This is a genomic window from Sporosarcina sp. QA0331, from assembly GCF_055808055.1.
The window spans coordinates 1,150,710-1,208,380 of record NZ_CM147850.1 but is presented as its reverse complement, the minus strand read 5'-3'; the positions used below and the strand labels follow the sequence as shown (position 1 = coordinate 1,208,380).

61 protein-coding genes and 1 other annotated feature (2 of these 62 cut by a window edge) are annotated in these 57,671 nt (G+C 42.0%); of the genes, 16 read left to right on the top strand and 45 right to left on the bottom strand.

Annotated features, from left to right (window positions below; translation table 11 throughout):
* Positions 1-375, bottom strand: partial view of a YitT family protein gene (locus AC0L13_RS05755; RefSeq protein WP_473644866.1) — the beginning only. 483 nt of this gene lie to the left of the window's left edge; 375 of the gene's 858 nt are visible here — the first part of the coding sequence; the start codon lies at positions 373-375; the stop codon falls past the left edge of the window.
* A 195-nt stretch (positions 376-570) separates the two neighbouring features.
* Between AC0L13_RS05755 and AC0L13_RS05750 the strand changes: the two genes are divergently transcribed.
* Positions 571-849, top strand: a complete 279-nt coding sequence (locus tag AC0L13_RS05750) for an AbrB/MazE/SpoVT family DNA-binding domain-containing protein (RefSeq protein ID WP_440499709.1) — start codon at positions 571-573, stop codon at positions 847-849.
* A gap of 88 nt (positions 850-937) precedes the next feature.
* On the top strand, positions 938-1,657 hold the full coding sequence (locus tag AC0L13_RS05745) for a glycerophosphodiester phosphodiesterase (RefSeq protein ID WP_473644864.1): 720 nt from the start codon (positions 938-940) through the stop codon (positions 1,655-1,657).
* Positions 1,658-1,804: 147 nt separating this feature from the next.
* On the opposite strand, the gene AC0L13_RS05740 is transcribed toward AC0L13_RS05745, so the two are convergent.
* Positions 1,805-2,122 carry a thioredoxin family protein gene (locus tag AC0L13_RS05740; RefSeq protein ID WP_440499711.1) on the bottom strand — a complete coding sequence of 106 codons (318 nt, stop codon included), beginning with the start codon at positions 2,120-2,122 and terminating at the stop codon, positions 1,805-1,807.
* A 148-nt stretch (positions 2,123-2,270) separates the two neighbouring features.
* On the opposite strand from AC0L13_RS05740, the gene AC0L13_RS05735 reads away from it, so the two are divergent.
* Positions 2,271-3,251 (top strand): M23 family metallopeptidase, encoded by a 981-nt coding sequence (locus AC0L13_RS05735; protein ID WP_473644862.1) that lies wholly within the window; start codon positions 2,271-2,273, stop codon positions 3,249-3,251.
* 31 nt (positions 3,252-3,282) lie between these two features.
* Here the strand turns inward: AC0L13_RS05735 and AC0L13_RS05730 are convergent, their stop codons facing one another.
* Positions 3,283-5,328, bottom strand: a complete 2,046-nt coding sequence (locus AC0L13_RS05730) for a prolyl oligopeptidase family serine peptidase (protein ID WP_473644860.1) — start codon at positions 5,326-5,328, stop codon at positions 3,283-3,285.
* Between the two features lie 98 nt (positions 5,329-5,426).
* On the bottom strand, positions 5,427-5,939 hold the full coding sequence (locus AC0L13_RS05725; protein WP_473644858.1) for a DUF3231 family protein: 513 nt from the start codon (positions 5,937-5,939) through the stop codon (positions 5,427-5,429).
* 337 nt (positions 5,940-6,276) lie between these two features.
* Positions 6,277-6,499: a binding site (T-box leader), on the top strand.
* 55 nt (positions 6,500-6,554) lie between these two features.
* Between AC0L13_RS05725 and AC0L13_RS05720 the strand changes: the two genes are divergently transcribed.
* Positions 6,555-7,718 carry a pyridoxal-phosphate-dependent aminotransferase family protein gene (locus AC0L13_RS05720; RefSeq protein ID WP_473644856.1) on the top strand — a complete coding sequence of 388 codons (1,164 nt, stop codon included), beginning with the start codon at positions 6,555-6,557 and terminating at the stop codon, positions 7,716-7,718.
* A complete protein-coding gene (serA, locus tag AC0L13_RS05715) occupies positions 7,715-9,301 on the top strand; it encodes a phosphoglycerate dehydrogenase (protein ID WP_473644854.1) in 1,587 nt (528 codons plus the stop codon). The genes AC0L13_RS05720 and serA overlap by 4 nt, the downstream gene beginning before the upstream one ends.
* Positions 9,302-9,429: 128 nt before the next feature.
* Here serA and AC0L13_RS05710 read toward each other — a convergent pair whose 3' ends face one another.
* The gene (locus tag AC0L13_RS05710; RefSeq protein WP_473644852.1) at positions 9,430-10,221 is read right to left on the bottom strand and encodes an HAD family hydrolase; all 792 of its coding nucleotides are present in this window, start codon (positions 10,219-10,221) and stop codon (positions 9,430-9,432) included.
* Between the two features lie 64 nt (positions 10,222-10,285).
* Entirely contained in the window at positions 10,286-12,367 is a 2,082-nt protein-coding gene (locus tag AC0L13_RS05705; protein WP_473644850.1) for a catalase, read from the bottom strand.
* Between the two features lie 106 nt (positions 12,368-12,473).
* Between AC0L13_RS05705 and thpR the strand changes: the two genes are divergently transcribed.
* Positions 12,474-13,025 (top strand): RNA 2',3'-cyclic phosphodiesterase, encoded by a 552-nt coding sequence (gene thpR / locus AC0L13_RS05700; RefSeq protein WP_473644848.1) that lies wholly within the window; start codon positions 12,474-12,476, stop codon positions 13,023-13,025.
* Between the two features lie 18 nt (positions 13,026-13,043).
* On the opposite strand, the gene corA is transcribed toward thpR, so the two are convergent.
* Positions 13,044-14,006: a magnesium/cobalt transporter CorA gene (gene corA, locus AC0L13_RS05695; protein ID WP_473644846.1), complete on the bottom strand. Its 963-nt coding sequence runs from the start codon at positions 14,004-14,006 to the stop codon at positions 13,044-13,046.
* Positions 14,007-14,147: 141 nt separating this feature from the next.
* Between corA and AC0L13_RS05690 the strand changes: the two genes are divergently transcribed.
* Positions 14,148-14,852, top strand: coding sequence for a DUF421 domain-containing protein (locus AC0L13_RS05690; protein WP_473644844.1), 705 nt, complete (start codon positions 14,148-14,150; stop codon positions 14,850-14,852).
* A 66-nt stretch (positions 14,853-14,918) separates the two neighbouring features.
* Positions 14,919-15,098, top strand: coding sequence for an H-type small acid-soluble spore protein (locus AC0L13_RS05685; protein ID WP_473644842.1), 180 nt, complete (start codon positions 14,919-14,921; stop codon positions 15,096-15,098).
* A 63-nt stretch (positions 15,099-15,161) separates the two neighbouring features.
* On the opposite strand, the gene AC0L13_RS05680 is transcribed toward AC0L13_RS05685, so the two are convergent.
* Complete coding sequence (locus AC0L13_RS05680; protein WP_473644840.1) at positions 15,162-15,896, bottom strand: sulfite exporter TauE/SafE family protein; 735 nt, start codon at positions 15,894-15,896, stop codon at positions 15,162-15,164.
* 190 nt (positions 15,897-16,086) lie between these two features.
* On the opposite strand from AC0L13_RS05680, the gene cynS reads away from it, so the two are divergent.
* Positions 16,087-16,548, top strand: coding sequence for a cyanase (gene cynS / locus AC0L13_RS05675; RefSeq protein ID WP_473644838.1), 462 nt, complete (start codon positions 16,087-16,089; stop codon positions 16,546-16,548).
* Positions 16,549-16,596: 48 nt separating this feature from the next.
* Here the strand turns inward: cynS and AC0L13_RS05670 are convergent, their stop codons facing one another.
* Positions 16,597-16,992 carry a hypothetical protein gene (locus AC0L13_RS05670; protein WP_473644836.1) on the bottom strand — a complete coding sequence of 132 codons (396 nt, stop codon included), beginning with the start codon at positions 16,990-16,992 and terminating at the stop codon, positions 16,597-16,599.
* 27 nt (positions 16,993-17,019) lie between these two features.
* Complete coding sequence (locus AC0L13_RS05665) at positions 17,020-17,457, bottom strand: GNAT family N-acetyltransferase (protein WP_473644835.1); 438 nt, start codon at positions 17,455-17,457, stop codon at positions 17,020-17,022.
* A gap of 129 nt (positions 17,458-17,586) precedes the next feature.
* Between AC0L13_RS05665 and AC0L13_RS05660 the strand changes: the two genes are divergently transcribed.
* Positions 17,587-19,041: an alanine/glycine:cation symporter family protein gene (locus AC0L13_RS05660; protein ID WP_473644833.1), complete on the top strand. Its 1,455-nt coding sequence runs from the start codon at positions 17,587-17,589 to the stop codon at positions 19,039-19,041.
* Positions 19,042-19,193: 152 nt separating this feature from the next.
* Here AC0L13_RS05660 and AC0L13_RS05655 read toward each other — a convergent pair whose 3' ends face one another.
* From AC0L13_RS05655 to AC0L13_RS05640, 4 genes are all read right to left on the bottom strand, one after another.
* On the bottom strand, positions 19,194-20,057 hold the full coding sequence (locus tag AC0L13_RS05655) for an RNA polymerase sigma-70 factor (RefSeq protein WP_473644831.1): 864 nt from the start codon (positions 20,055-20,057) through the stop codon (positions 19,194-19,196).
* A gap of 5 nt (positions 20,058-20,062) precedes the next feature.
* Positions 20,063-21,361, bottom strand: a complete 1,299-nt coding sequence (locus AC0L13_RS05650) for a phytoene desaturase family protein (protein ID WP_473644829.1) — start codon at positions 21,359-21,361, stop codon at positions 20,063-20,065.
* Positions 21,362-21,534: 173 nt separating this feature from the next.
* Positions 21,535-21,927, bottom strand: a complete 393-nt coding sequence (locus AC0L13_RS05645; RefSeq protein ID WP_473644827.1) for a hypothetical protein — start codon at positions 21,925-21,927, stop codon at positions 21,535-21,537.
* 78 nt (positions 21,928-22,005) lie between these two features.
* Positions 22,006-22,458: a hypothetical protein gene (locus tag AC0L13_RS05640; RefSeq protein ID WP_473644825.1), complete on the bottom strand. Its 453-nt coding sequence runs from the start codon at positions 22,456-22,458 to the stop codon at positions 22,006-22,008.
* A 244-nt stretch (positions 22,459-22,702) separates the two neighbouring features.
* Between AC0L13_RS05640 and AC0L13_RS05635 the strand changes: the two genes are divergently transcribed.
* Complete coding sequence (locus tag AC0L13_RS05635) at positions 22,703-23,371, top strand: YjgB family protein (protein WP_473644822.1); 669 nt, start codon at positions 22,703-22,705, stop codon at positions 23,369-23,371.
* 116 nt (positions 23,372-23,487) lie between these two features.
* Here the strand turns inward: AC0L13_RS05635 and AC0L13_RS05630 are convergent, their stop codons facing one another.
* The 15 genes from AC0L13_RS05630 to AC0L13_RS05560 all read right to left on the bottom strand — a co-directional run bounded on the left by AC0L13_RS05630 (position 23,488) and on the right by AC0L13_RS05560 (position 39,437).
* Complete coding sequence (locus AC0L13_RS05630; RefSeq protein ID WP_473644820.1) at positions 23,488-24,012, bottom strand: P-loop nucleotide/nucleoside kinase family protein; 525 nt, start codon at positions 24,010-24,012, stop codon at positions 23,488-23,490.
* A 597-nt stretch (positions 24,013-24,609) separates the two neighbouring features.
* Complete coding sequence (locus AC0L13_RS05625) at positions 24,610-25,440, bottom strand: hypothetical protein (RefSeq protein WP_473644817.1); 831 nt, start codon at positions 25,438-25,440, stop codon at positions 24,610-24,612.
* Positions 25,441-25,667: 227 nt separating this feature from the next.
* A complete protein-coding gene (locus tag AC0L13_RS05620) occupies positions 25,668-26,423 on the bottom strand; it encodes a MerR family transcriptional regulator (protein ID WP_473644815.1) in 756 nt (251 codons plus the stop codon).
* A gap of 34 nt (positions 26,424-26,457) precedes the next feature.
* Positions 26,458-26,790 carry a magnetosome magnetite crystal formation protein family gene (locus tag AC0L13_RS05615; RefSeq protein ID WP_473644813.1) on the bottom strand — a complete coding sequence of 111 codons (333 nt, stop codon included), beginning with the start codon at positions 26,788-26,790 and terminating at the stop codon, positions 26,458-26,460.
* 272 nt (positions 26,791-27,062) lie between these two features.
* Positions 27,063-28,193: a hypothetical protein gene (locus AC0L13_RS05610; RefSeq protein ID WP_473644811.1), complete on the bottom strand. Its 1,131-nt coding sequence runs from the start codon at positions 28,191-28,193 to the stop codon at positions 27,063-27,065.
* A 12-nt stretch (positions 28,194-28,205) separates the two neighbouring features.
* Entirely contained in the window at positions 28,206-29,456 is a 1,251-nt protein-coding gene (locus tag AC0L13_RS05605) for an ABC-2 family transporter permease (RefSeq protein ID WP_473644809.1), read from the bottom strand.
* The gene (locus AC0L13_RS05600; RefSeq protein ID WP_473644807.1) at positions 29,456-30,331 is read right to left on the bottom strand and encodes an ABC transporter ATP-binding protein; all 876 of its coding nucleotides are present in this window, start codon (positions 30,329-30,331) and stop codon (positions 29,456-29,458) included. The genes AC0L13_RS05605 and AC0L13_RS05600 overlap by 1 nt, the downstream gene beginning before the upstream one ends.
* 1 nt (position 30,332) lies before the next feature.
* Positions 30,333-31,085 (bottom strand): hypothetical protein, encoded by a 753-nt coding sequence (locus AC0L13_RS05595; RefSeq protein ID WP_473644805.1) that lies wholly within the window; start codon positions 31,083-31,085, stop codon positions 30,333-30,335.
* Positions 31,072-31,638, bottom strand: a complete 567-nt coding sequence (locus AC0L13_RS05590) for an RNA polymerase sigma factor (protein ID WP_473644802.1) — start codon at positions 31,636-31,638, stop codon at positions 31,072-31,074. The genes AC0L13_RS05595 and AC0L13_RS05590 overlap by 14 nt, the downstream gene beginning before the upstream one ends.
* A gap of 197 nt (positions 31,639-31,835) precedes the next feature.
* Complete coding sequence (locus tag AC0L13_RS05585; RefSeq protein WP_473644800.1) at positions 31,836-32,306, bottom strand: NUDIX domain-containing protein; 471 nt, start codon at positions 32,304-32,306, stop codon at positions 31,836-31,838.
* Between the two features lie 151 nt (positions 32,307-32,457).
* Positions 32,458-34,692, bottom strand: coding sequence for an RNA polymerase recycling motor HelD (gene helD, locus AC0L13_RS05580; protein WP_473644799.1), 2,235 nt, complete (start codon positions 34,690-34,692; stop codon positions 32,458-32,460).
* A 202-nt stretch (positions 34,693-34,894) separates the two neighbouring features.
* Positions 34,895-35,611: a dihydropteridine reductase gene (locus AC0L13_RS05575; protein ID WP_473644797.1), complete on the bottom strand. Its 717-nt coding sequence runs from the start codon at positions 35,609-35,611 to the stop codon at positions 34,895-34,897.
* 146 nt (positions 35,612-35,757) lie between these two features.
* The gene (locus AC0L13_RS05570) at positions 35,758-37,446 is read right to left on the bottom strand and encodes a methyl-accepting chemotaxis protein (RefSeq protein ID WP_473644795.1); all 1,689 of its coding nucleotides are present in this window, start codon (positions 37,444-37,446) and stop codon (positions 35,758-35,760) included.
* A 198-nt stretch (positions 37,447-37,644) separates the two neighbouring features.
* Positions 37,645-38,328 carry a GNAT family N-acetyltransferase gene (locus tag AC0L13_RS05565; RefSeq protein WP_473644793.1) on the bottom strand — a complete coding sequence of 228 codons (684 nt, stop codon included), beginning with the start codon at positions 38,326-38,328 and terminating at the stop codon, positions 37,645-37,647.
* Positions 38,325-39,437, bottom strand: a complete 1,113-nt coding sequence (locus AC0L13_RS05560) for a mandelate racemase/muconate lactonizing enzyme family protein (protein ID WP_473644791.1) — start codon at positions 39,435-39,437, stop codon at positions 38,325-38,327. Before AC0L13_RS05560 ends, AC0L13_RS05565 begins: the two co-directional genes overlap by 4 nt.
* Here AC0L13_RS05560 and AC0L13_RS05555 point away from each other — a divergent pair.
* Positions 39,411-40,046 (top strand): hypothetical protein, encoded by a 636-nt coding sequence (locus AC0L13_RS05555; RefSeq protein ID WP_473644789.1) that lies wholly within the window; start codon positions 39,411-39,413, stop codon positions 40,044-40,046. The two genes, AC0L13_RS05560 and AC0L13_RS05555, sit on opposite strands and share 27 nt — an antisense overlap.
* 155 nt (positions 40,047-40,201) lie before the next feature.
* Here the strand turns inward: AC0L13_RS05555 and AC0L13_RS05550 are convergent, their stop codons facing one another.
* The 7 genes from AC0L13_RS05550 to AC0L13_RS05520 form a co-directional block, all read right to left on the bottom strand.
* Positions 40,202-40,615, bottom strand: coding sequence for a VOC family protein (locus tag AC0L13_RS05550; protein WP_473644787.1), 414 nt, complete (start codon positions 40,613-40,615; stop codon positions 40,202-40,204).
* Between the two features lie 74 nt (positions 40,616-40,689).
* Entirely contained in the window at positions 40,690-42,540 is a 1,851-nt protein-coding gene (locus AC0L13_RS05545; protein ID WP_473644785.1) for an SLC13 family permease, read from the bottom strand.
* Between the two features lie 95 nt (positions 42,541-42,635).
* Complete coding sequence (locus AC0L13_RS05540) at positions 42,636-43,436, bottom strand: ABC transporter ATP-binding protein (RefSeq protein WP_473644783.1); 801 nt, start codon at positions 43,434-43,436, stop codon at positions 42,636-42,638.
* Positions 43,437-43,501: 65 nt separating this feature from the next.
* Positions 43,502-44,233: a hypothetical protein gene (locus tag AC0L13_RS05535; RefSeq protein ID WP_473644781.1), complete on the bottom strand. Its 732-nt coding sequence runs from the start codon at positions 44,231-44,233 to the stop codon at positions 43,502-43,504.
* 54 nt (positions 44,234-44,287) lie between these two features.
* Complete coding sequence (locus AC0L13_RS05530; protein WP_473644779.1) at positions 44,288-45,442, bottom strand: hypothetical protein; 1,155 nt, start codon at positions 45,440-45,442, stop codon at positions 44,288-44,290.
* 27 nt (positions 45,443-45,469) lie between these two features.
* The gene (locus AC0L13_RS05525; protein WP_473644777.1) at positions 45,470-46,678 is read right to left on the bottom strand and encodes a hypothetical protein; all 1,209 of its coding nucleotides are present in this window, start codon (positions 46,676-46,678) and stop codon (positions 45,470-45,472) included.
* Between the two features lie 80 nt (positions 46,679-46,758).
* Positions 46,759-47,655 (bottom strand): ATP-binding cassette domain-containing protein, encoded by an 897-nt coding sequence (locus AC0L13_RS05520; protein ID WP_473644775.1) that lies wholly within the window; start codon positions 47,653-47,655, stop codon positions 46,759-46,761.
* A 257-nt stretch (positions 47,656-47,912) separates the two neighbouring features.
* Here AC0L13_RS05520 and AC0L13_RS05515 point away from each other — a divergent pair, with 257 nt between their 5' ends.
* Positions 47,913-48,860: an AEC family transporter gene (locus AC0L13_RS05515; protein ID WP_473644773.1), complete on the top strand. Its 948-nt coding sequence runs from the start codon at positions 47,913-47,915 to the stop codon at positions 48,858-48,860.
* A gap of 178 nt (positions 48,861-49,038) precedes the next feature.
* Here AC0L13_RS05515 and AC0L13_RS05510 read toward each other — a convergent pair whose 3' ends face one another.
* The 4 genes from AC0L13_RS05510 to AC0L13_RS05495 form a co-directional block, all read right to left on the bottom strand.
* Positions 49,039-51,084 (bottom strand): TRAP transporter permease, encoded by a 2,046-nt coding sequence (locus AC0L13_RS05510; protein WP_473644771.1) that lies wholly within the window; start codon positions 51,082-51,084, stop codon positions 49,039-49,041.
* Positions 51,077-51,601, bottom strand: coding sequence for a DUF1850 domain-containing protein (locus AC0L13_RS05505; protein ID WP_473644769.1), 525 nt, complete (start codon positions 51,599-51,601; stop codon positions 51,077-51,079). The genes AC0L13_RS05510 and AC0L13_RS05505 overlap by 8 nt, the downstream gene beginning before the upstream one ends.
* Positions 51,602-51,691: 90 nt before the next feature.
* The gene (locus tag AC0L13_RS05500; protein ID WP_473644766.1) at positions 51,692-52,633 is read right to left on the bottom strand and encodes a TAXI family TRAP transporter solute-binding subunit; all 942 of its coding nucleotides are present in this window, start codon (positions 52,631-52,633) and stop codon (positions 51,692-51,694) included.
* 194 nt (positions 52,634-52,827) lie between these two features.
* Complete coding sequence (locus AC0L13_RS05495; protein WP_473644764.1) at positions 52,828-53,373, bottom strand: phosphatidylglycerophosphatase A family protein; 546 nt, start codon at positions 53,371-53,373, stop codon at positions 52,828-52,830.
* Between the two features lie 179 nt (positions 53,374-53,552).
* Between AC0L13_RS05495 and AC0L13_RS05490 the strand changes: the two genes are divergently transcribed.
* The 3 genes from AC0L13_RS05490 to AC0L13_RS05480 all read left to right on the top strand — a co-directional run bounded on the left by AC0L13_RS05490 (position 53,553) and on the right by AC0L13_RS05480 (position 55,318).
* Positions 53,553-54,278: an alpha/beta hydrolase gene (locus AC0L13_RS05490; RefSeq protein WP_473644762.1), complete on the top strand. Its 726-nt coding sequence runs from the start codon at positions 53,553-53,555 to the stop codon at positions 54,276-54,278.
* A gap of 83 nt (positions 54,279-54,361) precedes the next feature.
* Positions 54,362-54,877, top strand: a complete 516-nt coding sequence (locus AC0L13_RS05485) for a YjcG family protein (RefSeq protein WP_473644760.1) — start codon at positions 54,362-54,364, stop codon at positions 54,875-54,877.
* 3 nt (positions 54,878-54,880) lie between these two features.
* Complete coding sequence (locus tag AC0L13_RS05480) at positions 54,881-55,318, top strand: GNAT family N-acetyltransferase (protein WP_473644759.1); 438 nt, start codon at positions 54,881-54,883, stop codon at positions 55,316-55,318.
* Between the two features lie 111 nt (positions 55,319-55,429).
* On the opposite strand, the gene AC0L13_RS05475 is transcribed toward AC0L13_RS05480, so the two are convergent.
* From AC0L13_RS05475 to AC0L13_RS05455, 5 genes are all read right to left on the bottom strand, one after another.
* Positions 55,430-55,735 carry a hypothetical protein gene (locus AC0L13_RS05475; protein WP_473644757.1) on the bottom strand — a complete coding sequence of 102 codons (306 nt, stop codon included), beginning with the start codon at positions 55,733-55,735 and terminating at the stop codon, positions 55,430-55,432.
* A 202-nt stretch (positions 55,736-55,937) separates the two neighbouring features.
* Positions 55,938-56,186, bottom strand: coding sequence for a stage VI sporulation protein F (locus tag AC0L13_RS05470; protein ID WP_473644755.1), 249 nt, complete (start codon positions 56,184-56,186; stop codon positions 55,938-55,940).
* 17 nt (positions 56,187-56,203) lie between these two features.
* Entirely contained in the window at positions 56,204-56,341 is a 138-nt protein-coding gene (locus AC0L13_RS05465; protein WP_473644753.1) for a YjcZ family sporulation protein, read from the bottom strand.
* 73 nt (positions 56,342-56,414) lie between these two features.
* Positions 56,415-56,777 carry a stage V sporulation protein AE gene (gene spoVAE, locus AC0L13_RS05460; RefSeq protein ID WP_473644752.1) on the bottom strand — a complete coding sequence of 121 codons (363 nt, stop codon included), beginning with the start codon at positions 56,775-56,777 and terminating at the stop codon, positions 56,415-56,417.
* A 9-nt stretch (positions 56,778-56,786) separates the two neighbouring features.
* A protein-coding gene (locus AC0L13_RS05455) for a stage V sporulation protein AD (protein ID WP_473644750.1) crosses the window boundary here: on the bottom strand, positions 56,787-57,671 show its 3' portion. The gene runs 117 nt beyond the window's last position; only the last 885 of its 1,002 coding nucleotides appear in the window; the start codon falls outside the window, past its right edge; it ends in the stop codon at positions 56,787-56,789.

Below are 57,671 nucleotides of genomic sequence, written 5' to 3'. Positions count from 1 at the left end.
CACTATCCCCAGTCCAATTCCGAGCATGATACCGCCGTAAATAGAACTAAGTAGCGGATTATCAACATTCAAATGGAGTCCGTGCGTCAAATAGATGACAAATGGTACGAAAAAAGTACCGACAATCGTCTTTGCACTGAATTCCTTTCCTGCAAGCAATAACCCGACAACGATAAGTGGGATATTAATAAGCCATTGGACGTATGCGGGATTGTATCCGAATAATTCATAGAGGATCGTACTGACACCAGAAATGCCGCCCGCCGCAATGCGCGATGGCAATAAAAATATATTGAACGAAAGACCGACCAAAGTCGCTCCGATAATGATTTGGACATAGTCGAAAACAACCGACTTTCTCTGGATGAATGACATAATTGTTCTCCTTTCTTAAAAGACTTAACTATTCTATCAGAAAAAACGTTGTTCAGAAACGTTTTAAAGCATAGATAAGAGGAATAGAGAGAATAGGAGACTAGAAGAGAGTATATTCATTTTTTTGTATTTTTCTAATTAACTGGTATAATTGTAGACAAAAGTACACAAAAACATAATGTCAGGGAGGATACTATGCGAAGTTTAGGTATTGTCAGGAAAGTCGACCATCTTGGCCGGATTGTAATCCCAAAAGAATTAAGAAATACATTGAAGCTCGAAAAAGGTGCACCAATGGAAATCTTTGTTGACGATGATATGATCATTCTTCGAAAATATGTGGTGGATGCGGCGTGCATCGTAACCGGAGAAATCACCCCCGAAAACACAAAACTTTCAAATGGCATGTATATAAGTCCTAAAGGTGCGGAAATCCTGAAAAAAGAAATCGAAGCAAATAAAACTTGGGATTGACTATTTCCGAATGAAGGGGCAACGGTTAAGACCGTGTCCCTTTTGTTGCGAGAAAAATGATCTGATATTTGAAAACGGAGGAAGCTAAATGAAGATTATTGCACATAGGGGCGCATCCGGAAACTATCCGGAAAACACGATTGCCGCCTTCAAGGAGGCAGCTCGTCTCCCTGTTTTTGGAGTTGAATTCGATGTACATATGACAAAGGATGGTGAACTCGTCGTCATCCACGATGAAACAATCGACCGGACTTCAAATGGAACAGGCTATGTGAAAGATATGTCCTTGATAGAATTGAAAACATATGACTTCGGCAGCTGGTTTGCACCCGAATTCCAAGGTGAAAAAATCCCAACCTTGAAGGAAGTCCTCGATGTATTCGATTCGACGGATCATAAACTGAACATCGAGTTGAAATCAGATATTTTCCCATACGGAGGAATGGTCGAAAAAGTGCTTGAATTAATTGCGGAAAGGCAACTGGAATCCCACGTTATCATTTCATCTTTTGACCACACTGCCATCCAGCTCGTCAAGCAACTCAATCCTCAAATCGAGACAGCTGCATTATTCATGGAAGTACTCGTCCACCCGTTGGACTATCTACAAAAAATACCGGCGGATGCCCTTCACATCCTCTTCCCTGCCGCAGTCCGCCCATCCATCACCGAAGTCATAAAAAGCGGCATGCCAGTCAGAACATTCACAGTCAACGACGAAACATACGCAACAATCCTAAAACAAGCCGGAGTCCAATCCATCTTCACCGACTACCCAGAAAAAATGGCTAATTTTTTCTCTAAATAAAAATGCATTGGGGAGAGGACTGAAGCGAACGCTGTTACGAAGAACGGCGTTTGCGAGCAGGATGCGGAAAGCAATCCCTGTAGCGAAATCGGGCCCATAAAAAAAGAGACATCGCCATCCCTCTAAGGATTAGCGATATCTCTTTTTTCATGCATCCAAACCGTTAATGAACTCCTCAATCTCTTCCTTCGTCTTCCGATCCTTACTTACAAAACGCCCAACCTCTTCCCCATTATGGAAAGCAATAAAACTCGGGATCCCAAACACATCCAACTGCTGACAAACATCAATAAAATCATCACGGTCAACATAAATGAATGTATATTCCGGATAATCCGCCTCAATGCTAGGCAAGAATGGCTCAATTACCCTACAATCCGGGCACCAATCCGCCGAAAACATAAACATCGTCCGCTCCTCATTTTTCAATTGCTCAAACTGCTCAACCGATTGAAGTTTTTCCATTCATACTCTCTCCTTCTATTTTCATCTCTCCTAAAGTATATCACCCAACGTAGATTCCACCATACGATGACGATTTTTAGCAGAAACAAAAAAGTCATGAAATCGAACGATCGGGGAATTCTAATCATTCAACAAAGGAGGTTTCCCCTTGCGTATCCATTACATGATTGCTTTGGTATGTATAATGATCTGTCTTTGTCTAACGCCTGCCATCGCCTTTGCTTCCGAGCAACGGAGCGAAAAGGAGATTATGGAGGAGCGGATGGGATTTTATTTGCAATTCGCAAGTGAACTCGTTCCGTGGTACCACCTTGCTGCGATCGATCAATTTGAACGGAATATCCAACAAGTTCGCAACGATCTAACGAAGGTGGAAGGACCTATTTCCATTCAGTACTCTGTTGATCATTGGTTCGGCGCTTTGAATCCTGATTATACGGACGCTTCCGCCACGACTATTACGCTTTTTGGCGGCAAAGGGACGGATGGCAACGGAGACGGAATGGCTGACTTGTCTGACCCAATGGATGTACTGCAAACAATGGCTTCACATTTAGCCATGTACGGACCCGATGAAAATGAATTCAAAGCGGCATTATGGCACTATTATAAGCGGGAAGCGACCGTCAATCAGATTGTGACAATCGCCAAGTTGTATAAGCATTTTGAAACTGTCGAACTGGATAAGCATGTATTCCCGATTCCAAAAGGTCACCACTACACATATCGCAGCACTTGGGGCTCAAGCCGCGGTTGGGGTGGTCGCCGTATCCATGAAGGAACGGATATTTTTGCAGGCTATGGTGTTCCCGTCGTTGCCACTTCCTACGGCGTCGTTGAAGTATTAGGGTGGAATGAATACGGTGGATGGCGCGTCGGCATCCGCGACAACCATAACACATATCATTACTTTGCCCATTTAGCGTATTTTGATAAAGGCATTAAGGAAGGCGACATTGTAGAACCCGGAACGCTTCTTGGATTCGTCGGCAGCACAGGATACGGAAAAGTAGGGACATCTGGAAAGTTTCCGCCGCATCTGCATTATGGAGTGTATAAATACAACGGCCGGATTGAATGGGCCTTCGATCCATTTCCTGCCCTTCGGAATTGGGAACGGCAAAAATGAGGCTGTCTCGGCATTGAGACAGCCTCTCTTCTTATAGTTGTACGTTCAACGTCTTGAATAAGAACGAGAAGACATCTGTTTGTTCCTCGATAATTTTGACGGTTGGTTTTCCGAGCCCATGACCTGCATTTTTTTCGACACGGAGTAAGATTGGGTTATCCCCTTCATAAGTTGCCTGCAAAGTCGCTGCGAATTTCATCGCATGTGCTGGAACGACACGGTCATCCGTATCAGCAGTCGTTATTAAAGTCGGTGGATAGTCAACGCCTTCCTTGACGTTATGAAGCGGTGAATATTTGATCATGAAAGCAAAATCTTCGGCATTCTTTTCGGCATTTCCGTAATCCGTCACCCAATAGCGCCCTACTGTGAATTTGTGATAGCGGAGCATATCAGTGACTGGCACTTGGCAAATTGCAGCCCCGAACAAATCAGGTCGTTGTGTGATGCTTGCCCCGACGAGCAAACCACCGTTACTGCCACCCATGATCGCAAGCTTTTCCTTCTTCGTATACCCTTCGGAAATAAGCCATTCAGCAGCCGCAGCGAAATCATCAAAAACATTTTGTTTTTGCGCAAGTGTTCCTGCCTTGTACCATTCTTCTCCGAATTCTCCGCCGCCCCTCAAGTTTGCAACGGCATAGACGCCGCCATGTTCAATCCACATGCGCACTGCAGGCGAAAAAGATGGGGTCAAGCTGACATTAAATCCGCCATAACCGTATAGGACAACTGGGTTTTCTCCACTTTGAACTAAACCTTTCTTGTGCGTTAAAAACATTGGAATTTTAGTACCGTCCTTTGATGCATAGAAAACTTGTGTGGTCTCAAATCCTTCTGTGTCGAATTTATTCTCACCTTGAAAAACTCTAGTCAATTCACCTTGTTCAAAATCATAGCTAGCAATCTCATTCGGCGACAAGTAGGACGTATAACCGATGTACATCCATGCTTCCTCTTTCTTCCCTGTTAAACCAGTCAATGAAATATAACCCGGCAATTGTACGTCCTTTACATGCTTGCCATCCAAGTCGAAAATCTTCAGTTCGTAATAAGCATTGTGCAAATAGCATACGATGAGTTGACGGTTTACAATTTTTCCAAATGATAATACATCGTCTTTTTCTGCAATAATGTCAATCCAATTTTCCTTAGACGGATTTTCGAGATCGACTGCGATAATTTTTTCACGTGGTGCGTCGACATTTGTAACGAAATAGAAAGTATTTCCCTCATTTCCGATGAATGAATACTCTCCATCCCCTTTATCAAACAGGCGAACAAATTCCTCCTCTTTTTCAAGGTCTTTATAATAAATCCGGCTTTTATTTTCGGTACCTTTCCAAACGTTAAGGATCAGATATCTGTAGTCATCCGATAATATCGGATTGAAGGAGTACTCTTTATTGTCCGCATCTTCGTAGACGAGCACATCATCTTCTTGGGACGTACCTGCTTCATGCCAGAACACTTTATTGTAAAAGCTTTGCTCTTCTGGAGAAACTGTTGCTGGATCGGGAAAACGGTTGTAGTAAAAGCCGGTCCCTTCTTCATTCCAAGCAATGCTCGAGAATTTGCAAAAACGGATTAAATCGGCTTCATCCTTCCCCGTCTCCAAGTTACGCACTTTAATTTCCTGCCAGTCGCTTCCGTTGAGTGAAATTCCGTATGCTAACTTCTTTCCATCACTTGTGAATGATAGATTCGTAATGGCAGCTGTGCCTTCTTCATTCATCGTATTTGGATTCAACACGACTTCCAGTTCCTCTGAATTCAGATCTTTTGAACGGTAAAATACTGCTTGGTTTTGAAGTCCATCGTTTTTATGGAAGTAATAATAATCCCCTTCCTTTCTCGGAACTGTATATTTTGGAAAATTCCACGCTTCCGTCAGTTTACTTTTAACGTTTTCGCGTTTAGGAAAGGTTGCGATAAAGTCTTGTGTCTGCTTGTTTTGGTCGTCAACCCAATGCTGTACTTCTGGGTCTTCCGGGTTTTCCAACCATCTGTATGGATCACGAATTTCGGTTCCATGAAAATTCTCAACAACATCTTCTTTTCTAGTAAATAACACCATTTCAAATCCCCCTTTAATGACTTACAATTGCCATTTTACCATATTCTTCTGAAAAGTAAGCATAAGAAAAGCAGCTGAAAAAAATCAGCCGCTTCAACTTATTTATTCTGGAAGGCTGCTCCATGCATAGGAGGTGGGATGATCCAACCTTTTTCCTTGTTCAGGCGGAGTAATTTCATTCCGAATAAGAGTCGGTCTGCATGGAATTTACTAAACATCATTGCAACGTCTTCCCTCAGGCACTGGCCAATTACTTGACTGCATGAGACTAGTCCTTGACCGACGTTTATGGAAATGGCTGCACTAATCTCCGGATCCATGTAACGTGCGCCAACTGGAATATCTTCCGCATTTGCATCTGCTCTTTCAGGCAATGTTGGTGGAGGTGTCACTCCGTTCTCCTTAAGTACTTTCTCGACTTCCTTATTTTCACTCTTCATCATGTCTACCGCTTCTTTCAGCAGATCAATCAATTCCTTGTCACCAGCATGATTAATGAAAGCCTCATATCCGCTGATTAACCCTTTGTTCGCTCCAGCAAACGCCCAACAACCAATAACTTCTCCATAGTGTAACGGCTCGTTTTTCGGATTTCCATTTAAAATGCCCAATTGTTCTCCCTCTTTTCTTAAACTTTTCCATTGTTGTTTATGGAACTGCATTTATGATGTGAAGAACGGGATATTTTATACACCAAATCGGCGTAAAATAATTTAAGTTGACATTTTTCGAATGTTTGATAACATATTATGCAATATATTTTTTCTTTAATTTACTTGAATTGCATTTAGAGACGAATATTTTATAATAAAAATATAATATCGTTCGTATTTAAACGAACAAGGAGCTACTTAATAAGAACTTCGTAATGTTTTTTAAAAAATACACGAATGATAGGTTGACATCCAGAAGAACCGTGTTATGATTGTGACTAATTAAATAACTCGATCAATGATTTGGACGGAGACAGGCTTTGCGGAACGGAATCTCTAGAGAGCTGATGGTTGGTGAAAATCAGCGTTTCTGACGTAAGGCAGCACTCCTGAATCGATGGACTGAAACTTGTAAAGTACGTTCATCCGGCACATGACCGTTATGCATGCAATGAAGGCTGTCAAAATGACAGCGAAAAAGGGTGGCACCGCGTAGCTTAAAGCTTTTCGCCCCTTGCAATTTTTTGCAAGGGACGGAAGGCTTTTTTCATTTACCTAAAGGAGGAGATTGACATGTTGCAAGATCAACAATACTTACGAATTCCAGGACCGACACCGATTCCGCCAAGTGTTAAACGGGCGATGGCCCAGCCAATGATTGGCCATCGGGGCAATGAGACATCCGAATTGATCCGTTCCATCAAACCACGACTGAATAAAGTGTTTGGGACAAAACAGGATGTACTGATTGTTACGGGAAGCGGAACTTCAGGATTGGAAGCGGCTGTCGTCAATGCCGTCAAACCTTTGGATGAAGTGCTTGTCATTGTTACCGGTGCATTCGGCGCACGTTTTGTGAATATTTGCGAAGCATATGGCATCCGCGTGCACAAATACGAAGTCGAGTGGGGGAAGGCTTTCAATCCACTTGAAATTCAACAGCATCTCCGTACTGTTCCAAAAGTAAGCGCAGTTTTTGCAACATACTGTGAAACATCTACAGGTGTTATGAATCCAATCCACGAACTGGCTGCCGCGGTGAAAGAAGTTTCCGATGCACTCATCATAGTGGACGGCGTTTCATGTGTCGGAGGTGTCGAAACAAAAATGGATGAATGGGCTATCGACATTATGGTGACTGGTTCTCAAAAAGCATTCATGCTGCCAGCAGGATTGATGTTCATTGCGGTAAGCGAGCGTGCATGGGATGTCATTCATTCAAATCCGAACCGCGGTTTCTATTTGGATTTGGCAAAGTACAAAGATAATTTGGCAAAGGATACGACGCCTTTCACTCCTGCCCTTTCCATTCTTTTCGGGCTCGATCAAGCGCTTGACTTGATGGAAAAGGAAGAGCTAGAAAACGTATTCGGTCGACATGCCCTCATGAAGGAAATGGTGCGCGGGGCTTTCAAGGCACTCGATATCCCGCTGTTAACGAATGATGAAGATGCATCCGATACAGTTACTGCCGTCAAGCCAGACGATTTCGACGTGGAGCAATTCCGGAAAGTGATTAAAAAGAAATTCGGACTAGCAGTTGCAGGAGGACAAGAGCATTTGAAAGGGAAAATCTTCCGCATCGGACATATGGGCTATTGCTCCCCTGCCGATGTTTTGCAGACACTTAGTATGATCGAAATCGGTTTGATCCAATCCGGAAAGGATATTGAGCTTGGCAAAGGAGTTGCGGCAGCACAGCGAATCTATTTGGAGAATGGAGCGAATAATCGATGACATACCACATATTAATAGCCGATCCGCTAAGCGAAGAAGGTATCCATCCACTACGGCAAGCGGAAGGATTGGAGATTACAGTTGCCACCGATTTGTCGAAAGAAGCATTCCTTGAAAGGATTAAAGGCTTCGATGCTTTGCTCGTCCGTAGTCAAACACAAGTGACACGAGAAGTGATTGAAGCTGCGAGCAACTTGAAAATAATTGGACGTGCAGGTGTCGGGGTCGATAATATCGATTTGGATGCCGCCACGGAACATGGCATCATCATCGTCAATGCACCAGACGGCAACACAAACTCCGCAGCTGAGCATACAATCGCGATGCTGACGGCGTTGGCAAGAAAGATTCCACAAGCGTTCAACTCATTGAAAAACGGCAAATGGGATCGCAAGTCGTTTATCGGTGTCGAGTTGAAAAATAAGACGCTCGGCGTCATTGGACTTGGAAGAATCGGTGCGGAAGTGGCAGCCCGTGCAAAAGGTCAACGGATGAACGTCATTGCATATGACCCATTTTTAACGGAGGAAAAGGCGCAAAAAATGGGGATCGGCTTTGGTACCGTCGAAGATGTATTAAAGGCTGCTGATTTCATTACAATCCATACTCCTTTATTAAAAGAGACTAGACATTTATTGAATGAAGAGGCATTTACGAAAATGAAAGATGGCGTACAGATCATTAATTGCGCTAGAGGTGGAATCATCGACGAAGATGCGCTTTACGCAGCCATTTTGTCAGGCAAAGTCTCGGGTGCTGCTCTTGACGTTTTTGAAACGGAGCCGTTCGTCGATCATCCACTACTCACATTATCTGAAGTCATAGCTACGCCACATCTAGGGGCAAGCACAGTGGAAGCGCAAGAAAGCGTCGCTATCGATGTAAGTATGGACGTCGTGAACTTCTTTAAAGGAGAATCCGTCCGAAATCCAGTCAACCTTCCTTCCGTCCCGAAAGAAGTGATGGCAAAAATCGCGCCTTTCTTCGATTTATCCGAAAAGCTGGGAGTTTTCCTGTCACGAATGACCGATGAAGCGATTGAAGAAGTGAACATCAAATATGCCGGGGAGCTCGCCAACTACGATGTGCGTGCCCTGACGCGCAATACGGTGAAAGGGATTTTAAAACGGAACCTCGGAAATCATGTCAATGACGTCAACGCGAAATTCTTAGCCGAGAGATTCGATATTAAAGTGAATGAGCATAAGACGACGACCGGTAAAGGATTCCTTCACTTGATCACTGCGGAAATCGTCACTCAAACGTTTACACATCGCGTGGCTGGCACATTGCTGAACGGCTTAGGAGCGCGCATCGTGAAAGTCGATGATTACGCGGTCGATGTTGTGCCTGAAGGTCATCTGTTGTTCATCAAACATAAAGACCAGCCTGGAGCAATCGGACGTGTCGGTACGTTGTTAGCACAGAAAAACATCAATATCGCAACGATGCAAGTCGGACGTTCGACTGTAGGCGGTGATGCCATCATGATGCTCACGATTGATAATCAGGTGGAACAGGCGGAACTTGAAGATTTGACTGAGCTTGCAGACTTTTATGAAGTGAAGGCGATTGATCTTTAATATGGAGGATTGATTCGAGAGAATGGGCTCTTGTATTCAAAAGAATGGACCCTTGTTCAAAAGAATGGACCTTGAACGCGATTAAATGACCTTTGCAAGTTAATAAGGTGAGCCCCACCAATGGGGACTCACCTTTTCATCTTCTCTAAAATTGGAAAAAGCTCATCTAAATGATTTATTTCATACGTCGGCTGAATGTCCGGATGCACCGATTTCCCTTCCCGATTAATCCAAACGGAACGCATTCCTACACGGGAAGAACCTAAAATGTCTGTGAGTAAATTATCGCCAACCATAAGAGCTTCGTCAGCAGATGTCCCTGTTTCCTCTAACACATGCTCGAAAATGGATGAATCCGGCTTCCCTTTGCCAAATGCGCCCGAAACGATGATTCGATCGAAATAAGGAGCCAGCTCTGGGGTGATTTCCAATTTTGTTTGTTGTAGGGAAGGAGAGCCGTTCGTCAAAAGGACAAGTTTGAATTTGCCTTTTAACCTGTCTAGGACGGAGAATGTCTCATCGTAAACAAATGGCGAATTTTTTCGTTCCTCAATAAACCGCGCAGCTAGCGTTTCAGCGAATTCCCCGTTATCAATCCCAAGTTTTTCAAGCCCTATCGTCCATGTATCGCGCTGATAATCTGAAATGATTTCTTTCATCCGCTCGAATTCTTCGCCTGGGTCATCGAATGTTCCCCATAATCCCTCGAAAGGATTGATTCCTATCATTTGCGTGTAGGCATATGTATCATACGCTGCATACAGTTCCCTTGCAGCTTCTCGAACCGCAGCTTCCAATTGCGATGCATCAATGTCATGCCCTTCCGCAGCGTATTGACAAGTTTTCTCAAATGCTGTCGCAATGCTTTTCTGATCCCATAATAGCGTATCATCCAAATCAAAAATGAGTGTCCGTATCAACTGTCATTCCCCCTTTGCTTGATTATACAGAAAAACCGCTCCAAAAGGGATTGGAGCGGATATTTCAATCGGAATAGATATTTCGGTTCCAAAAACGCTGTTGCGTAATGGCTTGAATGAAATCATTCGGGAAATCGGCACCGGATGCTGACGCAATAACGACGCCAGGCCCTGGTCTTGCATCAGATTTCTTAAAAATGGCTTCTCCTGTAGAAGCTACGCCAATCGGTTTAAAATGCCGATACGTCTCGTTAATAAAATCCTCGATATCCTTTTCAAACTTTGCCTGATTTGCAGCATTTCCACCGACAACATATATCGAGTCAAGAAGGACGGGTGAAGTCGTTGCAAAGGTTTCATTCATCACAACTTTTACACCGTCAGCTCCCGTAAGGCTGCCTAAACGTTCGCCGACGATATCAACAGTAACCCCGTTGTTCAATAATGTTTTAACGACCGCTTTCACCTCTCTACCGTTGAAGCCTTCACCTATTAGCACGCCGACTTTAAGCGTATTCGGATATCTCGGTGTCCGTTCTTGGCTAAGGGCTGGTGAAGCCGCTGAAACGTCGACATTTTCCCCGGTTGGGCGATTGACCCCAACTGCATCCGCTATCGCTATCGCCAATCCCCTATCGACGTTGACAAACATATCGACGACTTGCTGTCTGACGTCGACGGATTTCACTTTCCCCACTTCGAAAATGAAAGCATCAGTTATATGTTGCTTTTCCGGTTCTGTCATGCTATTCCAGAATAAGCGCGCTTGCGAGAAATGGTCATTGAATGATTCGCTTCTCCCTTGAATGATGCGCCCTTCTACTTTTTCAGCGTAATGGACATAACCTCCTTCTTCCCAAGTTGAAGTGGACGGTGTATTCCGTGCCAATGAATTTTTATGGTAACTGACTTGCCCTACGTCAATTCGCTGGCGGCTGAAACCATCCCGCTGATTATTATGGAACGGACATATTGGTCGATTAATCGGAATTTCGACGAAGTTCGGTCCACCAAGACGAATCAATTGTGTATCCAAATAAGAAAAAAGCCTTCCTTGTAGTAGTGGATCATTTGTGAAGTCGATGCCAGGTACGACGTTGCCGACATGGAATGCGACTTGTTCTGTTTCAGCAAAGACATTATCCACATTCTGGTTCAATGTAATTTTGCCAAACATCTGGACAGGAATAATTTCTTCTGGCCAAATTTTCGTCGAATCCAAAATATCGAAATCGAATATAAACTCGTCTTCTTCTCTGAGCATTTGCACTCCGATTTCATATTCCACTACATTTCCATGCTCAATGTTTTCCCATAGATCTCGTCGATGGAAATCCGGATCTTTCCCGGAGACCTTTTGTGCTTCATCCCAAACGAGAGAATGGACGCCAAGTATTGGTTTTATATGAAATTTGACGAATGTAGCTTTCCCTTCCGCATTGACAAGGCGGAACGTATGCACACCAAATCCTTGCATCATCCTAAAGCTCCTTGGAATACCCCGGTCAGACATAAGCCACATGATCATATGAGCCGACTCCTGATTATTCGCAACAAAATCCCAGAACGTATCATGGGCAGAAGCCGCTTGAGGCATTTCATTATGCGGTTCGGGCTTGATGGCGTGGACGATATCCGGGAATTTCATACCATCTTGAATGAAAAAGACTGGCATATTATTGGCGACGAGATCGAAGTTCCCTTCCTCTGTGTAAAACTTGGTCGCAAATCCGCGTACATCCCTTACTGTATCTGGTGAGCCTTTACTTCCGACAACCGTTGAGAATCTAGTGAATATCGGTGTTTTTGTACCGGGATTTTGTAGAAATCCTGCTTTCGTAAACTCCTTCATGGATCTGTATAATTCGAATACTCCATGCGCTGCAAATCCTCTCGCGTGTACAACTCTTTCTGGTATCCGCTCATGATCGAAATGGGTAAGCTTCTCCCGAAGATGAAAATCCTCCAATAATGTCGGACCACGCACCCCTGCCTTCAATGAATCTTCATCATTTGACACTTTCAAGCCTTGGTTCGTCGTCATTTTCTTCCCGTAGTTATTAACGCGGAACTGTTCCAGTTGAGCGTCTTTTCGGTTTTGGCTATCGTCCAATAAAATCCCCTTCCGAATAGTTTTAGTCACCATTCTTATTTATATGTAACATAGGAACATACGGGCACATGCCTCATGTTTCACAAAATCGAAAATAGGCTACAATAGGAGACGAGTTAGTTATAAGGAGGCGAAAACAGTGCATCATTATTTCATTGGAATCAAAGCTCCTGCTACAATCGAGCATGTTGTAAATCAATACAGGGAGCAATACGGATTGCAAAACATCTATAAAGCGATTCCCCATTTGGATGATTTGCACATTACTTTGCTGTTCATCGGTGCACTTCCTGAACAGAAAGTTGAACCTTTGAAGGCCAATCTTTCATCAATCGCCACCAATCATAGCGATTTCATGCTGACCATAGATGGTCTATCATTTTTCGGATCTCCAACAGGTCCTCGCGTCGTTTATTTATCCGTTCAGCAATCGAATGAGCTACATGCATTGCAGCAATCCATCGCGTCAATTGGAGCCGATCAGTTGGGAATCGAACAAGATAATCGTTTCACTCCACATATTACAATTGCAAAAAAGCGCAAGGTCAATGGAGAATTCCCGATACAAAAAGAAGCATGTACACCTATTCCATTTCACGTCGATGAGTTTTCACTCTTCAAGATCCATCCGTCAAAAACTCCGAAATATGAAGCCATCCAAATCTTTTCATTACGAAAACCCTCTCCATGAGATCGAGAGGGTTTTCGTTTATGATTTATTGATCCGGAACCATCCTTTATACGTAAACCAACCAATCATTGCAATTCCAATAAGAAGCATTGTGAGAAGAACGATCGGATAGCCATATCGGAAATGGAGCTCCGGCATCCAATCAAAATTCATCCCATATAAACCCGCAATGAAAGTCAACGGAATAAAGACTGAGGAGATGATCGTCAACGTCATCATGACGCTATTCATTTGGTTGGAATTGATGGATAGTTGACTATCACGGATATCCGAAGTGAGCTGTCGATTGGAATCGATCATGTCACTTAATCGGATAAGATGGTCGTATATATCAGAAAAGTACGTTTGCTCATGGGGAATGAAATCCAATCTTTTCGACTCGAGCATTCTGTACAGCAGCTCTCTCATCGGATAAATCGTTCTCCTGAGGCGTAATAGGTCTCCACGCACTTCAAATACATAATCCATCGATAATTGGACGGTTTTCGGTGATAATTTCTCTTCGATTTCGTCCAAATGGTCTTCGATATTATAAAGGATTGGAAAGTATTGATCGACGATTTTATCCAAAATTTCATAAGTAACGTGGACATGTCCCCGCTCCCATATCATTGGATTTTGCATAATGGATTCTCTCGCCTTGTCGATTTCCTGTAATTGTGTGTAATGAAAGGAGATGACATAATTATCGCCTAGAAACAGGTCCACTTCTTCCGCACTAAAATCTTCATTGCAGATCGAGTGCAAGGCAAAAAATGTATAGCCGTCATAATGATCCAACTTCGGGCGCTGAATGCGGCCGTAACAATCCTCCAATGCGAGCGGATGGAATGCGAAGTACGATTGAAGCAATGATGCCTCTTCTGCATCCGGCTGGTCAAAGTCCACCCAGTACCATTGTAAAGAGAGCTTAGAGATTTCATGTATTGGGAAGTCGTAAATGAATTCATCGTCCGTTGTTACTCCCATTGTCCAGATCATGCTTTCACCTTCTTTGTATGAACTCCACCTAGTAAGAATCTGATGGCAGTCCGTTTCAATTATCTTTACGTATCATAACCATCTTCCCCTCACATACTACATCCAGCAGAGCAAATGCATGTTACTAGGAAGTGAGCATTGATGGATTTTTTTCAAAGCCAAGAAACACTGACAGCAATCCAATGGGTGTTGCGTGCGGTTATCGCTTTTTTCTTTTTATTATTTGCAACGAAGCTAATGGGTGAACGTTCCATTTCCCAATTGAGATTGATCGACTTTACTGTCGCCTTAATTATCGGAAATATATTAGCACACCCTCTATCCGATGAAAAACTAGGGATGAAGGGCTCCTTGATTACGACATCTGTATTAATCGTCCTGTATATTTCTTCCGTGTATGCAACGTTAAAATGGGGTAAGTTGCGTAAGTTGGTGGAACCCGACCCATATCCACTTATCAAACATGGTGAATTGATATATTCGAACCTAGCAAAAGCTCGTATTACTATTGATCATTTATTATCTGAACTGCGCAAAGAAAAAATCGAAGATATAGAGAAAGTAGCTTTGGCATTATGGGAACCGGACGGAACCATTTCCCTCTTCCTTTCCCCTCAATATCAAGCTTTGACACCTACTGATATGCAAATCGTTACGAACCCATTTTCATTTCCAATTATCGTTGTGAAAGAAGGAAGAATTGATCGGGAGTCCTTGAGCAATGTAGGCAAGGATATGGAGTGGTTGCAGAATAAAATGACATTGCACAATGTTCAAGCATCGGACATCTTATTGGCAACAGTAGATCAAAGCGATAACCTGAAGATCTACCTATATAAGGGATGAGTAAGCTCCAGCTTTTCATCCATAGTAAGAGGGCTGGGCATAGATCTTAATTAGGAGGGAATTATTTTGGATAGTCAACGAGCGCGTCAAATTGTGTCCTCACCGGATGAGATCATGGTAAGTTATAACGGAGTTTCGGTGTGGATAGATAAAGTTCACGAGGATGATCGAACTGCTACTGTTCACTTGCGCCAAGCTATGGAGGAAAGGTCAGAAGTTTCGATTTCGGAATTGAAGGAGCACTAATAATCATTGAAGCTGTCCAGAAATTTTTCGGACAGCTTTCGTATTCTTGCTATTTTATTTTTATTATCCAATATTCTCAACGATAATTTGTACAATCAACATAACTGTCACAACTCGTAAGATCGGCTTCACAAATTTTGGTTTCAGTTTTTCCGCAATCCGGACGCCAGTCTGCGCTCCCGTAATTGACCCTAACATTAACATAAGTGTAAGCGGCCAAATGATTTTTCCTGCTGCGATATAAGTGATCGCCGCCCCGAAACAACTTGAGAATGTAGCCAGACGAACATAACCGACTGCTTTTATATACGCCACTTTTAAATGGCCGAATAAATACAACATCAATGTGCCTTGCCCGGGACCGAATAGTCCATCGTAAATCCCGATGCCATACAATCCAGGCGCACTCCATTTACCAAATTTCAATTTCTCATGCCCACCGAAATCCCCTTTTCCGATGAACGATGTGATGAATGCAAATGATAAAAGAATAATCGCCAAAATATATAAGTGATCTTCTGAAAGCTTTGTTGCAATGAACCCACCACTAATTCCACCTATTAAACTTACAGGTATAATCCAGAAAGATTCTCGCAATGAAATCTGCTTATGTCTTAAAAGGAAAAGGAAGCTTGAGAATGAACTGACCGTGTTAGATACTTTGTTCGCGCCAATAGCAGAGTGAATCGGCACGCCGAGCAGCAACATCGCAGGAAGACTAATCAATCCGCCGCCTCCCGCTAACGTACCGATTGTCGTTGCAATTGCACCGATGAAAAAGAGCGAAATATATTCCATCAAGAACACCCCCTGTGTATAACTTAAGTATACTCCTCCAATACAGATAAGAAAATTCGATTGTTATTATAATATTTCATAACTTTTTGTTATGACGTAATTAGATGTCATTGAAGATTCATATATACATGCTCTCTATAATTTTAGAAGTGTTACGCTATTAGTAACAAGTTCAAAGGAGAGGATTCATTTGGGCAAACAAGAAAAGTATTCAAAAGAAATGGCAACTGAGGCAATTTTGCTTGCGAAGAGAGAAAAAGGATTAACGTTTGATGAAATCGCAGAAACTGTCGGTCGTCACCCTGTTTGGGTAGCGTCCGCAATCATGGGGCAGGCTTCGATGAATGCTGAAGAAGTTCATGCGTTAGTTAACTTGCTAGATTTAGACCCTTCCATTTCAGATGCTTTACAGGAATACCCAATGAAAGGATCTTTGGACGAACGAATTCCTGTCGATCCATTACTGTATCGATTCCATGAAATTTTGCAAGTATACGGAACAACGATGAAAGCTGTCATTCATGAGAAATTCGGCGACGGTATTATGAGCGCTATTGATTTTACAATGGATATCGATAAAGAGGAAGATCCAGCTGGTGATCGTGTTGTTGTTACATTAAACGGAAAGTTCTTGCCTTATAAAAAATGGTAATCCAAAAACCGAGGGGGCTGGCTAACGCCCCCCCCCCCTTTAATAATATTAGAAACCGATCTCGTATTCTTCTCCATCTTCATTGACCACTTTGAACTTGCTGACGGGATGTTCAAGACCGATCAGAATATAAGGGTTTACTTCATCGCTGTTTGCTTCATTTTCTCGAACAGTGACAACTGTTTGGTCTTCCAAGTATTCTACACTGACCGCTTCCAATTCACGATCGCTCGTACCTGTTGAAACGACGACCATCTTTTTGCCTTCTGCAATATCAATGACCTTGAAGCCTTTTCGCTCTGTCTTATCATTTTGCAAGTAGTTCACATACATCCTGACCGCCGGCTCATCGTCAAGGTTCTTCTTATTCATTATCCAATATCCTTTACCACAGCCAGTCAAAAACATTATAACCGCGAACAATCCAATCAATATTCTTTTCATTTCAAGCTCACCTTTTTTCCTTATTCTCTATAGATCTTTTTCCAATACAATCCGATGAATTCCCTCAATGTCAGTAAAAGTTTCCATTATATCAAATCCATGTTTTATGTTCAATATCAACATATTTCTCCATTTATTTCTCGTTTTCGTTTCGATTGTTTCATAACCTGCATCCTTTACAAGACGGTGTTGGAGCTCCATAAGCTTGGAGGCAATCCCCCTTCCTCTATATTCCTCGTGAACTCCCCCATACCAGCTGTAATAGCGGTTTTCTGATAGACTATATCCAATCTTATAGCCGACCACTTCATCCTTCTCAAGGGCGACAACAACAAGGACATTCGGTCGAATTACGACTTTCTCCAATAATTCAACGCCGTTTGCAAAAATTTGATTATGTACTATTAAAATCCCATTCATTGTTTTTTCATCAGGCATTCCCCAGTAACTGTGAACATGTGGCATAGCAGCATCCCCCTTTCCAATATTATACTATGAATTTAATTTATTCATATCTCTAAATTAAGTAATCAATTTATCTCTATTCACATACAGTAGACAAAAGATTCTGACTCAATAGAGAGGAGAAAAAGAATGGACAAGATTTTAGAAACAATCGTGGGGTGGTTATGGGGGTTGCCGCTCATCTTTACAGTATTGTTTGTCGGGCTTTACTTTACACTCGGCAGCAAGTTCTTTCAGATTAGTTATTTACCTCATATTTTTAAAGCGACGTTCGGTAAGCTCTTCACAAAAAAGGAAAAGTTTGAAAATGCAAAAGGCATATTGACGCCATTCCAGGCTGTCAGCACTGCAATTGGAGGAAGTGTCGGGGTCGGCAATATCGGCGGAGTAGCGACCGCCATTGCGGTAGGTGGTCCCGGAGCGGTATTTTGGATGTGGATTACTGCACTCTTAGGCATGATGACAAAAACGGTAGAAGTCACATTGGCTGTCCATTATCGCGGCACCGATGAAAAAGGCAATCCTTATGGCGGGCCGACGTATTACATGGAAAAAGGATTAGGCGAGGAAAAGAAATTTAAGTATTGGAAAATACCAGCTATTCTTTTCGGATTCGGTATCTTCACGACATTTTTCATTACCCTTCAAAACTATACGGTTTCTGAAGCTGTCAGCTCGACATTCAACATCGGCATGATTCCTTCTTCTCTCATTTACGTGACACTTATTTACGTCATCATCTACGGAGGAATTAAACGGATCGGCGAAATTGCGACGAAACTGATTCCCTTCATGAGTATCTTTTATGTTCTGGCCTCTCTCTTTATCATCCTCAGGAATTTCGACCAAATTGGCCCAGTGTTTGTACTTATTTTTGATAGTGCATTTACAGGAATGGCCGCAGTCGGTGGCTTTACGGGTGCAGTCATTGCTCAAGTAATCCGGATGGGTGTGGCCCGAGCGGTTTACAGTAACGAAGCAGGTTGGGGTACTTCGCCTATGATCCACTCAACAGCGAAAACAAATCATCCCGTCAAACAAGGTATGTGGGGGGCTATGGAAGTATTTGTCGATACGATCATTATCTGTTCGATGACCGCATTCACAATTATTATTACAGGCGTCTGGTCATCCGGCCTTGACGGAGCGGCACTTACATTATCGGCATTTGAAGCAGGCATCGGGCAAACAGGCAGGTACATCATCGCCCTTTCCGTTTTCCTATTCGGATTGACGACGACGACCGGCTGGTACACGTATTACGAAATCATTTTGCGTCATCTGTTCGGCGGAGAGAAGAAGGTAAAGGTGAAGAATAAAACTATCGCGTTCTATAAATGGCTCTATCCAGTACCGGGATTACTCATGGTCGTCTACGCCGTCTACTATGACATGCCTGGTAAAGCTGTATGGTATTTTGCGGATATCACGACTGCGATTCCGACTTTCATCAACTTGATCGTCATCATGTTCTTAAGTAAGAAGTTCTTCGAGTTGCTGCGCGATTATAAGGCAAGGCATTTGAATATCGGCACGATTGATCCGAATTTCAATGTGTTTTATGAGGATAAGGACAAGAAGTGAGTTTAGGTGAGTTGGATTGAGAACTTTTGTACATGATTGAGAACCTTTCTGGGAAGGTCTAGAACTCATAAAAAAACGGGTGGAGAATAGCGTTTTGCTGTTTTCCACCCGTAATTTTATTCAATAAAAAATCCATCATACTCGTGCCTCATTCATTTTTGCAAGTGCTCCAATTTATCCGGATTTGATACCATATATATATTCTTAATTTTATCGTCTTGAAACTCCATCGAGACGACATAAGCGACATAGTCATTAATTGACACGACTACGCCTGGGTACCCATTTACAACTTCGAAATCCATTCTTGCGTTTTCAGGCAGCTTTTTCATAATGCTTGTAAACAATAGGACAATGCGCTCTGATGAATAGATTGGATTTAGCGCAGCTTTTACTTTGCCGCCTCCGTCAGAAATGAATACAGAATCTGTCTTCAACAACTCTAGCATTTTAGGGATATTCCCTTTTTGAAGTGCTACCGTAAATTGTTCTACGCTGCTTCTTATTGTTTGAAAATCCAGTGTAGAAGCTTTCGGGCGATTATCCATGCTTTTTTTAGATCTATGAAAAATCTGTCTGCAATTGGTAGAGGACTTTTCAATAATAGCAGCAATTTCTTCATAGCTATACTGGAAAACTTCCCGTAATAAGTAGACAGCTCGTTCATCTTCAGTTAACTGTTGTAAAAGCAAGAGATAAGCGGTCGAGATAGATTCCTTCATTACATAATTATGTGCAGGGTCATTTCCTACATCTACCAATGGTTCTGGCAGCCACTCTCCAACATAAACCTCGCGCTTACTTGCAGCCGATCTCAATTTGTCTATGGAGCTATTCATTACAATCTTACATAAATAAGCTTTCTCGTTTTCAATTACTTTTTCACTACTAACACGGTCATATGTTAAGAACGCCTCTTGGACAAGATCTTCTGCATCTGCAATACTCCCCGTCATTCGGTAGGCGATTGAAAACAACAAAAGTTTATACGTCTGATACAATTGTTCAGTCTCCAAAATGATTAACCTTCCTTTACTAACATCATTTCGTTTGCTTGTAAGATTTCTAATGCTGCACGCTTCCCACTTGCAACAGCTGCGTCAGCTAATACTTCTTCATGTCCTGCCCAATCTCCTGCTATAAAGATTCCTTTCATTTCTGGTATGCTTGGACCCGGATTTTCTTTTCGTCTTACATGTGGAAAATCATACGTTACCGTTATTTTCGGTAAAAATTGTTGCACCACGACTTCTTTTCTCCATCCAGGATGAAGCAAATCCATTACTGATTCTAATTGTTGCTTATCTGCGTTTACGTTTATTTCTTCCATTGGATTAAGGTATTTTGCTAAACTTACAACTAATGTCCCGCCTTCACTTAACTTCGCAGCCCTCGATTGGTTTGTGAAAAACAAAGCTTGATCGAGTCCTATCGCAAATTGATGTTTTGGGATAGGCAACTTTTTAATCCCGATATCCAAACAGCATGCCGTAATAGGAATTGATTGTTCATTCCACAAACGCAAAGAAGTATGTTGTGCACCACTTAACATGTTCATTGCCTCTTTGGGAGGGGCTGTAATGATGCAATTGGGAACTTGAATGACCGTACCATCTGAGCATCGTATGATTTGATATTGCTCGTGATGTTCAATATTTGTTACATTTTTATTCGTTACTATTTCAGCACCCCGCGCCTCTGCCTGCTTCTTAAGTTTTTGAACAATTGTCTCCCAACCTCCATCGATATATAAAACACCTGCATGTAATGAACGCTTCACCTGCTTTAAAACTGGCTTTGCAAGCTGTAAAGTCGGGGCATTCGTATAGGAAGTCAATCGACAAATTGAGTAAAATATATGCCTCACCATCGGATCGGATATTTCAGAATCCACCCACTCCTTAAGGCAAACTTCCGGAATGGAATAAATGTCTAATCTCATAATCTTTAACATTAATTTGCCAAGCATGAATTTAGCTTTCCACGAAAGAAGTGGTGATGACATAATCGATGAAAAATCTGTTGGAATGACATGAACGGCGTGATTTAAAATGCCGTGAATATGAATATCTTTCGTAGCATTCCCACCTGGAAGAGATATTCCTAGTTCAGTTATAATGTTTGCAGCATCCCCTGATAGATACAATCCATGAGGTCCCAAGTTCATAAGAACCCCATTTTTATCATTTGTCATCGCCCTTCCACCTAGACGTTTTGATTTGTCCAAAACAACGACCTTTTTTCCTTCACTCGCCAAAAAATTAGCTGCTGTCAACCCAGCCAATCCACCACCAATGATTGCAACATCATAGTTAAGCACAAAAACCCCTCCTAATTTGTTCTGTAATCAAAACGAATGAGGAAAGGATTTTGTGACAGCTACTCTAAAAAACTATGTATTATTCTTTCAGACTCGTTCATATGTGAACCTACTCACTACATAACTCTTTCCGTTTTAAGAATAAAACCTTTGAGCACGACAGCTGCATTTCGTCACGCTCCCGACTTCGATTCATACATATACAGCTCATCTCCGTCTAAAAACAGCAGCCTGCTCTCCCGGTTGCTCACTAATTGGGGTTCCACAGCCGTACCATTCGGCTTGATCAGCTCGATTTCATGGACAACCTTAAATTCATCGCCTTCACGCTGCATCTCAAAAAGTGACCTTCCCCATCTATTGCGATACGCTACTATCGTCTCCTCGTTCATTGCAAACGACCGGAAACCCATCCCTTCTGGCGAATAATATACTGTCCGTCCATCTTTCCGCACTCCAATCTTCGAATCAATACTGAAGAAAAACCAAATCCCGCCGTCATCATCACCATTCAGCGCCAAACACTCAAAAATGGAATATTCACTGTCCTCTTCAAGCGAATCCATCTTACGACCTGACGCATCCCAGCCAACAAGCCCGCTCCGTCCGACTGGTTCCTCCCAGCCGTAATTGCCGAAAACACCTTAATCAAAGTACCCTGTCCAAATTTCTTGATTATTTGTCACGTATACATGCTCAATTCCGTCGCCTAAACAAAATGACCGGATCAAACGCCCATTTTTATCATACACACGTGCGTTTTCCTCAATATTTTGTGGACCATGGTAGTACGATCGCGCACCGACAAGCAATATATGACCATCGTCAATCGGCTGTATGTAATGATAATTCCACTTCTCTTCCGGCAAATGCAGTACCGTCTTCTGCCCGTCCTTCAGATGGACGACATGATAACTGTAGCTTTCTTCCGTAACAGTTGCAGGGAAACTGCCGTTAATTAACGGAGGCCGCTCTTCCGCCAGCAGGACGAATACATCGTTATTTTGTCCGATTGCAATCGAAATCGGATTTGCGGATTTCAGCTCTTCGTTCAGGTTCGCTATGGGGCTTATCGGTATTTTAATTGTTGAATTCATATTCTTACAGCCGCCTTTCCTAGATTGACAACTCTCAGCCTGCACTAATGACAAGACTAATAATAGAATGTTTACCTTTCACAAGTTCACCCTACTCTCCTTTCTATTCCACAAATCAGAAGAAGTTCCTGCCCGTTGTTGTAATGAAAACGGATCGCCTTGATTTTATATCATCGTTATCATTTGGCTCATTAAGGGTAAAATAATGAATAGAACAGACATTTTGTAAAAGGGGTAATGGTTTATGAAACCGATAAAATGGATCCTATTAATAGCAACAATCTCTATCCTTATCGCGGGATGCACTGATGCGAACGATGAGAACGGGAAGGAAGCGGTGGAGAACAATCCACCAGTTACCGACGATATAGGCGATGCAGGAACATCGGATAACGGTACAACCAACAGCGACTCATCAACCGTTGCAGGAAATACCGATAATTCTTCTGCCGGATCCGTGGAGGATGAACAAAAACAAATGGCGATTGATACGCTCAACGACTTGGCCAATGATGCGAAAGAAGGGAAAGTCTACCGCCCAGACCAAGGATTCATAATTGGTAAGACGACACGGAATGACATAGTCAAAGCAATCGGAGAGCCTGAGGAAAAGATAGGCGGCTATGATCATTACCATGGTTCAATGGGCAATCCGTCAGTCGCATTCAAATATGATGGAAAAGACGTGCTGGAGGAAGCACGCTACTTCGGAACAAACGTGGAACGCCAAACAAATCTAGGCGGCATCACTGAAGAAGATTTGATTGAGCAACTCGGCAAACCTGCGGACAGTCGCCGAATCGAGTCGACTGGAGAGAAAAACATCCGTTATCATTTTAATGACTTTGAACTGCAGTTTATCATTGGTGAAGAAGGTACGCCAGATCATGTGAATTTGAAAAAGTGGAATTGATCATAGGGTGATCCACAAAATAGAAATCCCAATAATTGAACTAACATGCGAAATTTTCTATTATGATGTTTTTTCGCATGTTAGTTTTTATGATTTCATAAGCAAAATATTTCATTTCATTCATTTATGTACTCTACAACCTCATCAATATAGCTATCTAACGGTCGTCCAGTGTCAACAGCAATCCACTGATGCTCAGTTGGTTTTTTGCTGTTTTTTACCGCTTGCTTAAAAACCTCTTCTGAAGTCACCTCACTTATTTGACTTACCATTCTTTCACGACTTCTTAGTCTTTCATTCACCTTTCCAAAGTCATCCAGGAGGCATTCAACGTATTTATATTTTACATTGTACTTATTAGACAAGCTTATACCTCTATCAATCATTTCGTGATAAAAGCATGGACTATCAAATATGACACTATGGCCTTGTGATAAATGAAGTTCAATTAATGACCAATCAATATTGTACGAGACCTTTCCAGCAAATTTGTCATCCATCGAAAAATTCTCTGTTGATTGTAATAAAGCTGATTTTACAACATCATGATCTATGATGACGGCTCCTGTCCTCTTGGCAATTTGTCGTGAAAGCGTGGATTTTCCTGAGCCAGGGAAGCCAGACATTTGAACAAAGAACATTTACATGACCCCATTTCTACACGACACTTAAAACATATCGATCATTTATTGCACTGTGATGTTTTCAATATTAGTACAATAACTTGTCCTACTTTCCTAATCTATTCAACACCACTGCAGAAATTCCTGCCTGTTCATGTAATTAAAGAGAAGCGTCCCATAGTGAGACGCTTCCACTGCCAACTAGTTTCGTGATAGTGTAGAGTGACAATAAGGTCCCCTGTTGCTGAATGCTCTGTGCTAATCATTTGGGAAGTTTCCTCCGAATAGAGGTCAACTCCTTCAAAATCAGCAAGTACTTGATTGAAATATTCTTCATCGACCTTCAGGTAGCTAATAAATCCTAGCTTCCCTTCCCTGAATGTAAACTCCGATTAATTTCCGTACGATAAGGTTGTCTCTCCATCATCTTTCTTATTCCTCGTATACGCTTCACCAAAATACGAGATGACTTTTGATTCCGGATTGCCAAGTGTGAACCCTTGCAAATAAAATGAATTCCCCGATTGGCAGCCTGTCTTTTACACTTCTTATAAGGTGCCGGCGTCAAACAATCGTGAAATGTCTTCTGCTCAGCATCTTTAATACGGCTGTAATTTATATTATTTCGGATAATCGGGTGGCTTCATCGATAAGTTCCATACTGACCATTGCGTCAGCCACTATTTTGTACAGTTCTTGGTTATCTTGCAACGTATAATTGAGCTGAATATCCCTAAATAATACAAGTCGTGAAGCAACTGGTGAGGTATAGAGGTATTCCTGCAACAATATCAAATCAGGATTTATGTCTTTGTGAATTGGAAATATTACATGTTTTTCTTCCTGAGAGAGTGGAATAGTAACACCTAGTCTATCTTGTGTTTGAATAACCACATTTCTTTGACGTTCCATTTCCACTTGTTGAACGTAATGATACGGATTGTTAATAATAGGCATCTGAATATTCTCCATCAAAAAGTTGGTGACTTTCTCTCGAATCAATATTTCATTTTCAGACGGTTGAAATTGAGGGGTTGCAGCCTCTGTAATCCATTGATTTTTAGCATCTAAATACTTCTCTTCGCTTTCGAACTGATTATAAAACAGTTCCCCGTCAGTTAAATTAACTCTTAAAAATCCACATAAATTCTTGGCCACTATACGAGTGGGACGTTCAAAATCCATTGGACTTACGCAAACAATAGGCGCTACCTCAAGATCAGGTACAGAACTGAAATCAGTAAGGAATCCATAATGGATACCGTCCATACCTATATTTCCAAATACAACCACATCACTTGGCGTGTTAAAATATCTGAAATCATCAAGAGAAAGGTAAAAATTAAGTCCATGGTAAAAATGTTCATCGTCCCCAAGAACATTTTGTAAGTCAATTAATCTTTGGAGTGTAGGTGGTATGTCGTACTTACCGAAATTACTGCCCATTTGCTCATCACCCCATTTTTCTTCATTTGGATTAAATACTACTGGATCATTATATTCCCAACATATTGTGCACTGCCTGCTGAATTTGTAAATTCAACTTCTAATACACACTTCCCTTTATCGGCTCTAGTTCAAATTCTGAGTACCTTTTTCGTTCAGATACACTAGAACTCTCATCTATGCGATATATTTTTTCGCTTTAAGATAATTACCTCACATATGACCTACTATGAGGGATTATTTTTCTGATAAACTTCCATAGCCTCTTTTAAAAACGCTTGCTCCTTTTCTGTAAAAGGATTTGGGAATGATAAAGGTTTTGCAGATGGTAGTTTTTCTACAATCAATTCCAATTTCCCTTTCGAGGTTTTATTCATGAGTGATAGAAGCGATTCAATTGCTTCTTGCGATTCTTGAGCAGACGGTATGGCTCCAGTTAACGTTAAATGCTTGATTTCAGATAAAGCTTTAGTCCATTTTTTATCTAAATCAATCTCTTCCGGCTTACTTATATTTAAAACATCATCTGTGATTGCTTTAGAAAAGTGATCCTCAAACCATTTTTGTGTATCTTCTTCAAACATTAATTTTTGAACCATCGCACTAAATATATTGAGATTAATAATTTCCTCAGCCTCTATTGTTTCCATGAGATGATTTATGTCAGAAAGAATAGTCATGATTTCAAGACTTTTTGCTTCAAATAACTGTTTTTGCAGGTTTAAGGACTTCAATACGTCGGCACCCTTCACAGAGTTCTTTTGAAGTATGTTGTGAATGTCTTTTAGGGAAAGACCAAGAAACTGTAAGGATCTTATTTTTCGAAGAGTATACAAATCATCTTCGGAATAAAGTCTATGTCCCCCTTCTGTATAATCACTTGGTTTGAGTAAATTTATACTGTCATAATATCGAAGAGTTCTAATGCTGACACCAGACTTTTGCATGAACTCTCCTATAGTAAAAACACCTATACCTGACAAATCTCCTCACCTCTTTTTCTACATAGTCCACCTTTCAAACTTTGAAATAACGAATAACGGGATAAGAAAACTTTTTCCCTATTAAAGTATTCAATACTGCAATTAAAATCAAAACTGTCTCCAAAGCGATAAGCCCATAAGAAAAAACTGATGCCGCTCTCCATTTTAAGGAAATTAAATTCAAGAGGAGAAAGACTGGAAAGAAAGTAAAGTGAAGATTCATCCCTTCTTTTGCATGATCTGCAAAGTATTTATTTCTGTTCTTCGCCACTAAGTATACCAATATTGGTAAAACAAAGGTTAGCAGTAGTGAGAATAGATGCATCAGGCTTGCCATTACCCTATTTAACAAACTCACATTTTTCATAACATCGACCTCCATTAGCATTAATTATTTTGTTACTGTTGAGTAACTAAATGAAGTATAAAAGGTGACGTAACTGGAGGTTCAAGTAGAAAAGTAAATTTATTTGTTGATCCTGAAATTGATGATTTATTATTGGACTAAAAAGTGTGTCACTCTCCAAAATTTAATAATTTTAATCGATTCTAGTAGCGGTAAAGACTAAAAAGTCGATTCCAGTAGGCTTGGAATCGACTTTTCTTATTCATTCTTGTTTGACGATAAGGATGTGTTTTTCAGATCAAAATATCCATCTTTTTCTCGCGCTTCACAAGGCAGTAAACAATAATAAAGCACATGATTGTTATGCTGCCGTAAGATATAGGGGCTAGCCATTTTGGGTTCCAGATAAGGATAATATTTGGCAATAATCGATTCAGTCCGAAAATAAGGAAGCCGACTATGAACGGAATTTGAATACCGATTAAGGAGACTAAATTCGGAACAACATTTGAGAAACTCATTGAAAGCGTTACGAAAATGAATCCGATCAAGTAAATTGCGGCGACACATAGCATGATGAATTGGAAAAAAGTAGGATCATACCAAGATTCATTCGCAATAAATGTGTTGACATGAACTTTGAAAAACATAGACGTATTATTCAAAGAATATAAGCTGAAATAGACTGCCAGCAATCCAGTTATCACAAGGAATGTGGCGATATATCCTGCCAGGAGTTTTGTCTTTAAAAGGTTTCTTCCCTTTTTCGAAGTGTACTGTAATGGAAGGAGCCCTCTCGATCGGTCCTTTAAGATCATCGGCGAAATGACTAACACAACACTGAAAAGGATAGCTGCGCCAACATTGGCAATGAAATGTTTGAAATTGCTCATTGCTATCTCCGTGTAAACTCCGAATTTTTCTTCTGCAATCAATTCATGTAAACGTGCTCGCTGATTATCAGTAACTACATCGGGAATACTTTTTCTATAATTATAAAAGTCAATCAGTCTTTCAAACTCTTGTAACTCCCAAAATAGATCAATGTCACTTTCGAAGAAAACCTCACTTCGAAGGCTGCTCGCCTTTTGTGATGAATTTTGCCAATCATATGCTTGGAATTTTTCATATGTACCTAAACCTTCTGCTATAAAATCCCCCCTAGACTGCAAATACTGATTTGCCTCTTCTACTTTTTTCTCGTACACCTTTTCGAAATCAATAAATTCATTTTCATCCATCGTAGCGCCATATTTCTCTACCATTTCAACTCCGATGTTGTACGAATAAACTTCACTTCCATTCGGGAAATGCTCAATGTAAAACTCAATCAATAAAAAATAAAGTACGCTATTGATAAATAACAGCAATAACATCGTCTTCCACGTAAAAATCTTCTTCATTTCATTCCATAAAATCCTCATTGTTGCACCTCCTTACGAAAAATCGATCTTTTTGAAATGTTTATATGACATGAAACTGACTGCAATCGTGATAATCGTCCAACAGCTGATTGTCATCCATTCAAAGTTTTTAAACATGATCAAACCGCTGCTTCCCATGAACGAGGATCCGATTGCCAATAGTAATGTCGGTAATGTATATGCAAAAACGAATAACAGGATTGATGAAGTTGGCATGAAGCTTGGTAGTAGCCACATGAGAACAAATAGGGCTGCCATAAAAAAGAAACTAATATAACTGTTTTTCACCATGATGGATATTGCAAAAGTCAATCCGACAAAAAGCAATAACACGATGAACACGAGTGCAATGACCCCGATTAAAAAGGCCCCCACAGATAGATCCCACCAAGCGACATATGGGAAATTGTATTCCCAGTTAAACGCGCTGCTAGTGGATGTTTGCCATACATGCGAGTAATCAAAGACAGTGAAAAACGTACCAAGTGTGATTGCGAAAAGGAAAACTGCAATAATTGTCGCAACCATTAAAGACGCTAAAAGCTTGTTCTTCATTAGCCTTCTGCCGCGTTTTGTGGCATACGCAACTAGATGTGTCTTGCTTTCAAACTCATACGTTGTAATCAATGCAGTCGTCAGGACGATCAAGATAAGAGCTTCGATAATGATATGCAGGAAAACCGTCTTGAATAGAAAGCTATGCATGAAATATGCTTTCCCTGCGAAAAACCATTGCTTATGCTCGCCGTTATTCACCATTTCCTCAAACCGCTCGGAGAATTTCTCGTATTCATGCTGAAGTGTTTCGGCAGATTTGCCACTAAGGCCATACTTTATAATTTCTGCTTCAGCCATTTTCTGCATATCAATTTCCCCATAGCTTTCATCAATTGACTTGGCCATATTCAAATACATTTCTTTAAGCTGCAGTCGGTTGAAAAACTCCCATTGTTTTTCGTTATATTTCTCTCGGTCCTCAAACCGCAAGCCGTCAAGAAATTCATAGACACTCGCAAACTCTGATGCTGTCATTCTGTTTAATTCCTCCAAGTCGATATGAACGTCACTTTCGAATCGATCCAACGAATCGTCGGTAATATCCCTGCCGTATTGGTCGATAATTTCATTAACCATTTTCAATTCTTCTTTATGGTCGGAGGAACTGATGATGACGAAAATATTAAAGGCGGAAAAGACAATGAACAGGGCTATCAAGATAGGCGAGGTTAATGCCTTCTTGCATTCATTGATAATCATGCGCATCATAGTTCCCCTTCGATTTCATCGCGATATTCGTAAAGGAACACATCTTCAAGTTGCGGCGGAACGGAATTCCATTCCACTTCAGGCACTCCTTTGTGGATAAATCGAACGATCATCTTGCCATACTCCTGCTTTTCAGAAAGAAGGACGTACTTTTTCCGGAATGCTTCTAACCCCTCAAAATCTATTGTTGTTTCAAACACATTGCCATTAAGTGTTGCACAAATCTCTTCCACTGAATCTTTGTAAAGCAACTGCTTGTTTTTAATCATAATGATTTCATTCGCAATCGACTCGATATCCGAAACGATATGCGTTGAAATGATGACAAGTCGTTCGCGGGCGAGTTCAGTGAGCAAGTGTCGGAAGCGTGCTCTTTCTTTCGGATCAAGGCCTGCTGTCGGTTCGTCCAAAATGAGGATTTTCGGGTCGTTCAGCAATGCTTGGGCGATGCCGACACGTTGTATCATTCCACCGGAGAATTTTTTCATTTTTTTATTCACAACATCACTTAACGCTACTTTCTCCAAAAGTTCATCGATTTTTTGTAGGGCGTCTTTTTTTCCGATCCCTTTCAACGCCGCTAAATACAGCATATATTGCTTTGGCGAATAGTTTTTGTAGTAACCGAATTGCTGCGGCAAAAATCCTAACAGTTCACGGTACTGCTCGTCCATCTCGAGGATGATTTTTCCGTTATACTGGATTTCCCCTTCACTCGGCGTAATTAAGGTTGCCAGCATTTTGATCAGCGTTGTTTTTCCTGCTCCATTTGGGGCAAGTAATCCATAAAGACCCGTGTTGAATTCCAAATTGATCTGCTGCAATGCGGTAAAATCGCCATATCGCTTGCTCACATCTTTCACGACTAACATATTACAATACCCCTTCCGTCTGCTTGAAGATAATTAGCTTTTTCAAGTAGTTCATATAAATGATCAGGCAACTGAGCAGAACAACTGCATAGACGAATACTGGCAAATGAAGAAGCACTCCATTGTAAAATTCGTTATTGACCGATCTCAAGATGTTGTTCCCTATAAGCCATACTGTTATTGTCACTATGACAATCCCTTTTGTCCTTCGGTTCATGAGGGCGATCGAAAGAATGATCGAGAACAAGAACAGTGATGTGCCGGAAATCATGAACGCACGGATGAATTCGATTTCCTCGTATTTCATGGCAATGAATGCAATCGCAACCGTATTCAGTATCATTGTAGAAATACTGAACGATAGCATACGGAAGGCGATGACTTGATAGACATTGAATTTACACGCCATTTCCACGTCATAAGTGGCATTCTGTGTTTTATTCATATACGTACAGATCGAAAAGGCAAGGAACAGAATCGGTGATAAAAGGAAAATATACGCATACAGATTTTGCACGTCGCCATGAATTGGTATGATGAGAAATAGGCTGTATAATCCGATGGCGATTAATACAATGAAGCTGAGCTCCAATCGATCTGAAAACAGATGCCGCCATCCGACTTGTTGCACCATAGAATGTAGATAGGATGAAAAAGTTTCTCTCTTCACTAAACCTTGTGAGACAATTTGACTGATTTGCCTGTCAATAGTGTTGTCGTCTGGCATTGGGATACTGAATTTATCTTTCTTCAATGTTCTCCACCTCCATTTCTTTACGGATCCATTTCAATGCTGCGTAGTATCTCGTTTTAACTGTAGATAAAGGGATTGCTTCAATAGCCGCAATCTCCTTCAACGTATAATCGCCAAATAGCTTCAATCGGATGATTTGCTGAGAATGTGCGTCAAGCCGATTCACCACTGAATTTACAAGTTCGAATTGTTCTTTATGCTCAAGCTCGATCTCCAGATTGTATTCATCTTCCACTTCCTGATGGATGTCTTCGATTGGCTGAGTAAATTGTGCATACCGATAATGTCTCGAGCGAAAATAATCGACAATGCGGTTTGAGGCAATCCTGTATAGCCACGTCCTGAATGACGACTTTTTTGGGTCGTATGCATGAATAGATTGCAAGACAGCAATGAATAGTTCCTGCGTTACATCCATGGACAGATCCGGATCGAGCGTCTGCTTGTAATGAAAAGCATACATCTCCTTGTAATATTTCGAGACGAGATTATTCGCCGCAGACTCACTGGCATTCTTCTTTATCTGTTTGATCCAGCGTAGGTCGTTATCCATTCATTGATCACATGCTTTCCAATATCTTTGCCTATAAGTATATTCGAGATTCATATTGAAAAAGTTTGAGGGACTTGAAGATTATTTCATAGGCTGTCATTACACACTATAGGTTAGGCAAATTAAAAACGCATGAATTTATATATACCCATGCGTTTTCCCATTTACTATTTTCCTTAGATGAGTCACCTAATACTCTAACTTCTATTCGAATCTTCAATTTCATAGTTTAATGTACTTTCCCACCAGGTGTTCTTTTTTCCGTTCATATAATCTTTTAACAGATGCCTAAAAGGATACGGTTGTAGGTTACAATTATCCAGATCATCTGCACTGCACCAGAAAAATCGGAGATGGGATTCACATGATTGTGGATTCATACTTGCGGTTAGTTTTTCGCAAGCAACTTGAAACACCTGATTTACTTCGCAATTCATAACGCCTTTTCTCTCCCATTTATGTTCAACTACACCAAGGAAATTAATTACTGTACAACTTATACCTAGTTCCTCTTCAATTTCCCTTACCAATGCATCTTTTGCACTTTCGCCAAATTCAATATGGCCGCCCGGTAAAAATGTATTTTTTTCTCCAATGGCTTGCGCAAGCAAAACTTGATTATTCTTTATGAATATCCCTCTTGCTAAATGATGAAAAGGATTCGGCAATTAATTCTCCCCCCGAGAATGTATTTATGATTTATGCGTGAAATTTTCGGTTTATGAGCTTTTAAAACGATTTATGCGTTTTTGGAAAGCTTTATGCGTGCTTTTCTTCATTTATGGGTTTTTCCTTTGATTTATGCGCTTCTAGATTACTTTATGCGTTTTTCGGTGTTATTAATGGTCGCAACGAGTCTGAGAGCAAATGCAATTCATGCATCGGTCTTGTCATTGCGACATATAACAGCTTCCGATCGATCGGATGGTCACGGAATGGTTCATCGAAAGCGGCGATGATGACAGCGTCGAATTCTAAGCCCTTTGATAAATGGCTTGGCACGATTAACAGGCAGTCGCCGTTTATGTCGGAGTCCTCGCCTAACAATTGGACAGGTAAGCCGGCTTTTTCAAGATATTCAAAGATAGTCGCAGCCTCTTTCCTTGTTTTACAAATTAAAGCGATCGATCGATGTCCCCTGCCTATAATCGCTTTATGAATTTCATTCACCTTGGATGCATCAAGTGTTTGCATTTCGTAAAACTCCGGCTCTCTTCCATGGCGGACAACCGGTTCGACAAGCGGAAGATCCTCTTCCATCTGCTCCAGAACCTTGTTTGCCAACTGCATAATTTCGATTGTCGTCCGATAGCTTTTTTGCAATGTTGTATAAGTGGCCCGCGGGAACATTTCCTGAACGGGTTCCCATGAAGTCAACGCTCGATAGCTATGGATTCCTTGTGCCAGATCCCCGACCATCGTGAACATATCCGTTTCCAATCCGTCTTGCAATGCGGCCAGCTGAAATTCGCTGTAATCCTGTACTTCATCAATGAAAACGACGCGCATTTTCCATTTATCGGCTACACCTTTCAACTTCGCGTGTAGAAAATAGAGGGCTGCCAAGTCTTCCGTCTCCCATGACTCTTTTTGATGAGCGGCAAAAAAAGCATCCCTTTCCGAATCGGACCAGTGGCATGCCAGTTCTTTATGTAATTGAGGGTTTGTTAGCCAATCCCTGTACAATTTTTTAATATTGAACTTTTTAAACCTCTTCATGTAAGAGGAAACAGTTTTCTTCCCTTCCATTTCTATAGAAGGAAGTCGTTCGTCACGCTCATCCATGACCCTCGTAATACGTGCCTTCCGCTTCTCATCGTCACGGATGCCATACAACGCTTTATCGAGCGCTTCTTCATATTTGTCGGATAAGAGCTTGTACAGCTGTTTTCGCTTTCGGATCACTTCACTCTGCATAATGAGCTTAATACGTTCGATCCTTTTTTCAAGTGGCATATATTTGAAGTCTTCTAGGAATAACTTCTTCAAACGGGTTGCCCGCATAATTCGGTATTTTTCAATATAGACGTCTTCAAAGAGGGCCGCTGTTTCTTGTTCCAGCTTATCTACATAATTTTGCATGATTTTACGATAGTGAAGCGTTCCTTTCATGCGTGCAATGAAAAGTTGTTCTTCATCTACAGATTTAGCTGCGGTCAACAGCTCCAGCTTTTTATTCGGATCTGCTAATTTCAGTTTCAGTCCTGTAGCTTCGAGGACGTATTCGGCGAATGTCGTTTGGCATATCCGCCCGACCCCTAACTCAGGCAGCACTTCACCGATATATTCCATGAACAATCGGCTAGGAGCTAAAATCATCAGCTTCTCCGAAGGAAAATCTGTTCCCATCGTATAAAGGAAATAGGAAATCCGATGAAGGGCGATCGTCGTCTTCCCACTGCCCGCTGCGCCTTGAACAATGATCGGCTGCTTCAAATTCGCCCGGATGATTTCGTTTTGCTCCGCTTGGATTGTTGAAACAATTTCCGTTAAACGGACATCCGCTTTCCCTGATAATGCTTCCTGAAGCAGTTCATCATTCGTCGTTAAATCAATATCAAGGACGTCCAGCAATTCTCCTTCTTCGATTTTGTACTGCCGTTTCGAAAAAAGATGTCCGCTAATTTCTTCGCCCCGCACTTTATACGTCAAGTCTCCTAGTCTGCCATCATAGTAAACATTCGCGACAGGTGAGCGCCAATCAACGATGATTGGTTCCTGGGTTTCCTGATGAAAGACGGATGTTTTTCCTATATAAAGGAACTCATCCTTCTCCCCTTCCGTCTGGAAATGGATGCGGGCGAAATAAGGCTTTTGCTGAATCGCTTCAAGCCCTTCCTTTTGGGAGCGGGCCATTTCAAAAAATCGGGTGTTCGTCAAAATATTGATGTAGCTTAAACTGGAATCCAAGTAGTCCAAGTCGGCCATCGCATGTCGGATTTCATCTTGCGAGGATTGCACATCACGCATCGACTCTTCCAAGAGCTTTTGCATGTAGTGCTTCGTGTAGTCAAGGCGCTGCAATTCGAACTCAAAATCGGGATGTTTCTGCATAGACAGTCCTCCGTTTTGCGTATTTTGCGTCCTGCTTTTCTAGATGAGATGTTGGGGTTTAAATTGAAACAGAAATTGATTGTACCATTATGGGATGTTTTAGGCAATATGATTTATTCAGAATCATTATAATCATACTTCACGTAAATTAAAAAAGCCCCGTTTTGAAAACGGGGACATACTTGTTTTTAAGCAATTTTTCTTACATTGACAATTCAACAGGGAAAAATTCAGTCCGTTGCTGTTCACGCTTGTCGAGCATAATTTGTTCCGGTTTAATGCCTTGCTCACGTAGCACTTCGATATTCTGTACGAGGAATTCGTCGCTGCCGACAACATAGAAGAGGCCATCCTTATCTGCAGCAAGGTTTTTCACTTCTTCATAGTAGTCTTTACGATTATCGACGAACTGGACTGTGAACTTCTTATCAGCTGCAGGTGCAAAAACATCAGGGAATAAGTAGTCTTTTGTTGAATCGATGTTCAGGGAATGGATTTGATTGACATTATCAGCACGGCCGAAATAATCGAGTACGAGCGGTCTGAAAGTTGCCAATCCGACACCTGAAGAGAGTAGGTACACATTTTTGTCTTCTCTTTTCAGCGGTACATTCGAATGGATTTTAAATATGGCAACTTCATCGCCAATTTTATGATTTCTTAACGTCGATTTAAATTCAGAGCACTGCTCTTTGATGCGTGTTGTAATGCCGATTGAGTTTTCAAGCGGCAACGTGGAGATGGACATGTGGCGGATCAAGCTACGGTTTGGTTTATCCCCAGCATTAAAACCTTCCAGTGCCAAGTGGATGTGAGAGCCTTCTTCCCAAGTAAGGCCATCCGGACAGTCGAGCAAGTACGTTTTAACTTCAGGAGTCTCTTCAATAATCTTATTTATTTTCGTCCAATAGATTTGCATTATATATTCCCCTTTTTCAATTATTTGTATTCTTACTATCCACTATACAGTAAGTGATAACGATTATCAATTGCAATTATTTGATAAGAGAGATGCCTTCTTTAAATAAAAAATCTCCACGCCGTTTGTTTGGCGTGGAGATTTTATCATACTGTAAAACGTCCCATATCGTTTTGCAGTTTTTCTGCGACTTCGGAAAGTGTTTGTGCACTTGAAGCTATTTCTTGATTGGAAGCTAGTTGTTCTTCCGTCGCGGCGCTCGTTGACTGAGCTTCAGCAGATGCCTGGACGGCAAGTTCATGCACCTTCTTCTCACCATCTGTCACTCGACTCGCCATCGAGCGGATTTGTTCAATAGCAGCAGAAACCGTTTCGACTTTATTGCTGACATCCTGCGATGCCAATTCAATTCGATCGAAGACAGCATGAGCCTGCTCGGTGATGCCGACGCCCTCTTGCACACGTTCGTTGCCAGCTTCTGCCCTGTCCACAGCCTTTGAGACATTTTGAATGACAGTGTCGATCATCCGTCCTATCTCTTCAGCAGACTCCTTCGATTGCTCGGCAAGATTCCGTACTTCATTGGCGACAACAGCAAAGCCTTTACCTTGCTCACCAGCCCGTGCCGCCTCTATGGCGGCATTCAATGCTAACAAGTTCGTTTGCTCGGCAATCCCTGTTATGAGACCCGTGACATTACGGATCTTTTCCGAATGGACGGCCAAGTCAGTGATGACGTTGGCAGATTCGCTGATCGTTGCAGATATGGCGGACATCTGGTCATTTACATTTTTCATAAGATCCGCGCCTTCTCCTACAAGCCGGGATACTTCGTTGGATGACGAAAGCATCGCTTCATTATCTTCGGTAATTTTATGGATGCCGCCTGTCATTTCACCCATTGCTTGTGAGGATTCATTCACAAGATTCACTTGCATTTCACTTGCCACTAGATTCTTCTCAGCAATCTCAGCAACCATTTCTGAAGCGGCAAGGCTTTCTTCGGAACTTGCCGTCAATTGCTCGGCCTGTGCGGCTAATTGATGCGCGGAATCTCGTGTATTCGTAACGATTGTACGTAGATCAGACGTCATGTCATTGAATGCTGTCGCCATGTCTCCGATTTCATCCTTATTCTTAATAGACAAAGGATCGATCGCAAAGTTCCCATCAGCTAGCTGCTTTAATGCATAAGTCATTTTCGTTACAGGTTTCGTAATCATTCTGCTGATGACAAAGGCGATAATAATGCTTAAAACTGCTACAAGGACAAGAATCCCAATTAAGAAGAGACCTGCTTGTTTCAGTGTATTCTCTATCTCAGCTTTTGTTTGAAGCATTTCAGAACGTTGAAGGTCAATCAACTGATCCGCTATTTCTGTTATCGCTGTCTGATGAACTTCCGCCTGTCCAGCCAGTTCAATCGCAATGTCCTCACGTCCACTGTTGTAAGCTGCAATAGTGGAATCAGTAAGCTTTTGATACTGAGCTGCAGCAGCCTTTAATTCATCCAATATTGCCTGGCTTTCTTCTGCTTGGAATGCTTCGTCGAGCTTCTTCACTTTGTCGTCAAATGATTCCAGCAGTTCCCGTCGGTTTTTCAAATAATTGATATCTTTATATAGTAAATATCCACGTATGTCGTTCGAAAGCTCGTTTTGGTTGGTTGCAAGCTGCTCCAGTAAAATGACTTTTTCCATCCGGTCATCAATTAGGAAGTTGTATTTATCACTCATATATGGAATGGTACTATACATCAAAACTCCGGCAGCCATCATTAAAATGACTAAAGATAAAAACCCTGTCCACAACTTTTTCCTTACTGAATATCTCATTGTTTTCCTCCTATAATAGTAGCCTTCAACATTATAAACTACTATCTATCACCCGTATAGATATAGGTAGATAGAATGTAAAAAAACAGTCGGAAGTACCCTGGAGGATCAATTCAGTATTTCATTCATGATAAAAGTAGTCTTTTTTCACTATAAAAACAATACAGAGTGGTTTCACTCTGTACGGTTTTACTTCATTTATTCATCCTTTTGGAATTGCACTTTCCACGCTCCGTCGTCCTTTTCCAAGCCAATGCCAATCCACCCGTCCTCCAATAACGACTGCTGTTTCATAACATCGGACATGTCTACCATAACAGTGAGCGTTTCCGTTTTTACATCTTCACACAGACTTTTCATCAATGTGTATCTTAATAGATTTCCGTATTTCTTTTCTAATTTTATGATGTGCATTCCTAACGCGAATTTATCTTTCAAGCTTGCAATATTGAAAGGAGCAACGGTTGCGAACACATAACGATGACGATTTCTGTTAACATGCTCCATGAGGAGTTCTCCAAGAATTCGCTGTAGACTATTCCCTCTATATTCCGGATCTACATTTGTCACTTCCGAATACAACGCTAATGGAAGTTCAGATTCCAGCAAGCCGGCATCTCTTCCTAAATGATGTTCGTCAATTTCCGGTTCGAGCATCGCCCTAAAAGCAATGAGACGGTTGTCATGAAAGGCGCCGATCATTGAACCGTTGCCGTTTAATATGAAACGGAATTCCTCGTCGGACAATGGTTGTAAAAAAGAAGTGATTTCCAGGGAAGCGATCACTTTTTCCTGCAATTCCTTAATTGATTCGAGGTCACTTAGAGTCAATTCTCTAATCGTCACCTCTTGGCCATTTCTTAAGATTAATTCTTTCTTCATCCAACCACCTTCTCCGAAAAGACAGTCAGTTTTTCCAAGACAGCTTCATCCACATCGACTCCAAGGCCCGGCTTTTCCGTCAAACGAATGAAAGGAACGTCATATTTCAAGTTTCCGATATCTTCGCTGAACTTCAATGGCCCAGTCAATTCGACGCTCGTCATGATTTTTTTCGAGAAGGCAACGTGGAATCCAGCTGCGGATCCGACTGACGATTCAACCATTGAACCGACTTGACATTCGATTCCTGCCATTTCCGCCATATGAGCGAGCTTCATTGCCGGATAAATGCCTCCGCATTTCATTAATTTGATATTCACTTTGTCTGCGGCACGCTTGGCGATGATTTCTCTCATTTCACGAATTCCGCGCAAGCCTTCGTCAATCATGACAGGCACGGACGTTTTCGATTTGATTTCCACCATTGCATCGATATCATCTGCTTTCACCGGTTGTTCCAACCAATCGAGTGAGCAATTTTCAAGTTTTCGTAGTGCTTGCAACGTTGTCGAGCTGTTCACCCAGCCTTGATTTACATCAATGCGGATAGCGATTGACTCCCCGACACGTTCGCGGACTGCTTGAATTCTTTTCACATCTTCCAGTACAGCGGTGCCGACTTTCATTTTCAACGAACGATAGCCTTCTTGAACGCGCTGTTTCGCTTCTTTGGCCATATATTCCGGCGTACCGATGCTCAGTACGTGCGTGATCGGGAATTCATCGTGGTATCTCCCGCCTAACAGATCATAGACAGGAACACCTAGCGCTTTTCCGACTGCGTCATAACAAGCAATGTCAATTGCGGCTTTCGCTGCTGGCACTCCGTAAATTTCTGCATCCATACGCTCGTGGATCTTTTCCATTTGAGCAGGATTCATGCCGATGAGCTTCGGCGCAAGCGTATTTTTGAGGACAGCATATGTACTTTCCCAACTTTCGCCTGTGACATGCTCATCTGCAACCGACTCGCCATATCCGACAAAACCAGTGTCCGTCGTCAGTTTGACGATGATGGAAGGCATTGTGTCGTATCTTGCGTAGCTTATGATAAAGGGTTCATGTAGAGGCAGGTTGATGGCATGGATTTCGATTTCTTTGATTTTCAAGATGTGTCTTCCTTTCACAATGGCAATTGTCTTTTATTATTGTATCATTGTCGGGATTTCGATGAAAGAATGGACTGGCTAGGGGTTTGCTTTGGACGTGGAGTGAATGACTTTGGACGCGCGACGGCTTGCTTTGGACGTGGAGTGATCGACTTTGGGCGCGCGACGGCTTGCTTTGGACGTGGAGTGAACGATTTTGGACGCGCGACGGCTTGCTTTGGACGCCGAGTGATCGACTTTGGACGCGGGACGACTTGCTTTGGACGTGGAGTTAACGACTTTGGTCGTGCGACGGCTTGCTTTGGACGCGGAGTGATCGACTTTGGACGCGCGACGGCTTGCTTTGGACGCGGAGTGATCGACTTTGGACGCGGGACGGTTTGCTTTGGACGTGGAGTGATCGACTTTGGACGTGCGACGGCTTGCTTTGGACGCGGAGTGATCGACTTTGGACGCGCGACGGTTTGCTTTGGACGTGGAGTGATCGACTTTGGACGCGGGACGTTGCTTTGGACGTGGAGTGATCGACTTTGGACGTGCGACGGCTTGCTTTGGACGCGGAGTGAACGACTTTGGACGTGCGACGGCTTGCTTTGGACATGGAGTTAACGACTTTGGACGTGCGACGGCTTGCTTTGGACGCGGAGTTAACGATTTTGGACGCGCGACGGCTTGCTTTGGACGCGGAGTGATCAACTTTAGACGCGTAAATTGCAATAATAAAACGACGGGAAGCAATCTCCCGCCGTTCTACTTTCGATTATTCACTCTTCGTGGCTGAATTGCCATTCGATGCCGAATTGGTCTTTCAACGAACCGTAGCTTTTACTCCAAAATGTCTCCTGAAGATCCATCACTACAGTTCCGCCTTGCTTCAGCTTATCGAAGGCATTTTTGATTAACTCAATGTCATTGCTGACAAAGGCGAGGCTAATATTATTCCCTTCGATAAAAGGCGAGCCTGGAAAAGTATCTGAGAACATGACTCTACTTCCGTTGATGTTCAGCCTTGTATGCATGACCAAGTTTTTAGCTTCCTCGGGCAGTTGATAATCAGGATGTTGTGGAGTCTCCCCATATGTCATAATTTCAGGTTTCTCCGTATTGAATACCTCCGCATAAAACTCCACCGCTTGCCTGCAGTTTCCATTGAAATTCAGATAGACTTCTACTGCCATTCCAATAACCCCTTCCCTAATATTCATTCAATTCAGTTTACCATGTACAAGCACTCTTGCAAACCGGTAACGGTTCAAAACGGAAACAATATTGGAATAGCAATCATCATGACGACAAGCATGATCAATTGAAGCGGTACGCCGATTTTTACAAAGTCTTTGAATTGGTAGCCGCCAGCAGTCATGACGAGCGCATTAGTCGGTGAGGCGACTGGAGTTGAGAATGCCATGCTTGCCCCGACTGCAACTGCAATGAGAAACGGATAAGGACTAACGCCGATGCTGAGGGCTGCGCTTAATCCAATCGGCGCGAACAAGACAGCTGTTGCGGTATTGCTAATGAATTGGCCGAAAGTCATCGTCAATAGGAAGATGCCCCCTAGCACGCCCAATGGTCCAAGCCCGCCGAGCAATTGGATGATCCCTTCCGAAAGCAGTACCATTCCGCCTGTATTTTCAAGCGCGGTTGCCATTGGAAGCATCGCACCGATAAGGATGATACTCTCCCAGTTGATCTGCCCGTATGCATCATCCATATTCCGTACGCAGCCTGTTAAAATCATCAATGCAGCGCCAATCAATACTGAAATGACTGCAGGAAATACTTCAAACACCATGAGGAGAACCATTAAAATCATGATTGCGCCCGCGATCGATGCCTTCCCACTCGCAGCCGCCATGCTTGCATGTTCTTTCGGCTGGCCTATGACGACGACATTGCTCGTTTCACGTGAAAGCAATTCGATCGAATCCCAAGAACCTTGCACGAGAAGAGCATCCCCGAACCGGAGTTTTTGCTTCGACATATCTTTCACGACATACTCACCTTGACGGTTGATGCCCAAAATATTCAAATTGTATTTTTCGCGGAAGTTGATTGTTCGGAGCGTCTCATTTATTAACTTCGAATGCGGGGTAAGGAGCACTTCCGCGATGCCCAGTTGCTTAGATACGAGTTCATCTGCCTCGGACGTTCCTTGTTCAATGGCCAAACCATAATCTCCAACGAACTTTTCTACATCTTCGGCGGACCCTTGCACGTATAGTCGATCCTTCGGCTGAATGATGCTGTTTGGCCCGGCCATCTCTTGATAGGTCATCGGCAATAAATTCAGACCTTCCTTCGATTTCCTGCTTATTTTTAAAATACATAGCTTATACGTCGCGGGAATCTTCAATTGAGCGAGCCGCTTCCCAATCATTTCAGACCCTTCCGGAACTTTCACTACATACAAGTTTCCCCCAAGCTGATAGTCAGCCGCCAATCGCTTCGTCGACAGCTTTTGGGCCTGATTTGAATTAGAAGCCTTCTTCCCTTTCGGCAGCAATGAATTTCGAACCAAATACAAATAGATGAGACCGACGATAACTCCGATGATGCCAATTGGGGTGACTTGGAAGAAGCCAAGTTTTTCATACCCATTATCGACAAGCATTTGACTGATGATCAAATTGGGCGGTGACGCAATCAGCGTAAGCAAACCTGAGAAGCTTGCCATATAGGAAAGCGGAATCAAGTACTTCGACGGACTGCTGTTAATACTGATAGCGATGCTAATAACGATCGGCAGCATGAGAGCGACCGTTCCTGTATTGCTCATGAATGCGCCGACCGAAGCGACAATGACCAATAGGAGAATGAACAGCCGTTTCTCGCTATCACCTGAATACCGCAATAATAATGTACCAGCCATTTGCGCCAGCCCTGTCCTCAAAATACCGGCTCCTATTACAAATAAGGCAGCGATCATGATGACGACTGAGTTGGAAAAACCTGACAACGCTTCAACCGGTGTTAAGATTCCCGTCAGGACGAAAGCGAGCAAGGCGAGAATAGCGACGAGGTCGGCACGTATTTTATTCGTCATGAATAAAACGACTGTAATTCCTAAAATGATGAATGTGAGTGTGAGTTGCACAGGCACCTCGTTCCTTTCTTCATATCATTACAACCATTGTATTATAGAAAGAAAAAAAGCACCGCACGGTAACGTACATTTACGTGAACATTTCTATTCGGTCAACTTTCCACAGGGGCACTTCTTTTGATCGAAAGATATGGTCTGCCTTCATCCCATCGGATTTTTACCGGTACTTTATATGTTTCCGATAGCAATTCATCAGTCATGACGTCCTCTTTCTTTCCGGATGCCACAATTCTTCCTTCTTTTAAAAGAAGGACATGGGTAATGTCCTCCATCAATTCTTCGACGTGGTGCGACACATAGACGAGATGGCAGTTATTTTTCGTAACAACTTGCAATGTATGTAGAAATTGCTCCCTTGATAAAATATCAAGACCGGAACACGGTTCATCCATAATGAGCATTCGTGGTTTATTCATGAGTGCTCTAGCAATTAAAATCCGACGTTTTTCACCTTCCGAAAGCAAGTTAATGCGCTTTCCTTTTAAGTAGGATAACCGAAAATCATGCAACAGCTCGTCTGCTCTTTCCCAATCAGCCGAAGATGGATGCTCATACAAGCCGAAACTCGCAAACTTTCCACTAATAATAACTCGCTCGACCGTGTCATTTTGAAACATTTGAGCGAATCGCTCCAACGAACTGCTTACAAAGCCGATCTCTTTTCGCAATTCCGGTAAATTCGTTTCGCCAAATCGGTTCCCTAGAACGTGAACCTCTCCTTCAGTCGGAAATTGATGTGCGGAAATAATATTGAGTAGCGACGTTTTACCTGATCCATTCAACCCTAAAATCGCCCAATGCTCATTCTTTTTGATCGTCCAATCGATATTTGCAAGAATCTCTTTATTGCCCCTACGAAACATTACTTTCTCCAAGTCAATTACATTTTGCATTATAAGCCACTCACTTTCGTCGATTTATTGAAAAACGGCAGATCATGTTAGATCTACCGTTTCTTTTATTCGTCCACCGGCTTAAAATTTACGAGAGAGATTCCCGTAACCCTTAGCTTTTGCCCATCCGTCAATTTCACGCGAGTTTTTGAACCAGTCTCATTGCCACCAATTACTTCATAAAGGACAGGTTCCTTCCCCTCTTCGTGAAGTTCCAAGTATCCGAGACCGTACTCGCTGCCGAATATATAGTCACCAGCTTCAATATCCAGTCCGACTTCCCAAATACCTGCATTTAAGTCAGTAGATAGCTGTGTCGGCATCGGTACGAAACTGACGTGATCATACCCGCCGTCCGCAAAAACAGTATACGTACCATCAATGTCGACCGACAAACTACCGACTCCCCCTGTATGCCCTACAATTTCACGGATTACAAGCTCTCCGTTTTCATCATAAATAAAAATGTTTCCCGCAGGATATCCCGAGATTGAATATCTCCCCGGTTGAAGAGTAAACTTGACTCCTTCTTTCGTATAGACCTCACTTTCAACCTGTTCAGCGTTTTCGTTGCTCCGATCCACGGTCGTGAAAATTGCCGGGTTCACCTTCCCGATCAATGCATCCTTTTCAGAACCGACAATTTCAAAGTTCTTCTCATAAGGACCTACTTTTTCGGTCTCCGATTTTTGTAAAGGATGACATGCCGACAGGATCAGTATGCATGAGGCGATTAAAAGTGTTGAGCCCATCTTGCCGTCTAACAGTTGAAACCATTGCTGCATCGTGTTTTTCATAATACTCCACCGTTCCTTATTTTCTCAGATGAAGTCGCATCCTCCGCTGCCTTATCAGTTTGATTTTAATGCGACTTCCCCTTTTCGGATGTATAGAAGTTTATTCCGCCCGTACAGAATAGCTACGGCTAGCAGATTGAGACCTACTAACCAACGAAATGAATGTTTGAAGTCCAATTTTTCATTGCCGAATTCCATAGCTGCTTCCCCATTCAATACGGAGCTGATGTCGATAAATTTCAATGGATACAGCCAATTGAATTTAACATCTGCGACACTCATTACATCAGGCAGTAGTAAAATGACAAGCATCGCCAAAATTGTCGCGTACAAATTCTTCGTCATGACATTGATGAGAACAAATACGAGCAACAGGAATAAGGTAATTAACGCAAATGCGATGAACATGTAAGTTAAATACCTGACTGTCGACACCGCAATGTAATCCATGTCTTGATAAATAAGGATAGGCGCGATGAAATTTCCCCATTCCGTTTTTTGGGCAACATAATAACCGCCGATGAGAACGCCCAAACCTAGGAATAATATAACTTGAACTAGATGGATGGCTACCTTGCCGCTAACTTTTTGCATGAAAGATATAGGGAAACCGCCAACAACGGATCGATGTTGCTGGTCATTCAACAACATGCTGCTTCCGATTATTAAAACGAAAATGCAAAATAGCAAACCGCTGATCATGCTCAATGCAACAGGCAAATAATTGCTTGCTACGAATGGATTTGGGACAAGCGGCAATTTATGTACTTTGTAATAGCGCAAGATCGCCAATTCTTTTTGTATGACATCCTTTGGAATAACATAGTTCGGATGGATTCCTTTGTTTCCTAACTCATCTAATTCAAGGCGCAATTCGTTCAATTTAATGCCATCTTCAATATATTTGTCATAATCGTCTTTCTTCCATAAATAAAACCTTTGCATATTAATCAATGAAGATTGTTGGGTCAAGTTGGTATAAATCGCTTCTCCTTCAGCCGTATCCCGCAATTCCTCAGGAAACGCATTGAACACTGTATGGAAATGCTGTGCTTCCTCGTTTTTGAGCTTCTGCATATCTTTAATATCAATTTGACTGTATTGGGAGTAGTACAAAGGGAAAAACAGGATGAGACCAATTCCTAGCAACCAGTTTTTCCGATTATGGAGCAATAGCTTTGTTTCAAATAATAAATACTTCCAAAACATAATTGTATCCTTCCTCGTAACATATTTTTACGCAAAATAGAAACGTCGTTTATTAATGATCTTTGAAAGAATGAACAGCACAAGTTCAATTACAGCAATCGTGACAAGCAATACGATAATACCTTTCATATACGTAATCGTCTCTATATTTAATAGAAAGTTCTTATCCCCATTTACAATTTTCCCGAAATCAAAATACGTTTGAGGAAAGAAACTAATATCTTTTCCGAATATCTCTCTTGTCGTCCTTGAAACGAAAAGGCGGTCCGAGAAGAGAATTAAACTGCTGACTAGCAAGACGAGCCATTCATTTTTAAACAGAAGACCCAAAATGACGTTCAATCGGATAAAGAGGAAGATTAATAGAGGGACGACTATCAATGTTTTCCCTAAAAAGGCAGCAATTGAAATGACATCATAATCCTCTAACGTGAAAGTTTCTTGTGCGATCATGATAGGTACATGTAAATCGAAATAACCAAAACCGAATTGCACGCTCATCACGACAATCCCCGCAACAAGAATTCCGATAATAACGAGCAACGAATAGAAGAAAGCGGATATTGATTTCAAGTTCAATTGGCGATACCAGGATAAAGGAACGCCTTGCAGGACTGACCGATTTTTGCGGTCCCTCGATAACATATCACTGCTAAAAAAGATCGCACAAAATAGGATGAATAGAACCCCATTCGTCAGCAGGAACTTTTGCAATGCTTGCAACCCTGTCTTTTCATACATCAAACCATATGTAATGGGGTAGTCATTCGTTAAATAATCTTCATATCTCATCATCGTTTGCTTATATAAATGAGATCGATCTTTCCCCGGGTATGGAGATAGCGCAAAAAGGTTTTCATCTGATGTATATTCATATTCATTTCCTACTAAGGAAAAGTTCCTTAAATAAAGGAAACGGGGATAGTTGTTGTCCTCATATGCTGTAAGCATTGCGTGATTCAGCTTGTAATAGTATGCATTTATGGAATAGACAGGCATGCCCGTCATTAAGATAATGCCCGTATTCCCCTTCGCCTCCCTGAATTCTTGTTCCACTTCGAGATCTGTTAAATAACTTCTCACTTCGTCAGGTTTATATGTTTCTTTCGTTTCTTCGTTCGGCAACAGAATGAGACAATAGCTCAGCAGCAATACACCTATGAACAATAGAAAAGGTATATTCCGTCTGCTTCTCACTGTAATAAGAAATTCATGCTTCAAATAATTACGATTCATCCCAGCTTCCCCTTTTGGTCGTTAAGTATTGAGAAAAAAGCGCATAAAGGTAAGGCATTTACCATTGCACCGCAGTACTTTTAAACATTCTTTGAATAGTACTTATCATAGTATTCCACCGTCCCCATAGGACCGACCGCCATTTCTTTTTCGTTATAATCGAGCATCCGCTCGATCCACTTTGTCTGTTCAGACTCGCTCATCCCCTTAAGTGGGATGCATAATAAGTGTTTCGCTAAATAGATGTAGCCTTGCGGAAGCACAACTTTTTCTTTCAATGCTTCGTATTGTTCCGGAGTTACTTCTATTTTAAGGAACACATCATTTTCACCTGTAAATCTATGTTCATGTACAAACTTTCCGTCTTTGAGAAAAAGAACCCTATCTGCATATAGATCCAAGTTGGATAGTAAATGGGAGGCAACAAAGATGAGCTTATTCTTTTTCATTTCCATTAAGCATTCTGAAATTAACGCTACATTATCGACATCCAAGCCGTTCATCACTTCATCCATTAGCATGACTGGCGTATCTGCAGCCATCATCATAGCAAAGCATAGGCGCTGCCGCATTCCTAATGAATATGTCCGCGCTTTCCGTTTAACATAATTGCCCATATGAAGACGTTCAATTACTGCCGGAACATGTTTCGATGATCCTTTCCACATGTTTGCATATAAATTCAAATGATCCACTCCCGACAGTTCCTCGAACAGATCTTTCTGTTCAGGGAACGTGCACAACTTCTTATGGATCAATAATTCTTCTTTTTCATTTCGGTACGCGTATTTACCATCAAATAGCACATGTCCCGAATCGGGCTTCACAAAGTTCGCCATGACATTGAACATTGTAGATTTCCCCGTACCATTAGGTGCCGCCACTCCGATGATTTCCCCTATATTTGCGGTAAGGTCCAATTTATCGAGAACAGCTCTATCATTATACGTAATCGATACATTTGATAATTTCAGCATTTGTTATTCCGCCTTTCAATTTGTTCTTACAGTTGCTTCCACCCGAAGAAGGTGGATATTAAGAATTCGTGTTTTAATTAGTTCCGATTCATCCCAACTTCCCTATTGATATTTACGTATTCATTTTTTCCATATTTTTGTTTGTCTTATTACACTATAGACATATTATTGTAATATTTCAATAGTCTATAAACTTTTAATTAATTGACTCCAAATCTTTTATCCTATGAATTAATACATGGTGTTTCCAACTAATTATGTTTAGAATACTTGTATATATAAGTTGGGAGTTGGACAGCTTGGAGCTTCTTTCCATCATTTTCCCGGTGTTTTTCATTTTTGCAGTTGGATTCATTGGACAAAAACTGATAGGGTTCAATATTAAATCCATTTCTACAACCGCTTTATATTTAATGTCCCCTTTTTTGGCTTTCCGGACATTTTACGGAAACCCTCTTACGTGGGATTATTTTTATATCATCCTTTTCAGTTTGCTTTTATCTCTTATTCTTTTCCTAATTGTTTTGATTACCGCAAGGGTGATGAAAGCGTCCCGTTCTGAACAGTCTGCGATGATTTTAGGCGGCGTGTTCATGAATAGCGGCAATTATGGGGCTCCCGTTGTGCTTTTCGCGTTAGGCGCTGTCGGATTCGACTATGCAGTTATCATGATGGTGTTCCAATCCTTATTGATGAATACATTTGGCATATTTTTTGCTTCCATTGGAAGTAATGAGCGGGCTACATGGCAGGATGCAATGCAACGAGTCATTAGAATGCCTCTTATTTACGCGGCATTGCTCGGCGTTTGCCTGCAATTCTTTACAATTCGATTGCCGGAACCGTTAATGGAAGGGATCAGCTTGGTGGCAGACGCATCGATTCCAACTGTCATGCTCGTCTTAGGGATGCAGTTGGCTGCAATTGCGAGGAAGAAAGTAACGTATCGATATGTTACAGTCGTTACAATTATTCGCATGATTGCATCACCTGCTATAGCAATGCTGCTTTTGCTGTTCCTCCCTGTGAATGACACACTTCGAGCGGTCTTGATCATCCAAGCATCCATGCCTGCGGCGGCAAATACGACGATGTTCGCATTGCAGTTCGGAACAGAGCCGGATCTCGTTTCGTTCACGACGTTTGTGACGACGATGATCAGCATAGTGACGATACCGGTGATTTTATTCCTATTGGGGGTATGATGCGGGTGGGGTTATGCGTGATTTGCAGCATTTATGCGTCGTTGTAGCGGTTTATGCGTGTAGCAGCGGGTTTATGCGTGTTTCGTAGTGTTTATGCGTCGTTGTGGCGATTTATGCGTTTCTATTATTAGAAAAGGCTGTCACAGTTGTCTAGTTGACAATGTGACAGCCTTATTAATTATGATGCGACTGCTGCTTTATTTTTCGGTGTATTGTTCTTCGTTTTCCACTGGATAGCAACTTGGATGACGAAGAGGACTAAACCGACAATATCCGTAATCGTTTCCGGGTAAATCAACAACAACCCTGTTACGACAGCGAGAATACGCTCGATCCAATTACACTTCCGGTACCAATAGCCGATCATGCCCGCACCGATTGCAATCATACCGACGATTGCGGAGAAGGTGACCCATAAGATCTCAAAGAGACTTGCGTCAATCATGAGCATGGCCGGATTGAAAACAAACATATAGGGGATGATGAATGCCGCAATCGCTAGCTTTGCGGAAACCACTCCCGTTTTGATCGGATCTCCGCCGGAAATGCCCGAGGCTGCGAATGCTGCCAGTGCAACGGGCGGCGTAATATCCGCGATGATTCCGAAATAGAACACAAACAAGTGAGCAGAAATGGCGACTACGACTGGAACTGTTGTACCTGGTCCCATTTCACCACCCATGAGCAATAGGATGATGGCGGGAGCCGCAATTGTAGACGTAATGACATAGTTAGCCGTTGTAGGTGAACCCATCCCTAATACTAGCGCTGCCAACATTGTGAACATAAGCGTCAATAGGATATTTCCACCTGCAGCCGAAACGAGTCCATTTGCAAGACTTAACCCTAACCCTGTTTTAACAACAACCCCAACGATAATACCGGCACACGCAGTCGCTGCCGCAACAGCCAATGCAGTACGTGCACCATCAACAAGCGCCATAATAATATCTTTAAATCCAAGACGAGTAGACTTATCGAAGAAGCTGACGACTAAAGTAAGAACAATACCTAATAATGCCGCTTTCATCGTCGGAATTCCAAGCAATAGGAATAGGATAATTCCTAAAATCGGCAATAATAGATAAATCTTTTTCAATGTCGCCTTCCGATCCGGCATTTGATCTTCTGACATGCCTTGAAGACCGACACGCTTCGCCTCAAAATGCGTCATGATCCAAATTCCTGTGAAGTAAAGCAAAGCAGGAATAGCTGCCGCTTTGGCAATTTCCCAATAAGTTACGCCTCCGATGAATTCAACCATCAGGAATGCAGCGGCCCCCATGATCGGTGGCATGATTTGTCCTCCAGTTGAAGCAGCTGCCTCAACCCCACCTGCAAACTCCTTACGATACCCTAACTTTTTCATCATAGGAATTGTATATGAACCTGAACCAACAACGTTTGCAACGGAACTTCCTGAAATCGTTCCTTGCAATGCACTCGAGAAGATTGCAACTTTTGCAGGTCCACCAGTTAAACGACCCGCTAATACAACAGCCAAGTCATTGAAGTAGTTCCCTACGCCTGTTTTTACGAGGAAAGCCCCGAATAACAAGAACACGAAGATGAATGTCGCAGAAACACTAATTGGCGTTCCTAAAATACCATCCGTCGTATAGAACATCAGCTGCACAATACTCTTTATATCCTGGCCACGATGCGAAAGGAATCCTGGAAAATACGGTCCAAAAAATGCATATACCAAGAAAATGCTCGAAATGATTGTAATAGGTAAACCTACCGCACGACGTGCAGCCTCTAATGTTAAAAGAATCGCAACGATTCCGATGAAGAGGTCCATTTCGGATACCCGCCCAACACGGCCAATTAGGTCACCATAGAATAACGGCCAATACAACCCAACCGCAACCGCAAGCAAGGATAGGATTACGTCGTAGAAAGGAACCTTGTCTTTTTTCACACCCGGTTTCTTTCTTGCAGGGAATAAAATAAAAACAAGAGACAATGCGAACCCTAAGTGAATGGAACGCTGAATATAGGCAGTGTATGGTGTTCCGATGGATGTGTATAATTGGAAAAGCGAAAAGGCCAGTAATCCAACGAACACGATAATCTTGAAAATCCCTTTAACATTCCGAGTATTCGACTCCGGATCGTACTTCTGTAAAATTTCCAACTGCTGTTCTTCTGTTAACATTTCATTACTTTCAATTTCGGAATTAAGTTGTATTTCTTCTTTCTGTTTTTTATTTTTAGCCATTTATCATTACTCCTTTCATCATTTGGTAAAATGATAGGCGTTGCACACAGAATGTGTACGATTTTCCTCTTGTTAAATGATCTTTTAAATCCACTTCAAGTCCCTCATAGCGGAAAGCAAGATCTGCGTCAACATCGCCAACAAAAAGGACGAATGACTGAATAATGTTATGCTCAAAGGTAAGCGTATACAAACCATCTTTGACAGATAACGTTTGGCCTTCTTCCGCGTATCCCGGCAAGCCAATTCCAACATCTTCATATTGCATAGATAATAACTGTATGGCATTTTGATTGGTCACCTTATAGGACTCAATTACATCAGTTAAAAAGATGGAGTGTACATACCTTATTTGAAATTCCTGCTCATTTTTCATCCTTACATAGTGGGTTTTCGGATGATCGGCTCGATATTCCGTAAATGAGAACACCTTATGTATTGGCAGGAAAATAAAGGCGAGGACGATAAGGAGCGTGAATAGCAGAATGACGGGCGGAAGTACTTTCTTCCATTTCATCCGCCTTCTTCCTTTCCGGGTGGCAATTAAGAATGGGACGGATGAAGCATATCGCTTCACCGCCCCGATCTTCAAACTGCTTGAATTCAATTATTTTTGTTCGTCGAAGTACTTTTGTGCACCTGGGTGAACTGGAATACCGACACCGTCTAGTCCAGTTTCCGCTTTAATCAACGCAGCTTTCGGATGCGTCAATTTAGATGCGTTGTCATAAATCGATTTTGTGATTTTATAAGCCACGTCTTCTGGAATATCATTTTGGATTACTAACATTGCACCAACTGATACTGTAGGTGTGTCATTAGCAATTCCATAAGTTCCTGCTGGGATAACTTCTTTTGCGTAGTATTGATATTTTGCAATCAATTCATCAGCTTTAGCATCTTCTACTGGAACGATAAATACTTTCGCTGTTGCGTTCAAAGCTTCAACAGCAGCTGTTGGAGTACCACCAGTGATGAATGCTGCATCGATTTGACCAGCTTGCAAGCTCTCTGTAGACTCACCGAAGTCCAAATCTTGTGCTTGGATATCATCCATTGTCAAACCATGGATTTCAAGAAGCTGTTCAGCATTCGCATACGTTCCTGAACCTGGTGCTCCTACAGATACTTTTTTACCTTTTAAGTCAGCAAATGATTTAATTCCAGACTTTTCAGTAGTAACTAATTGAACTGTTTCAGGATATAGGAAACCGATTGCTGAAACGGTGTCGATGACTTCGCCTTTAAACATCATTTCACCTTTAGACGCATAATAAGCGATATCCGTCTGTACGAATGCAAGTTCAGCGTTTCCGTCTTTAAGAGCAGTCATGTTCGCAGCAGATGCTTGTGAAACTTCAGCAGTTGTTTTAATACCAGTATCCTCACTGATGTTTTCTGCCATTGCTCCCCCAAGTGCGTAATAAGTACCTTGCGTACCACCAGTCAAAATACTTAGATATTCAATGTCTTTTTTACCGCACGCTGATAGAACAAGCAATGTAAGCATCGAAACTAATGCAAGTATGCGGATTATTCTCTTATTCATACAATATTTCTCCCCTTTTGTATAGTAGTAGTTTTGCAACTTATCACCTATTCTAACACGAATTATGATTCAGTTGTCAATCATTATTACAAATAGTCTATAATTTGCAAGCGATTTCATTCCAAAATAATAAAAAAAGGAAGATGATTAGACAACCGCCTCATCTTCCTTAAGTCATTAGCATTTTTATTATTTCATTTTGTTTTTTCATCCAGATATGTGATCCCTGCTTCTTCCAAATCTCTCTTTCGATGAGCAAGCCTTGAAGCGGCACACGATGCGACACTCGCAACAAGATCGTCAAGGAATGTATGGACGCCATTCCCCTTTTTCGTATCAAGCTCATTGATAATGCCGATTTTATTTTTATCGAGATGGCCGAATGTCGTTACGGCGATCGATCCATAAGTAAAGACAGCCCCTAATGCGATTGTTTCATCCACGCCAAAGAGCCCTTCATCAGATTCGACGATTTGTTGAAGCGGCGCTGAAAGCTTCCCTTGTTCCCCGAGCTCATCCAATTCGATTCCGACAAGGATTGCATGCTGAAGCTCCCTCTTCCGCAACACTCTTTCGACTGAATCTACACATTCGGCAAGGTCAAGACCTTCGTTATAAGGCACTTGCATTTCGTATACGATTTTAGCGATATCTTCCAATGTGACACCTCTTCGGATCAACGCTTCTTTTGTAGCTTTTGCAACAACATCGGAATGGACAATGTTTTTTCCAGTGAACATAATTACTACCTCCTCATTCTATCCTTTGCCCGTCACGTATAATATGACAGCAGCATTTCAGATGTTTACTCAATTTTGCGACTGTTCCTTCCAACATGTAACAGGTTATCCAAGCATTATACCTGTTCATTCACTTATGTTACAATCTTCTTACATCATACAACTGGGAGGACTTGCGGATGGAGTACGGAAAAATTGAAGAAATAAACTTATATAGCAAGGCGCTCGATGAGGATATGCAACTTCTCATCCACCTGCCATATCAGTATTCACCACTTTACAAGTATTCAGTTCTGATTGCTTCCGATGGCAAAGATTATTTTCAGTATGGAAGAATCGGACGAGTTGTGGACGAATTAGTTTACGAAGGCGACATCAATAATATGATTGTTGTCGGCATCCCGTATAAAAGCGTCGAGGAACGCAGAAGGATGTACCATCCGGAAGGCGACCGGCATGAAGATTATATCCGTTTTCTTGCGCATGAGCTTGTCCCTTATATCGATGAAAATTATCCGACCTACCAAGTCGGCGCCGGCCGAGGGTTGATCGGCGATTCATTGGCTGCAACGATTTCGCTGTTGACCGCATTGAAATATCCGAACTGCTTCGGGAAGGTGATTCTTCATTCTCCCTATGTCGATGATTATGTAATGGAGAAAGTGGAAGGATTCAAAGATCCATCAGCATTTTCCGTTTACCATGTCATCGGCGAAGAGGAAACGGAAGTAAAAACGACTCAAGATGGCATCCGCGATTTCCTCACTCCGAACAGGGAATTGCATAAGTTGGTTAAAAGAAAAGGGTTTTCATACTTCTATGAAGAATTTAAAGGGAACCATACATGGAAGTATTGGCAACAGGACGTTCGAAGAGCAATTAAGGAATCCTTTCAAGACGATTGATGCCAAACATTTCAAAGAGTAGTTCATTCTGCTATAATTATTTCTAAGATGTATGTAAACATTTTACGAGGAGGTCTTTTATTATGAAATATGGTATTGTAGCTTTCCCTTCAAAGAAACTTCAAGATTTGGCGAATGGGTATAGGAAACGTTATGATCCACATTATGCACTTATTACGCCTCACATGACCGTCAAAGGTGTTTTTGAGGCAGATGATAAGGAGATCGAACAAGTTGCGGAAGCTATCCAGAAAGTTGTTCGCAACCATAAGCCTTTCGAATTGAATGTATCGAAAGTAAGCACGTTTGCACCTATTACCAATACGATTTTCTTTAAAGTTACACCAAATGAAGATATCCTTTCACTTCATAAAGACCTAAATGAAGACTTTTTCGGTGAAAAACCTGAATATTCCTTCGTCCCGCATATTACAATCGCACAAAAATTGAATTCTGGTGAACATGACGATATTATCGGTCAAATTAAAATGTTTGGTGTAGACCATACCGAGACTATCGATCGCATCCACCTTCTCTATCAACTTGAAGACGGGTCTTGGACAGTTTATGAAACTTTCCGTCTCGGCGAGGAAAGCTAAAGATTGATCGAAGTAAAGATTGCCCGTTCCGATCGTGAACGGGCAGATGCGTATGACGTGCGGAAAAAAGTGTTTGTGGATGAGCAAGGTGTACCAATTAGTCTTGAAATTGATGAGTTTGATAAAACCGCTTCCCATTTCATCGTCTATGATGAACAGCGCCCGATCGGAGCTGGACGCATCCGGGAAATCGATTCGGGAATCGCTAAAGTAGAGCGGGTGTGCGTAGTGAAAGAATTGCGCGGAAAGCATCTCGGGAATTTGATAATGCATGAACTTGAAAGACATGCAAAATCTGTCGGAATGACGAAAATCGTACTGAACGCACAATCTTATGCCGTACCTTTTTATGAAAAACTCGGGTATACAGTTACGTCACCTGAATTCATGGATGCGGATATTCCGCACCGTGCAATGGAAAAGGAAATTACCGCCAACTAATTCGGCAAATAAAAAGAGCAGATCGCTTCCGTTTACCGGTTGCGAGTCTGCTCTTTTTTGGATGTCAGCTTCAATCCTTGCTACAGGATATAGATTCCATCCTTCATGCATTTACACATATTCGTTTACCGCGAGTCCTTTTCCTACAAGCTGCGCAATTTCAGGCGATAGGTTGGCTGGATTTGGATAGATGAACCCTTTCAAGTAAGGAGGGCGGGAGTTTTCAGTAATTGGTTCCCTTTCCTCCATGATCCGCTCCTGTTCGCTTCGAAGCGTATCATCGAATTTATCCATCAAATCCGGATCCATTTTAACTTTTTCCACCCGATCGACATATGCGAAATTGTTACGCACTGCATTCATTCGATTCGCGTATATTTCACCTTGCGTCGGCTGAACCGGTAGTATATAGCCCATTTCCCCACACCCCTTTACATTATTTTCTCACATACCCTTTAACCTTATTTATAGTTTATGAAACATAGTAGACTGAAAATGATTGTTTTAACCTATTTTTTTGATTCTAATACTAGGCATAATCTATTTCCAGCTCGGGTCATCGGTTATGTGGACAATGCAATAGGTTTGGGTATTTAGACATCATTCAGTTGCTATTAGGTTAACCCATCATTCGCTGAATATCATTGAAATTTACTGATTTGCCGTTGTTTACAATTGATTTCACGAGTTCATCTTCCATATGTGGCGGGACTTCTTTTTTTGCGAGTCGGCCTACTTTTCTAACGATTTTCCGCACTTGTCGCTCGTCGCTGAAATCCGCATATTGAATTGCATTCGCCAATGCGAATACTTCTTCCATCGGAACGCCGGTTTTTGATTCTATCTTTTTAAAAAACGAGTCATTCATCCTGTCATCCCTCCTCCTTAGACAAAGCTACTGCCAACGATGATTAGCAAGATGAAGAGAACAACAATCAGTACGAAAGTGGAACCGCCATAGCCTTTTCCATACCCGCCATAGCCGCCGCCAAATCCTCCGCCAGAATAGCATCCACCGAACATAAAAATCCCTCCTTCCCTTCCGTCTATCCTATGCAGATAGCGGAGAGAAGAAGGGGGCGTTTGCACAGATTTTTCAATTGGTACCCTTTGATTTGAAAAGAAATGAAGCAATGAAGCCAAATAGGATCGCTGCACTGATTCCAGAACTTGTCACTTCAAACATCCCTGTCAGCACGCCGATGAGACCGTGTTTTTCAGCTTCCGCAAGCGCTCCATGCGTCAATGCGTTACCGAAAGATGTGATTGGAATTGTTGCACCTGTTCCTGCAAAATCAATGAGCGGTTCGTACAGGCCAAAGCCATCCAATACGGAGCCTGCTACGACAAGGATGCAGAGCGTATGTGCAGGTGTCAGCTTTGCTACATCAAACATCAGCTGGCCAATGATACAAATGAGACCGCCGACTATAAAAGAGGTAATGTAAATCGAAAACAATCAAACCACTCATTTCATCGTTAGTTCGATCGCGTGCGCGATGCACGGAATCGTTTCTCCTTGTTGGTACGATAATGGGGAAAGAAGCGCACCAGTCGCAATCAGGAGTACTCTTTTATATTCCTTGTCCATCATCTTCTTATAAATTTCCGAAAAATAAACGGAGGCTGAACATCCTGCCCCGCTCGCGCCTGCCATGAAATCAGGATTGTTACCGTAATACTCCATCCCTGCATCACTGAAGTTCTGAAAATCGGTAATTCCTTGGTTTTTGACTAGCTCTTGAAATATTGAAAAACCGACTTTAGCCAAATCGCCTGTCATGATCAAATCATAATCACTCGCAGCTTTTCCATGGCCAGTCAAATGCCGCTTCAACGTATCAGCTGCTGCGGGCGCCATGGCGGCTCCCATATTCAATGGATCTGTCATTCCCATATCAATCGCTATGCCAATCGTTCCGCATTCTATGGAAGGAACTCCTTCCTGGAAAGGTGCAATTGCTGCCGCTCCTGCTGCTGTCGCAGTCCATTGTGCGGTGCTGCCTTTTTGTGCGCCGTATTCAATCGGATATCGGAATTGCCTTTCGATCGCATTATGTTGGCTAGATGAACCGGCAATTGTCAATTTCGACATTCCTGCTTCCGTCAACAATGCTGCAAGAAGCAATGTCGAGACTGAAGTTGCGCATGCTGAAAACATGCCGATATACGGGATTCCAACTGTCGTTGCACAGAAACTGGAAGGAGTCATTTGATTGACAAGATCCCCTGTCAATATAAAATCGGCATCCGATGGAATTTTATCCACTTTGCTTAACGCAATCATGCATGCATCTTCCATCAATTTTGAATGTCCCTGTTCATTCGTTTCCATGCCGCATCTTTCGTCTTC

Bases quoted from the DNA above. Each gene is read 5' to 3' on its own strand.
- AC0L13_RS05750 (WP_440499709.1), top strand. From the start codon at position 571: ATGCGAAGTTTAGGTATTGTCAGGAAAGTCGACCATCTTGGCCGGATT.
- AC0L13_RS05745 (WP_473644864.1), top strand. From the start codon at position 938: ATGAAGATTATTGCACATAGGGGCGCATCCGGAAACTATCCGGAAAAC.
- AC0L13_RS05740 (WP_440499711.1), bottom strand. From the start codon at position 2,122: ATGGAAAAACTTCAATCGGTTGAGCAGTTTGAGCAATTGAAAAATGAG.
- AC0L13_RS05730 (WP_473644860.1), bottom strand. From the start codon at position 5,328: ATGGTGTTATTTACTAGAAAAGAAGATGTTGTTGAGAATTTTCATGGA.
- AC0L13_RS05720 (WP_473644856.1), top strand. From the start codon at position 6,555: ATGTTGCAAGATCAACAATACTTACGAATTCCAGGACCGACACCGATT.
- serA (WP_473644854.1), top strand. From the start codon at position 7,715: ATGACATACCACATATTAATAGCCGATCCGCTAAGCGAAGAAGGTATC.
- AC0L13_RS05705 (WP_473644850.1), bottom strand. From the start codon at position 12,367: ATGGTGACTAAAACTATTCGGAAGGGGATTTTATTGGACGATAGCCAA.
- corA (WP_473644846.1), bottom strand. From the start codon at position 14,006: ATGATCTGGACAATGGGAGTAACAACGGACGATGAATTCATTTACGAC.
- AC0L13_RS05690 (WP_473644844.1), top strand. From the start codon at position 14,148: ATGGATTTTTTTCAAAGCCAAGAAACACTGACAGCAATCCAATGGGTG.
- AC0L13_RS05680 (WP_473644840.1), bottom strand. From the start codon at position 15,896: ATGGAATATATTTCGCTCTTTTTCATCGGTGCAATTGCAACGACAATC.
- AC0L13_RS05670 (WP_473644836.1), bottom strand. From the start codon at position 16,992: ATGAAAAGAATATTGATTGGATTGTTCGCGGTTATAATGTTTTTGACT.
- AC0L13_RS05665 (WP_473644835.1), bottom strand. From the start codon at position 17,457: ATGCCACATGTTCACAGTTACTGGGGAATGCCTGATGAAAAAACAATG.
- AC0L13_RS05660 (WP_473644833.1), top strand. From the start codon at position 17,587: ATGGACAAGATTTTAGAAACAATCGTGGGGTGGTTATGGGGGTTGCCG.
- AC0L13_RS05645 (WP_473644827.1), bottom strand. From the start codon at position 21,927: ATGGATTCGCTTGAAGAGGACAGTGAATATTCCATTTTTGAGTGTTTG.
- AC0L13_RS05640 (WP_473644825.1), bottom strand. From the start codon at position 22,458: ATGAATTCAACAATTAAAATACCGATAAGCCCCATAGCGAACCTGAAC.
- AC0L13_RS05635 (WP_473644822.1), top strand. From the start codon at position 22,703: ATGAAACCGATAAAATGGATCCTATTAATAGCAACAATCTCTATCCTT.
- AC0L13_RS05630 (WP_473644820.1), bottom strand. From the start codon at position 24,012: ATGTTCTTTGTTCAAATGTCTGGCTTCCCTGGCTCAGGAAAATCCACG.
- AC0L13_RS05625 (WP_473644817.1), bottom strand. From the start codon at position 25,440: ATGGGCAGTAATTTCGGTAAGTACGACATACCACCTACACTCCAAAGA.
- AC0L13_RS05615 (WP_473644813.1), bottom strand. From the start codon at position 26,790: ATGAAAAATGTGAGTTTGTTAAATAGGGTAATGGCAAGCCTGATGCAT.
- AC0L13_RS05610 (WP_473644811.1), bottom strand. From the start codon at position 28,193: ATGAGGATTTTATGGAATGAAATGAAGAAGATTTTTACGTGGAAGACG.
- AC0L13_RS05605 (WP_473644809.1), bottom strand. From the start codon at position 29,456: ATGCGCATGATTATCAATGAATGCAAGAAGGCATTAACCTCGCCTATC.
- AC0L13_RS05600 (WP_473644807.1), bottom strand. From the start codon at position 30,331: ATGTTAGTCGTGAAAGATGTGAGCAAGCGATATGGCGATTTTACCGCA.
- AC0L13_RS05590 (WP_473644802.1), bottom strand. From the start codon at position 31,638: ATGGATAACGACCTACGCTGGATCAAACAGATAAAGAAGAATGCCAGT.
- helD (WP_473644799.1), bottom strand. From the start codon at position 34,692: ATGCAGAAACATCCCGATTTTGAGTTCGAATTGCAGCGCCTTGACTAC.
- AC0L13_RS05575 (WP_473644797.1), bottom strand. From the start codon at position 35,611: ATGCAAATCTATTGGACGAAAATAAATAAGATTATTGAAGAGACTCCT.
- AC0L13_RS05570 (WP_473644795.1), bottom strand. From the start codon at position 37,446: ATGAGATATTCAGTAAGGAAAAAGTTGTGGACAGGGTTTTTATCTTTA.
- AC0L13_RS05565 (WP_473644793.1), bottom strand. From the start codon at position 38,328: ATGAAGAAAGAATTAATCTTAAGAAATGGCCAAGAGGTGACGATTAGA.
- AC0L13_RS05555 (WP_473644789.1), top strand. From the start codon at position 39,411: ATGGATTTCGATTTCTTTGATTTTCAAGATGTGTCTTCCTTTCACAAT.
- AC0L13_RS05550 (WP_473644787.1), bottom strand. From the start codon at position 40,615: ATGGCAGTAGAAGTCTATCTGAATTTCAATGGAAACTGCAGGCAAGCG.
- AC0L13_RS05540 (WP_473644783.1), bottom strand. From the start codon at position 43,436: ATGCAAAATGTAATTGACTTGGAGAAAGTAATGTTTCGTAGGGGCAAT.
- AC0L13_RS05535 (WP_473644781.1), bottom strand. From the start codon at position 44,233: ATGAAAAACACGATGCAGCAATGGTTTCAACTGTTAGACGGCAAGATG.
- AC0L13_RS05530 (WP_473644779.1), bottom strand. From the start codon at position 45,442: ATGTTTTGGAAGTATTTATTATTTGAAACAAAGCTATTGCTCCATAAT.
- AC0L13_RS05525 (WP_473644777.1), bottom strand. From the start codon at position 46,678: ATGAATCGTAATTATTTGAAGCATGAATTTCTTATTACAGTGAGAAGC.
- AC0L13_RS05520 (WP_473644775.1), bottom strand. From the start codon at position 47,655: ATGCTGAAATTATCAAATGTATCGATTACGTATAATGATAGAGCTGTT.
- AC0L13_RS05515 (WP_473644773.1), top strand. From the start codon at position 47,913: ATGTTTAGAATACTTGTATATATAAGTTGGGAGTTGGACAGCTTGGAG.
- AC0L13_RS05510 (WP_473644771.1), bottom strand. From the start codon at position 51,084: ATGGCTAAAAATAAAAAACAGAAAGAAGAAATACAACTTAATTCCGAA.
- AC0L13_RS05505 (WP_473644769.1), bottom strand. From the start codon at position 51,601: ATGAAATGGAAGAAAGTACTTCCGCCCGTCATTCTGCTATTCACGCTC.
- AC0L13_RS05500 (WP_473644766.1), bottom strand. From the start codon at position 52,633: ATGAATAAGAGAATAATCCGCATACTTGCATTAGTTTCGATGCTTACA.
- AC0L13_RS05495 (WP_473644764.1), bottom strand. From the start codon at position 53,373: ATGTTCACTGGAAAAAACATTGTCCATTCCGATGTTGTTGCAAAAGCT.
- AC0L13_RS05490 (WP_473644762.1), top strand. From the start codon at position 53,553: ATGGAGTACGGAAAAATTGAAGAAATAAACTTATATAGCAAGGCGCTC.
- AC0L13_RS05485 (WP_473644760.1), top strand. From the start codon at position 54,362: ATGAAATATGGTATTGTAGCTTTCCCTTCAAAGAAACTTCAAGATTTG.
- AC0L13_RS05475 (WP_473644757.1), bottom strand. From the start codon at position 55,735: ATGGGCTATATACTACCGGTTCAGCCGACGCAAGGTGAAATATACGCG.
- AC0L13_RS05470 (WP_473644755.1), bottom strand. From the start codon at position 56,186: ATGAATGACTCGTTTTTTAAAAAGATAGAATCAAAAACCGGCGTTCCG.
- AC0L13_RS05465 (WP_473644753.1), bottom strand. From the start codon at position 56,341: ATGTTCGGTGGATGCTATTCTGGCGGAGGATTTGGCGGCGGCTATGGC.